The 40,626-nt window shown below is 69.0% G+C and carries 32 protein-coding genes; 9 read left to right on the top strand and 23 right to left on the bottom strand.

The annotated features are described in order from the left end of the window. Nucleotides 1-198: 198 nt before the first annotated feature. Nucleotides 199-990, top strand: a complete 792-nt coding sequence (ygiD, locus tag OUA97_RS18315) for a 4,5-DOPA dioxygenase extradiol (protein ID WP_267233472.1) — start codon at nucleotides 199-201, stop codon at nucleotides 988-990. Nucleotides 991-1,044: 54 nt separating this feature from the next. Here the strand turns inward: ygiD and ettA are convergent, their stop codons facing one another. Continuing rightward, complete coding sequence (gene ettA / locus OUA97_RS18310) at nucleotides 1,045-2,712, bottom strand: energy-dependent translational throttle protein EttA (RefSeq protein ID WP_183774523.1); 1,668 nt, start codon at nucleotides 2,710-2,712, stop codon at nucleotides 1,045-1,047. A 375-nt stretch (nucleotides 2,713-3,087) separates the two neighbouring features. Between ettA and OUA97_RS18305 the strand changes: the two genes are divergently transcribed. After that, nucleotides 3,088-3,270, top strand: a complete 183-nt coding sequence (locus tag OUA97_RS18305) for a CsbD family protein (protein WP_267233471.1) — start codon at nucleotides 3,088-3,090, stop codon at nucleotides 3,268-3,270. A 71-nt stretch (nucleotides 3,271-3,341) separates the two neighbouring features. Here OUA97_RS18305 and OUA97_RS18300 read toward each other — a convergent pair whose 3' ends face one another. Further along, nucleotides 3,342-5,510 (bottom strand): TonB-dependent receptor domain-containing protein, encoded by a 2,169-nt coding sequence (locus OUA97_RS18300; protein ID WP_267233470.1) that lies wholly within the window; start codon nucleotides 5,508-5,510, stop codon nucleotides 3,342-3,344. Nucleotides 5,511-5,730: 220 nt separating this feature from the next. Here OUA97_RS18300 and OUA97_RS18295 point away from each other — a divergent pair, with 220 nt between their 5' ends. Then, the gene (locus tag OUA97_RS18295; RefSeq protein WP_267233469.1) at nucleotides 5,731-7,542 is read left to right on the top strand and encodes a vWA domain-containing protein; all 1,812 of its coding nucleotides are present in this window, start codon (nucleotides 5,731-5,733) and stop codon (nucleotides 7,540-7,542) included. A gap of 201 nt (nucleotides 7,543-7,743) precedes the next feature. Beyond that, nucleotides 7,744-8,880 carry a glycosyltransferase gene (locus OUA97_RS18290; protein WP_267233468.1) on the top strand — a complete coding sequence of 379 codons (1,137 nt, stop codon included), beginning with the start codon at nucleotides 7,744-7,746 and terminating at the stop codon, nucleotides 8,878-8,880. A 77-nt stretch (nucleotides 8,881-8,957) separates the two neighbouring features. Here OUA97_RS18290 and OUA97_RS18285 read toward each other — a convergent pair whose 3' ends face one another. Both OUA97_RS18285 and OUA97_RS18280 read right to left on the bottom strand, forming a co-directional pair. Then, nucleotides 8,958-10,187 (bottom strand): acyl-CoA dehydrogenase family protein, encoded by a 1,230-nt coding sequence (locus OUA97_RS18285; RefSeq protein WP_267233467.1) that lies wholly within the window; start codon nucleotides 10,185-10,187, stop codon nucleotides 8,958-8,960. 14 nt (nucleotides 10,188-10,201) lie between these two features. Beyond that, complete coding sequence (locus tag OUA97_RS18280) at nucleotides 10,202-11,323, bottom strand: acyl-CoA dehydrogenase family protein (RefSeq protein ID WP_267233466.1); 1,122 nt, start codon at nucleotides 11,321-11,323, stop codon at nucleotides 10,202-10,204. Between the two features lie 146 nt (nucleotides 11,324-11,469). On the opposite strand from OUA97_RS18280, the gene OUA97_RS18275 reads away from it, so the two are divergent. Beyond that, nucleotides 11,470-12,039, top strand: coding sequence for a hypothetical protein (locus OUA97_RS18275; protein WP_267233465.1), 570 nt, complete (start codon nucleotides 11,470-11,472; stop codon nucleotides 12,037-12,039). 221 nt (nucleotides 12,040-12,260) lie between these two features. Here OUA97_RS18275 and OUA97_RS18270 read toward each other — a convergent pair whose 3' ends face one another. Beyond that, on the bottom strand, nucleotides 12,261-12,908 hold the full coding sequence (locus tag OUA97_RS18270) for an OmpW/AlkL family protein (RefSeq protein ID WP_267233464.1): 648 nt from the start codon (nucleotides 12,906-12,908) through the stop codon (nucleotides 12,261-12,263). 124 nt (nucleotides 12,909-13,032) lie between these two features. Here OUA97_RS18270 and pepN point away from each other — a divergent pair, with 124 nt between their 5' ends. Together pepN and OUA97_RS18260 are read left to right on the top strand one after the other, a co-directional pair. Then, nucleotides 13,033-15,651, top strand: coding sequence for an aminopeptidase N (gene pepN / locus OUA97_RS18265; protein ID WP_267233463.1), 2,619 nt, complete (start codon nucleotides 13,033-13,035; stop codon nucleotides 15,649-15,651). A gap of 136 nt (nucleotides 15,652-15,787) precedes the next feature. Further along, nucleotides 15,788-18,316, top strand: a complete 2,529-nt coding sequence (locus OUA97_RS18260) for an ATP-binding protein (RefSeq protein ID WP_323690967.1) — start codon at nucleotides 15,788-15,790, stop codon at nucleotides 18,314-18,316. A gap of 42 nt (nucleotides 18,317-18,358) precedes the next feature. Here OUA97_RS18260 and OUA97_RS18255 read toward each other — a convergent pair whose 3' ends face one another. The 17 genes from OUA97_RS18255 to OUA97_RS18175 form a co-directional block, all read right to left on the bottom strand. Next, nucleotides 18,359-18,841 carry a periplasmic heavy metal sensor gene (locus tag OUA97_RS18255; protein WP_267233462.1) on the bottom strand — a complete coding sequence of 161 codons (483 nt, stop codon included), beginning with the start codon at nucleotides 18,839-18,841 and terminating at the stop codon, nucleotides 18,359-18,361. Continuing rightward, a complete protein-coding gene (locus OUA97_RS18250; RefSeq protein ID WP_267233461.1) occupies nucleotides 18,842-19,267 on the bottom strand; it encodes a hypothetical protein in 426 nt (141 codons plus the stop codon). Nucleotides 19,268-19,271: 4 nt separating this feature from the next. Then, nucleotides 19,272-19,814: an RNA polymerase sigma factor gene (locus OUA97_RS18245; RefSeq protein WP_267233460.1), complete on the bottom strand. Its 543-nt coding sequence runs from the start codon at nucleotides 19,812-19,814 to the stop codon at nucleotides 19,272-19,274. A gap of 100 nt (nucleotides 19,815-19,914) precedes the next feature. Beyond that, the gene (locus OUA97_RS18240) at nucleotides 19,915-22,836 is read right to left on the bottom strand and encodes a bifunctional [glutamine synthetase] adenylyltransferase/[glutamine synthetase]-adenylyl-L-tyrosine phosphorylase (protein WP_267233459.1); all 2,922 of its coding nucleotides are present in this window, start codon (nucleotides 22,834-22,836) and stop codon (nucleotides 19,915-19,917) included. A 54-nt stretch (nucleotides 22,837-22,890) separates the two neighbouring features. Then, nucleotides 22,891-24,303: a sensor histidine kinase gene (locus OUA97_RS18235; RefSeq protein ID WP_267233458.1), complete on the bottom strand. Its 1,413-nt coding sequence runs from the start codon at nucleotides 24,301-24,303 to the stop codon at nucleotides 22,891-22,893. 15 nt (nucleotides 24,304-24,318) lie between these two features. After that, on the bottom strand, nucleotides 24,319-24,990 hold the full coding sequence (locus tag OUA97_RS18230) for a response regulator transcription factor (protein WP_267233457.1): 672 nt from the start codon (nucleotides 24,988-24,990) through the stop codon (nucleotides 24,319-24,321). Nucleotides 24,991-25,019: 29 nt separating this feature from the next. Continuing rightward, nucleotides 25,020-26,615 carry a Do family serine endopeptidase gene (locus tag OUA97_RS18225; RefSeq protein ID WP_267233456.1) on the bottom strand — a complete coding sequence of 532 codons (1,596 nt, stop codon included), beginning with the start codon at nucleotides 26,613-26,615 and terminating at the stop codon, nucleotides 25,020-25,022. A 160-nt stretch (nucleotides 26,616-26,775) separates the two neighbouring features. Continuing rightward, complete coding sequence (locus tag OUA97_RS18220) at nucleotides 26,776-27,213, bottom strand: cytochrome c-type biogenesis protein CcmH (protein WP_267233455.1); 438 nt, start codon at nucleotides 27,211-27,213, stop codon at nucleotides 26,776-26,778. After that, nucleotides 27,210-29,186 carry a heme lyase CcmF/NrfE family subunit gene (locus OUA97_RS18215; protein ID WP_267233474.1) on the bottom strand — a complete coding sequence of 659 codons (1,977 nt, stop codon included), beginning with the start codon at nucleotides 29,184-29,186 and terminating at the stop codon, nucleotides 27,210-27,212. Before OUA97_RS18215 ends, OUA97_RS18220 begins: the two co-directional genes overlap by 4 nt. Continuing rightward, entirely contained in the window at nucleotides 29,183-29,680 is a 498-nt protein-coding gene (gene ccmE / locus OUA97_RS18210) for a cytochrome c maturation protein CcmE (RefSeq protein WP_267233454.1), read from the bottom strand. The genes OUA97_RS18215 and ccmE overlap by 4 nt, the downstream gene beginning before the upstream one ends. Further along, complete coding sequence (gene ccmI, locus OUA97_RS18205; protein WP_267233453.1) at nucleotides 29,677-30,753, bottom strand: c-type cytochrome biogenesis protein CcmI; 1,077 nt, start codon at nucleotides 30,751-30,753, stop codon at nucleotides 29,677-29,679. Before ccmI ends, ccmE begins: the two co-directional genes overlap by 4 nt. A gap of 60 nt (nucleotides 30,754-30,813) precedes the next feature. Then, the gene (locus OUA97_RS18200) at nucleotides 30,814-32,208 is read right to left on the bottom strand and encodes a hypothetical protein (RefSeq protein WP_267233452.1); all 1,395 of its coding nucleotides are present in this window, start codon (nucleotides 32,206-32,208) and stop codon (nucleotides 30,814-30,816) included. A 91-nt stretch (nucleotides 32,209-32,299) separates the two neighbouring features. Further along, entirely contained in the window at nucleotides 32,300-33,682 is a 1,383-nt protein-coding gene (locus OUA97_RS18195; RefSeq protein WP_267233473.1) for a sensor histidine kinase, read from the bottom strand. Nucleotides 33,683-33,684: 2 nt separating this feature from the next. Further along, nucleotides 33,685-34,377 (bottom strand): response regulator transcription factor, encoded by a 693-nt coding sequence (locus tag OUA97_RS18190; RefSeq protein ID WP_267233451.1) that lies wholly within the window; start codon nucleotides 34,375-34,377, stop codon nucleotides 33,685-33,687. An 8-nt stretch (nucleotides 34,378-34,385) separates the two neighbouring features. Continuing rightward, nucleotides 34,386-34,712 (bottom strand): PepSY domain-containing protein, encoded by a 327-nt coding sequence (locus tag OUA97_RS18185; protein ID WP_267233450.1) that lies wholly within the window; start codon nucleotides 34,710-34,712, stop codon nucleotides 34,386-34,388. Nucleotides 34,713-34,795: 83 nt separating this feature from the next. Beyond that, complete coding sequence (locus tag OUA97_RS18180) at nucleotides 34,796-35,710, bottom strand: J domain-containing protein (protein WP_267233449.1); 915 nt, start codon at nucleotides 35,708-35,710, stop codon at nucleotides 34,796-34,798. Between the two features lie 110 nt (nucleotides 35,711-35,820). After that, the gene (locus OUA97_RS18175) at nucleotides 35,821-36,285 is read right to left on the bottom strand and encodes a YcgN family cysteine cluster protein (protein WP_267233448.1); all 465 of its coding nucleotides are present in this window, start codon (nucleotides 36,283-36,285) and stop codon (nucleotides 35,821-35,823) included. 47 nt (nucleotides 36,286-36,332) lie between these two features. Here OUA97_RS18175 and OUA97_RS18170 point away from each other — a divergent pair, with 47 nt between their 5' ends. Next, entirely contained in the window at nucleotides 36,333-38,435 is a 2,103-nt protein-coding gene (locus OUA97_RS18170) for a PBP1A family penicillin-binding protein (protein WP_323690961.1), read from the top strand. Nucleotides 38,436-38,465: 30 nt separating this feature from the next. Next, on the top strand, nucleotides 38,466-40,277 hold the full coding sequence (locus OUA97_RS18165; RefSeq protein ID WP_267233447.1) for an ABC-F family ATP-binding cassette domain-containing protein: 1,812 nt from the start codon (nucleotides 38,466-38,468) through the stop codon (nucleotides 40,275-40,277). Nucleotides 40,278-40,289: 12 nt separating this feature from the next. Here the strand turns inward: OUA97_RS18165 and OUA97_RS18160 are convergent. Then, the coding region (locus OUA97_RS18160) for an SPOR domain-containing protein (protein WP_267233446.1) at nucleotides 40,290-40,626 on the bottom strand (337 nt) is incomplete at its 5' end.

Raw genomic sequence — 40,626 nt, 5'->3', positions numbered from 1 at the left:
CGGCGCCATGGCGGTGATCGGCGCCCTGGGCGGCGGGGCGCTGGGCGCGGCCATCGGGGCCCGGGGCGCCTTGCTGGTCGCCGCGCTCGGTTTCGCCCTCTTGCCGCTGATCGGGACGCTGTCGCCGCTGCGCGATTTGCGCGAGATTGCCGCGGTCGATTGACGAGCGACCAAGCTGCACCGATCTAGAAGGGCGTCATGAGCGAACGCGTCCCCCATATGCCGGCGATCTTCGTCGGTCACGGCAGCCCGATGAACGCCCTCGGCGGCGACTATGCGCAGACCTGGCGCGACCTCGGCGACAGCCTGCCGCGGCCCAAGGCGATCCTCTGCGTCTCGGCCCACTGGTACGTCGAGGAGACCGCGATCACGGCGATGAGCCAGCCGCGCACGATCCACGACTTCTACGGCTTCCCCAAGCCGCTCTACGACATCCAATACCCGGCGCCGGGCGACGCCTGGCTGGTCGAGCGGGTCAGCGACCTGCTGGCGCCGGTTCCGGTGCGGCATGACCACGACTGGGGCCTCGATCACGGGACATGGTCGGTGCTGATGCACATGTTCCCGCAGGCCGACATTCCGGTGCTGCAGCTCTCCATCGACCTGCGCCAACCGCCGCAGTTCCACTACGACCTGGGGCGCAGGCTGGCGGAACTGCGCGACGAGGGCGTGCTGATCGTCGGATCCGGCGACTGGGTGCACAACCTGCGCCTGGCGATCCGCGCCCAGAGCGCCGAGCCGCTCGACTGGGCCGACCGCTTCAACGAAACGGTCAAGGAGCTGATCGCCGCCCATGATCACGGCCCGCTGATCGACTGGATGAGGCTGGGCCAGGACGCCCGCCTGTCGATCCCGACCGACGAGCACTACCTGCCGCTGCTTTATGTGCTGGGCGCGCAGGGCCAGGACGACGCGGTGAGGTTCTTCAACGACGCCATCGACCTGGGTGCAATCAGCATGACCGGCGTGGTGGTGGGCCGCGCCGCCTAGGAACGAAAACGGCCGGCGTCTCCGCCGGCCCGATCGCTTGGTTGAAGCTCTCGTCTAGCGCGTGAACTTCTGGAACTTGATCCGGTGCGGGATCAGGCTGTCGGCGCCCAGGCGGCGCTTCTTGTCCTCTTCGTAGGCTTCGAAGTTGCCCTCGAACCACTCGACGTGGCTGTCGCCCTCGAAGGCCAGGATATGCGTGGCCAGGCGGTCCAGGAACCAGCGGTCGTGGGAGATGACCACGGCGCAGCCGGCGAATTCCTCCAGCGCCTCTTCGAGGTTCTGCAGGGTTTCGATGTCCAGGTCGTTGGTCGGTTCGTCGAGCAGGATGACGTTGCCGCCGGTGGTCAGGGTCTTGGCCAGGTGGACGCGGTTGCGCTCACCGCCCGACAGCAGGCCGACCTTCTTCTGCTGGTCGCCGCCCTTGAAGTTGAACGAGCCCACATAGGAGCGCGTGTTGATCTCGCGCTTGCCGACCGTGAGGATGTCCAGGCCCTGGGAGACCTCCTGCCAGATGGTCTTGTTGGGATCGAGGGCGTCGCGGCTCTGGTCCACATAAGAGAGCTTCACAGTCTCGCCGAGGCGGAACGTGCCGCTGTCGGGCTGCTCCTGGCCGGTGATGATCCGGAACAGGGTCGACTTGCCGGCCCCGTTCGGGCCGATGACGCCGACGATGCCGTTCGGCGGCAGGCTGAACGAGAGATTCTCGAACAGCACCTTGTCGCCGTAGGCCTTCGACAGGTTGTTGGCCTCGATGACCACGTTGCCCAGGCGCGGGCCCGGCGGGATCTGGATGGTCGAGAAGGTCTGCGCCTGACGCGAGTTCTCCTGTTCGCGCACCATGTCCTCATAGGCGGCCAGGCGGGCCTTGGACTTGGCCTGGCGGGCCTTGGCGCCCGAGCGGACCCATTCCAGTTCGCGGGTCATGGCGCGCTGGCGAGCCTCGGACTCCGACTGCTCCTGGACGATCCGCTTGGTCTTGGCCTCCAGCCAGCTGGAGTAGTTGCCCTCGTGCGGGTGGCCCTTGCCGCGATCGAGCTCCAGGGTCCACTTGGTGACCTGGTCCAGGAAGTAGCGGTCGTGGGTGACCAGGATCACGCAGCCCGGGAAGGCTTCCAGGTGGTGCTGCAGCCAAGCCACGGACTCGGCGTCCAGGTGGTTGGTCGGTTCGTCGAGCAGCAGCATGTCTGGCTTGGAGAGCAGCAGTCGGGCCAGCGCCACGCGACGCTTCTCACCGCCCGACAGCTTGTCCACCGGCCAGTCGTTCGGCGGGCAGCGCAGGGCGTCCATGGCCATCTCGACGCGGCTGTCGATGTCCCACAGGTCGCCGGCGTCGATCTTCTCCTGGAGGGCGGTCATCTCCTCCATCAGCTCGTCGGAATAGTCCTCGCCGAGCTTGGCGGCGATCTCGTTGTAGCGGTCGAAGATCTTCTTTTCTTCGCACCAGGCGATGACGTTGCCCCAGACGTTCAGCTGTTCGTCGAGGTGCGGCTCCTGCTGCAGGTAGCCCATCTTCACGCCGTCGGCGGCCTTGGCCTCGCCGTTAAACTCCTTGTCGATCCCGGCCATGATCTTCAGCAGGGTCGACTTGCCCGAGCCGTTGACCCCGACCACGCCGATCTTGGCGTCGGAGTAGAACGACAGCCAGATGTTCTCGAACACCTTCTTGCCGCCGGGATAGGCCTTGGTCAGGCCCTGCATCTGGAAAATATACTGCTGCGCCATGAGGCGTCCGCGCTCGCTCTGCCGAAAAGATCAGGGAATTCGACGAGGGAGATACCCGCCGCGGGCGCAAGGTGCAACGTGCGGGACTCTCGGGCCCCATCGTACCCGCAGAAAAACGCCGCCCGCCACGAGCAGGAACAGAGGCGGGCGGCGGCGCCTCGACTATTTCGCGACCAGTTGTTCTTCGGCCCGGCTCCGGTCGGCCAGGCGATTGCAGGCGGCGACGTTGCGCGGCGGATGCTGGAGGATTCAAGCGCCCGCAAAGGGGCGCGGGCGGCGTTCGGGGCGCTGCTGGATCGCCTCGGCCACGGCTGAACCAAGGAACGATCGCCGCCGCGCCGCGTACTCCTTCGCACCAGTTGTGAGGAGTACGTAATGCACAAGGATCAGATCAAAGGCGCCGCCAAGGAAGCGGCTGGCTCCATCAAGCAGGCCGCCGGCAAGGCGACAGGCAACCGCCGCCTCGAAGCCGAGGGCGGCCTTGAGAAGACCGAAGGCAAGATTCAGAAGGGCGTCGGCGACATCAAGGACGCCGCGCGCGACGCGCTCAAGCACTAGCCGCGCCCCAGCATGAAAGAAGGCCGCGCCCAGCAGGCGCGGCCTTTTTCGTGTCCGCTCGACGCCCCGGGCTAGAAGTCCACCTTCACCGACAGCCACAAGCGACGCGGCTCCTGGTTGTTGGTGTACTCGGCGCCGTAGGCGACCGGCGAGCCGTACGGCAGCAGGCGCACGAAGTCCTTGTCGAACAGGTTGTAGATCGTCGCGTTGACCGTCACGCGTTCAGTCACCTGGAACGAGCCGCCGACATGGAACAGGCTGTAGGCCTTGAAGTCGCCCAGCGCCGCGCGCGCCGGCGCATCGCTGCGGAACCGCTCGCTGCGGTACTCGCCGCGCAGCCAGGCCGTCAGCCGGTCGGTGGCGTTCCAGCGCAGGTCGGCGTTGGCCATGTGCTCGGGGGTATCGGTCAGCTTCTGGCCGGCCGACGCGCCGCTTTTCTGCTCGCTGTCGGTGTAGGTGTAGTTGGCGCTGAGGGTCCAAGCCTTGAGGAAGCGGGCGCGCATCGCCATTTCGACGCCGCGGGTCACGGCCTCGTCGATATTCACGCTCTGACCGAAGGTCGCATAGCCGGGGAAGAAGCCGACATCGACACAGCCGGCCGGACGCCCGGCGCCGGAATTGTACTGGGCCTGGGTCAGGCCGGCGCTGCAGTTGGCGACGGGCACGCCGGTGGCGATCTTGTCCTTGAACTGGTTGTCGAAGACCGTGAGGTTCGCCGAGAAGCCTTCGAGGCTGTCGTAATAGACGCCGATCTCGCTGCTGGTGCTGGTCTCGGGCGTCAGGGTCGGGGTGCCCAGCAGCGGCAGGCGGCCCTGGGCGCCGAAGCCGTTGATGCCGCTGGCCAGTTGCTCCAGCCGCGGGGTCTTGAAGCCCTGGCTGACCCCGCCTTTCAGCGTCCAGTGCGGATTGGGGTTCCAGACCAGATAGGCGCGCGGGCTGAAATGTCCGCCGAACTTGCTGTGGTCGTCGTGCCGAGCCCCGAGGGTCAGGGCGAGCGTCTCGGTGAAGCGCCACTCGTCCTCGGCGTAGATCGCCCACTGCTGGTGTTCGAAGGCGCCTGGCGCCACGCCGTCGACCATCTCGGCGTCCCAGTACTGGCCGCCGACCGTGAAGGTGTGGTCGCGCCATTGCGAATAGAACTTGGTGTCGAAGATGGTGTTGGTCGACTCCAGCGTCCGCGGTCCGCCGGCGCCCTTCACGCCGTTGGGAATGATCCGGCCCTTGGTCTCGGTGACCCCGCGCGAAAGATTGCTTTCCAGCACGCCGAACGGCAGGCGCCAATTGTGAGCCAGGGCGTACTGCTCGCGATTGAACTCCAGGGCGTCGGCGTAGCCGCCCGCCGTGGTGTTGGTGCCCATCTGTCCCCTGGAGTTGTCGTACCACTGGGTTCCGACATCGGCGTCCAGCCAGAAGTCCATGTCGTCGATCGGCGTCCAACTCAGCCGCGCGCCATAACCGCGGACCTCGCTCTTGGTGGGGCTGCGGCCGAAACCGGCCACCAGCGTCGGCTGGCCGTTGACGTTCTCGAAGGTCAGGGTCGAGGCCTCGCGATCGACGAACGAGCCGCGCAGGGTCAGGCCGAGCAGTCCTGGGACCAGCGGTCCGCTGGCATAGAGGTTGCCGCCGTAGATATTCCCGAATTCATCGTCGCCTTGGAGGGTGCCGTCCAGTGTGACCGAGCCGCCCCAGTTTTCCCCGACCTTGCGGGTGATGATGTTCACGACGCCGCCCATCGCGTCCGAGCCGTACAGCGTCGAGACCGGCCCGCGAACCACCTCGATCCGCTCGATGGCGCTGACCGGCGGCAGGAAGCTGGTCGAGGTCTCGCCAAAGCCGTTCGGCGTGACGCTGCCGGCGGTGTTCTGGCGGCGGCCGTCGATCAGGATCAGCGTGTAGTCGCTGCCCATCCCGCGGATGTTGATGTTGAGCCCGCCGGTCTTGCCGACGGAACCACCGACGTCGACCCCCTCCACGGTCGAGAGCACCTCGGCCAGGTTGGTGGCCCGCATCTGCTGCAGTTCGGTGCGGGAGATCACGGTCACGCTCGCCGGCGCCTCGACGATCTTCTGCTCGAAGCCGGCGGCCGTGACGACGACGCCTTCGACGTCATTGACGTCGCTGGCCGCGCTGTCGGCGCTGACCGCTCGAACTGCTGGGGGCCTGCGGCGATCCTCGGCCTCGACCTCTGCGAAGGCGGCGCCGCCGGAAAAGGCGAGGCAAACGCCCGCGCTGGTCCTCATCAGGGCACGGGTAATCGGCGCGAACAAAGCTATCCCCTACACTCAAGCTACATGCGATTAGGTCGCACTAACATGCTTGAGCTCAGATGCAATCGCTTATGAGACCTATTCTCAATTACGTGACTTGGTTGTGATGCCTCGCCCAGGTCGCGATGGCGCCGACATTTCGCCGCAGGCCGCGCGCCAAGCTGCGCCATGGATCCCAGCCGAGAGGTTCGCCATGTCCGTGCGTAAGATGTTGCATAGCGCCTCCGTCACCAGCCTGGCGGCGCTGACGACGCTCGCCGCCGTCCCGACCGCGCCCCAGGCGCGGCCCGCGATCCGCGATGGCGTTCCGACCCCAGCCGCCTGCGAGGCGCTGGGCTTCCCCGCCCAGCCGGCCGGATATGGCGGCGCGCTGCCGCGCCAGGCCTACCGCGCGGCGCCGATGCCGGCCCCGCCGCCCATGTCCTCGCCCCGATCGGTCGAGGAACTGCGGATCCCGCCGCTGCCCGTTCCACCGGTGCAGAAGCGCGCAGACCAAGCCGAAGCCCCGATGGCCATGCCGCCCGCGCCGCCGCGCCCGGCGGTTGTCCTGCCGGGACCGTCGTTGCACCCATCGATGGACACCGAGCGTTATCCCGGCGTCCAGGCCAATCCGATCAAGCGCGTGGCCGAGGAGCCCGTCTCCACCTTCTCGGTCGACGTCGACACCGCTTCCTACGCCAATGTCCGACGCTTCCTGAACAACGGCGCACGACCGCCGAGCGACGCCGTCCGCGTGGAGGAGTTGGTCAACTACTTCGACTACGGCTACGCCCTACCCGCCGACCGGGCAGCGCCGTTCCGCCCCTATGTCGCCGTCACGCCCTCGCCCTGGGCGAAAGACCGCCAGATCGTGCACATCGGGCTGCAGGGCTACGATCTGCCGCGCGCTTCCGAGCCACCACTGAACCTGGTCTTCCTGGTCGACACGTCCGGCTCGATGTGGAGCGAGGATCGGCTGCCGCTGGCGATCAAGTCGTTGAACTTGCTGGTGGACCAGTTGCGCCCTCAAGACCGTGTGGCCATCGTCGCCTATGCCGGGTCGGCCGGCGCGGTGCTCGCCCCCACGGACGGACGGAGCAAGTTGAAGGTTCGTTGCGCGCTCGGCGCCTTGCGCGCCGGAGGCTCCACCGCCGGCGGCGAGGGGCTGAAACTCGCCTACGACCTGGCCAAGCAGAACTTCGATCCGAAGGCGGTCAACCGGGTGATCCTGATGACCGACGGCGACTTCAACGTCGGGGTCGCCGATCCCGCCAAGCTCAAGGACCTGGTCGCCGCCAAGCGCAAGGAAGGGACCTATCTGTCGGTCTACGGCTTCGGCCGCGGCAACTATAACGACGCGATGATGCAGACCCTGGCCCAAAACGGCAACGGGACCGCGGCCTACATCGACACCCTGAACGAGGCGCGCAAGCTGCTGCGGGACGACTTCGCCAGCTCGCTGTTCCCCATCGCCGACGACGTGAAGGTGCAGGTCGAGTTCAATCCGGCGACCGTCAGCGAATATCGGCTGATCGGCTACGAAACCCGGATGCTGCAGCGAGAGGATTTCAACAACGACCAGGTGGACGCAGGAGAGGTCGGGTCGCGCGCCTCGGTCACCGCCCTCTACGAGATCACCCCGGCCGGCGCCCGCGGCTCGAGCGATCGCCTTCGCTACGGCCCGGCCGAGCCGGCCGCCGCCCCCGCCGGCGCGCGGGAGCTTGCATACCTGAAGATCCGCTACAAGCTGCCCGGCGGCGCGACCTCGAAGCTGATCGAACGTCCGATCGGGGCGCGCGACGTCTATCCGACCGTGCAGGCCGCGCCGGAAGCGACCCGCTGGGCCCTGGCCGTCGCCGCCTTCGGCCAGATGCTCAAGGCCGACCCGCGCGTCGACGCCGGCTATGGCTGGAACGACGTGGCGGCGCTGGCGCAGGGCGCCCGCGGCGACGACCCCTTCGGCGTCCGCGCCGAGTTCGTGCAGCTGGTCCGCGCCGCGGGAGAGGCTGAGCCGCGAGCGGACTAACCTGCCAACGGCCGGCCCCGGAGCGCGCCAGCCGGCGGCCCCGGCCAATTCCTCCCGATCAGAAACCAAACCCTCGCCCGTTCGTTAGCCCTCAGTCCAACAAGAGGGAGGCGGCGAGTGTTCGACGTCACCGACTCGCGCTCTAAGAATCTGATACGACTCGACCCGACAGAAGCTCCGCATTTTGGTGCACCGGGTCGCATGGGTTTCCACCTGATCGACACCACCATGATGTACGCGCCGCGTTCCGGCGGCGTGAAGCGATACCTGCATCAGAAGCGCGACTGGCTGGCCAAGCGTCGTCCCGATATCAGCCACACCATGGTCGTACCCGGCCCGACGACTGGCCTGGCCGCCCATGGGATCGTCAGCGTCGCCGCCGCCCGGCTGCCGTTCGGCGACGGCTACCGGATGCCCGCCTCGACCACGAAGTGGGAAACTGTAATCCGGATGCTGGAGCCCGACATCATCGAGGCCGGCGACATGTTCGTGCCCGGCCACGCAGCGCTCGACGCCGGCGAGGCGCTCGGCGTGCCGGTGGTCGGTTTCTGCCATACCGACGCCGCGGCCCTGGCCGCCCTGCACTTCGGGGAGTGGGCCGAGGCGCCGGCCATGAAGCACTGGGCCGCCATCTTCCAGCGCTTCGACCGGGTGGTCGCCCCGAGCCGACACATCGCCCAACGCCTCTCGGAGGCCGGGGTCGAGAAGGTCAGCGTGCAGATGCTGGGAGTCGACACCGAGCTGTTCCACCCCAGTCGGGCAGACGGCGAGCGGCTGAAGCGCCGCCTCGGCTTGCCGGTAGACGCGCGGCTGCTGGTGTTCGCTGGACGCCCCGCGCGCGAGAAGAACATCGAGAGCCTGATCTGCGCGGTCGAGCGCCTGGGCGCGCCTTACTACCTGCTGCTGGTCGGGGCGGCCAAGGACGCCCACTATTCGCCGCGGGTGATCCCGATGGGCTACGAACGCGATCCGGCGAAGCTGGCCGGGATCATCGCCAGCTGCGACGCCCTGGTGCACGCCAACGAGAACGAGCCCTTCGGCCTGGTCGTGCTGGAGGCCTTGGCCGCCGGACTGCCTGTGGTCGGCCCCTCGCGCGGCGGCATTTCCGAGCTGATCGACGAGCGTGTCGGACAGCGCGCCGCCAGCGTCGATCCGGCCGGAATGGCCGAGGCGATCGAGGCGCTGTTCGCCCGCGACCTGGAGCAAGTGAAGCGCGCCGCCCGGCGCCGCGCCGAACAGCGCCATCGCTGGGACAACACCTTCGAGGGTCTCACGCGGCTCTACGGGGAGCTGGTCGCCCAGCGCAGCGCGGCCGAGATCGTGCCCTTGCGGGCCTGATCGCCGGAAAAAGAAAGGCTCCCCTCGCGGGGAGCCTTCAAGGCCGGAACGCCTCCCAACTCATCGGCGTCCAGATTTCAGCGGCCGGTCGGCATGTCCTTGAACGCCACGTCCTTGTCGACGCGGATGTCGCCCGGCAGGCCGAGCACGCGCTCGGCGATGATGTTGCGCAGGATTTCGTCGGTGCCGCCCGCGATCCGCAGGCCGGGCGCGAACATCAGCGACCAGTGGAAGGCCGCGCTCAGCGGTGCGAGGGCTTCGTCATTGATGATCCCGTACTGGTCGAGCATCTCGACCGCGGTGTTGGCTAGTTCCTGCATCTGGACGGCCGAGATGATCTTGCCGATCGAGCTCTCGGGGCCTGGGGTCTGACCACGGGACAGGGCCGTCATGGTGCGGTTGCGGGTATGCTTCAGCCCTTCGGCCTGGACGTACCAGTCGGCCAGTTTCTCGCGCACGGCCTGATCCTGCAGCGCCGAGGCGCCGTCGAGACCGGGGGTCTTGCGGGCGGTCTCCATGAACTGGCTCCAGCCAGCGCCGGTCGCGCCGCCGACGGCCAGGCGCTCGTTCATCAGGGTGACCAGGCTGACCTTCCAGCCGTCGCCCTCCGCGCCCAGCCGCTGGCTGTCCTTGACCCGGACATTGGTGAAGAACACCTCGTTGAAGCCCGACCCGCCCGACATCTGGTGGATCGGCTTGACCTCGACCCCCGGATCCTTGAGGTCGAGCCAGAACATGGTCAGGCCCTTGTGCTTCGGCACATCCGGGTTTGTTCGAACGATTACAATGCCATAGTCGGAGAACTGGGCGCCCGTCGTCCACACCTTCTGGCCGTTGATCACCCAGTCGCCGGAGCCGTCGTCGACCCGTTCGGCCTTGGTGCGCGAGGCCGCGACGTCCGAGCCGCCGGACGGCTCTGAGAACAGCTGGCTCCAGATTTCCTCACCGCGCAGAGCAGGGCCGACGAACCGCTTCTTGGTCTCCTCGTCGGCGAAGGTCATCACCGTCGGCAGGCACATGCCCAGGCCGATCTGGAACGGGTTGCCGGGGATCGGGTGCTTGGCCTCTTCCTGGTTGAAGATCACCTGCTGGACCGGCGTGCCGCCCTGCCCGCCCCATTCCTTGGGCCAGGTGATGCAGGCGTAGCCGGCCGCGGCCTTCTTGGCCTGCCAGGCCTTGGAGGCGGCCATACCGTCGCCGGCCTCGGGATCGGTCGAGCCTTCCTGCTTCTTCGGGGCGTTGGCGTCGAGCCATTCGCGGACTTGCTTGCGATAGGCGGCTTCTTCGGGAGTGTCGTTGAAATCCATGGTCCTGCTCTCCCTTAGGCGGCTTCGACGTTGCGGCGTTCGAGGTGGCTGACGAGACGCTCCTTCCAGACACGGGGCGCGCCAGCCACGAGCGAGAGCTGGCGCGAGCGCCGATAGTGCAGATGGCAGTCCATCTCCCAGGTGAAGCCGATGCCGCCGTGGGTCTGGATGTTCTCCTTGGAACCGAACCAGTAGGCCTCACTGGCCGCGATCCGCGCGGCGCTGGCGGCGACCGGCAGCTCCGGCGCGTTCGTGTTCAGGGCCCAGGCGCCGTAGTAGGCGTTCGAACGTGAGAGCTCGTTCTTGACGTACATGTCGGCGAGCTTGTGCTTGATCGCCTGATACGAAGCGATGACGCGGCCGAAGGCGTAGCGCTCCATCGCGTATTCCTTGGCCATCTCCAGGCAGCGGTCGGCGCCGCCGGTCTGTTCGAAGGCGAGCAGCACGGCGGCGCGATCAAAGACCTGCTCGAGCAGCTCGAAGCCCTCGCCAGCGTTTCCGACACGGCGGACGGGCGTGTCCTTGAAGGTCAGCTTGGCGGCGTCGCGGGTCGGATCCAGTGTCTTGACCGCCTCCCGCGCGACGGATGCGTCGGTCAGGTCGGCCAAGTAGAGGCCCGCCTTGCCGTTTTCCTTGGCCAGCACCAGCGCGACATTGGCGATATCGCCGTCGGTTACCGGGATCTTCACGCCGCTGAGCTTGCCGTCGCTGACCGTGGACTGGAGGCTCGAGGCGTTGAGGACGCCGGGCCCCTCGGATGTGGCGATCGCCCCGATGATCTCGCCGGCGGCGATCTTCGGCAGCAGGTAGGCCTTCTGCTCGTCGTTACCGGCCAGCATGATCGCCTCGGCGAGGAAGTATACCGTCGACGCGAAAGGGATCGGCGCTACGGCGCGCCCCAGCTCCTCGGCGATGACGCAGAGCTCGAGGTGGCCAAGACCGAGGCCGCCGTGCGCCTCCGGAATGGCGGCGCCGAGCCAGCCCTGCGCGGCGACCGCCTTCCAGAGATCGGCGTCATAGGCCTGGGCGTCATCGTCGAGCACCTTGCGCACCCGAGAGGTGGGGCAGTTGGCGTCGAGGAACTTGCGCGCCTCGTTCTTCAGGAACTTCTGGTCGTCCGAAAAGTCGAAATTCATTTCCGCCCATTCCGCCGTCTGTGTGGCCGGTTGATGCTTGCTTGGCGGCCACCATACGCACCGTGCGCGCCTTGAAAAGATTGACCTCGCGTCAAGAAATTCAGGGTTTTATGGCCCGTTGAACAAGGGCTCCGGAAGGCGCGCGCATGGCCAAGGCGATCTACCAGCGTAACCAGAAGGTCTGGGTCGAGAGCGTCGGCGTCTGGGCGATGATCGAGAAGATCGTGCCGGTCTGGGCCAAGGGCTTCGACGAGCCGGTGCGGGTCACCTACGACGTCGGTCTGGGCCGGGAGTTCCAGGCCCACGAATTGAGGCCAGAGCAGGAGAGCGGCGCCGAAGCCCTGGGGACAGGCGCCCCGTCCTGGCGGCTGATGCGCGCCCGCAACAAGTGGCAGACCGAAGAGGACGCCGCCCACCATCCCTATCCGGGCACCTATCCGGTGGTGGTGACCGACGCGGCCGACTGGGGCGGTTGGCGGGTGCCTGGGGCCGAATACGACCGCGACCCGCACAAGATCGAATTCCAGGCGCGGCTGATCGCACGCGCGCCGCATCTGTTGGCGCTGGCCCTCGAGGTGGTGCGGTTGGTCGACGAGAGCGCCGGCGACGCGCCGCCCGAGCTGCAGCGCATCGCCGAAGAGATCGCCAAACTGGACCGGCACTTCCGGGAAGCGCCGACGGCGAGCCCTGCTCCCGCCAGAGCGGCCGTGGCCTGAGCGCAAATCCTCGGGGACAGGCAGCGCGCCGGGACGACGGACTCTGATGGTCGGGAGGCGCCGCTTCCCGGCCCCTTCCGCAAACCAGCAACCGGCCTAGCCTCAGCAAGTCCGCGCGTTGCTAGTTCGCCATCAGTATCACCGCCAGCCCGCGCGCCCCTCAATAGTGCAAATGCCCTATGCCCCGCTGAAAGGCGGCCGCGGCGCGCGTCGTCAGGCGGCTAGAACTTGTAGCCGAACCCCGCCGAGACGACCCACGGGTCGAGCTTCACCTTGCTTTTGAGCGCCCCGCCGTTGATCGAGGCGTCGGTCTCGAAGAACACCTTCTTGACGTCGAGGTTGGCGCTCCACGGCCCTTGCAGGGCCACATCCACGCCAGCCTGCAGGGCGTAGCCGAAGCCGTCGTCGATATCGACCTTGAAGCCGTTCTCATCTTCGCCGCCGTAGAAGATCATGTAGTTGATCCCAGCGCCGACATAGGGGCTGACTTTGGCCTGCGGCGCGAAGTGATACTGCAGCGACACCACCGGGGGCAGCACCCAGGTCTCATGCACCTTGACGTCCGTGCCCGGGCCGACCGCCTTGACCTCGTGCTGGGTCGTCCCGGCGATGGCTTCAATGGCCAGGTTGTCGGTGAGGAAATAGGTCAGCCCCAGCGTCGGCATCACGTCGTCGCCGACCTTGGCCTTCAGGCCGCTGTCGACGCCGCCAGCGGTCAGGATCGGATCCTCCGCATCGGTCAGCACACCGCTGATCCGAGCGTTCAGCATCAGCAGCCCCTTTTCTTTCGGCCGGAAATCCTGGGCGGCGGCAGGCGCGGCGATGGCGAGGGCGGCGCCCAGGGCCAGGGCGAAACGAACGGTCGTCATAAATATCCCCATATTTCTTGTGGCTATTGCCAATGGAGACATCCCGCCGATCCGGCAGCTGCGCCTTGACCGACCTCAAATCGGCGTACTGGCGAACGGCGCGGCGCGTGGCTAAATGCGGCTTATGCGCACAGAAACGCCCCAGGCGATCCGGCTCGCCGACTACACCCCGCCCGCATTCCTCATCGACGAGGTGCGCCTCGACTTCGACCTGGCGCCGAACACCACGCGAGTGAAGGCCCGCCTGAGCATCCGGCGCAACGGCGAGCACGCAGGTCCGCTGGTGCTGAACGGCGAGCGGCTGAAGCCGATCTCGGTGGCGGTGGACGGCCGGGTCCTGGCCGAGGACGAACGCGCCATCGACGCCGAGTTCCTGACCGTGCCGAACGTGCCCGACGCCTTCATGCTGGAGACCGAGGTCGAGATCGATCCGGAGAACAACAAGGCCCTCGAAGGCCTCTACATGTCCGGCGGCCGCTTCTGCACCCAGTGCGAGGCCGAGGGCTTCCGCAAGATCACCTGGTATCCGGACCGGCCCGACGTGCTGTCGCGCTTCACCGTGCGCATCGAGGCCGACAAGGCGTTCCGCCACCTGCTGTCGAACGGCAACCTGCTGGAGGCCGGCGACCTGCCGGGCGGACGCCACTTCGCGGTCTGGAACGACCCCTTCCCCAAGCCCGCCTATCTGTTCGCCCTGGTCGGCGGCGAGCTCGACGTGCTGGAAGACAAGCTGGTCACCATGTCCGGCCGCACCGTCGACCTGCGCATCTTCGTAGACACCGGCATGGCGCCGCGCGCCGCCTACGCCATGGACGCGCTCAAACGCTCGATGAAGTGGGACGAGGAGGCCTTCGGCCGCGAATACGACCTCGATCTGTTCATGATCGTCGCGGTCCGCGACTTCAACTTCGGGGCCATGGAGAACAAGGGGTTGAACATCTTCAACTCCTCGCTGCTCCTGGCCGATCCGGCGACCGCCACCGACCTCGACTATGAGCGCATCGAGAGCGTGGTCGCCCACGAGTACTTCCACAATTGGACAGGCGATCGGATCACCTGCCGCGACTGGTTCCAGCTGTGCCTGAAGGAAGGCCTGACCGTCTTCCGCGACCAGAGCTTCTCGGCCGACATGCGCGGCCACGCCGTTCAGCGGATCAAGGACGTCAAGGCGTTGCGCGCGCGCCAGTTCCCCGAGGATCAGGGCCCCTTGGCCCACCCGGTGCGCCCGTCGAGCTACATGAAGATCGACAACTTCTACACTGCGACGATCTACGAGAAGGGCGCCGAGGTCATCCGGATGCTCAAGACCCTGATCGGGGCCGAGGCGTTCCGGCAGGGCATGGACCTCTACTTCGAGCGCTGGGACGGTCACGCCACCACGGTCGAGGAGTTCATCCGCTGCTTCGGCGAGACCAGCGGCCAGGACCTGACCGACTTCTTCGCCTGGTACGAACAGGCCGGCACCCCGAAGGTGTCGTTGGCGCACCGTTACGACCCGGACGCCCGGACGCTGACGCTTGAGCTTTCGCAGACCACGCCGCCCACCCCCGGACAGCCGGACAAGCGGCCCGTGCCGGTGCCGGTGATCGTCGGCCTGCTCGACGCCGAAGGCCGCACCCTGGCCTTTGAACGCGACGGACAAGCGGTGGACGAGACGCTGGTCGTCCTCGACGGCGCCGCCAAGACCGTCATCCTGACCGGCGTCGACGCCGCGCCCGTGGTCTCGGCCCTGCGCGGGTTCTCCTCGCCGGTGACCCTGCGGACCGACGCCCGCCCGACCGACCGCTATGTGCAGCTGGCCGGCGATCCGGACCTGTTCAATCGCTGGGAGTCCGGCCAGGAACTGGCCCGCGCCCTAATCATCGCCCGCGCCCAAGGCGCCCCTGACGAGGTCGGCGAGGAGCGCTTCGCCGAGGCCCTCGGCCGCGCCCTAGCCGACCAGGCTTCAGACCCAGCGTTCAAGGCCCTGCTGCTGTCGCTGCCGAGCGAGTCAGACCTGGCCCTGGCGCTCCAGCCGGCCGACCCGGCGGCCATCCACACGGCGCGCGAGGCCCTGCGCACCCGGCTGGCCCTGCACCTCACCGACGACCTGAAGCGGCTGCATATCGGCCTGCAGGAACTGGGCGAGTTCTCGCCCGACGCGGTAAGCGCCGGGCGGCGGGCGTTGCGCAACGCGGCACTGGATCTGATGGCCGCCAATCCTCGCGCCGAGATCGGCGAGCTGGCCGACGGCCACTATCGCGCGGCGGCCAATATGACCGACGCGATTGGCGGCCTCTCGGCCTTGATGCTGGTGGGCGGCGAGCTCTACGAGAGCGCCCTCGCCGACTTCTTCGACCGCTGGAAATCCGAGCCGCTGGTCATCGACAAGTGGTTCGCCCTGCAGGCCCGTGACCCGGACGAATCCGCGCTCGGCCGCGTCATGGGCCTGACAGCGCACCCGGCCTTCGACCAGAAGAACCCGAACCGCCTGCGGGCCCTGGTCTCGACCTTCGCCAACTTCAACCCGGCCCGGTTCCATGATCCGAGCGGCGCCGGCTACAGGTTCCTGGCCGACCAGATCCTCGCCGTCGACGGCTTCAACCCCATGACCGCTGCACGCCTGGTCGAACCGCTGGGCGGCTGGCGGCGCTACAAGCCCGAACTCGGCGCGTTGATGAAGGCGCAACTGGCGCGCATCGCCACCACCGAGGGGTTGTCGAAGAACGTCTATGAGCTCGCGAGCAAGGCCCTGGCCGACTAGCGACGGGGTGCGAGCCACGCGGCTCGGATCGGCGTGCGAAAGCCGGAAGGTCAAGCTAGACGGCCCGTGACGCGACCTGCCCGCTTGCGTAGACTCATCGTTAAGGTGAATCGGCGCGCAGGGGAGCAGCTGGGCTTTGGCGAATCGCGGGGGCAAGGACACGGCCAGGGCTCGGCCCGGCCACCGCGCGCCTGCGCCGGGATCGAGGCCGCTCGCCCACCAGGGCTTCGTGCGCGTCGTCATCCTGTCGACCCTGCTGCTGTTGGCCGTCTACACGGCGGTGGCGGTGGTGCGGATCAGCCGCGAGCCCCAGGCCCAGACGCTGGAGAACGCCGCGCTGCCCGGCCGCGCCGAGGCGCTGGCAGGGCGCGTCGAAACCGAGGGAGCGGCCCTGCGGGGTGGCCTGCTGGCCGCGCGCGAAACCCTGCAGCGCAAGGCAGACCCGCCCCTGGACGCCGCTGAAACCGGCCTGGCCGCAGCGGCCGGCGCCGCTTCCGCCGTCGCCATCCTCGACGACCAGGGAGTGATCGCGCTGGCCGGCAAGGCGTCAGGCGTCGATTGGCGCGCGCTATCGAGTGAAATCGAGCGCGGAGGCGATGCGATCTGGTTCGGCAGGTCGGCCCAGGCCTCGCCCGCCCTGGCCGCCTCGATTGCGGCCATGACACCCAAGGGCCGGCGCCGAATCGTCGCGATCGGCGCCCCGGCGAGGTTGGGCGCGGCCCTGGCGCCCGATCAGGCGCTGGCCACGGCCGATGGGCGCATCATCGCCGCCCTGGGCGCGGGCGGATTGTCGCAGGCCCCCGACGTCCGACGTGGCTTCAACGTCTCGGCCGCCGACCTCAGCCGGACCGGCGGCCCGCTGAAGGGCGCCAAGCCCGACGGCGCCCCGATCAACATCGTCGCCCGGCCGGCGATGGGCGGCGCGCTGCTGACGGTCGCCGCCACGCCGTCCAGCTTGCAGGAAGGCGTCTCGGCGAGCCGCGAAATCGCGTGGCTGACCGCGCCGCTGGTGGTGGCCTTCGCACTCGGCCTGCTGCTGCTGAACCAGAGCCGTCGCATCGAAAGCGCACAGCAGGCCTTCATCGACTCCGAACAGCGTTTCCGCCTCGCGGTGGAGGCAGCCCGCTGCGGGATCTGGGAATGGGACCTGACCACGGACCAGATGTTCATGTCCGACGTGACGGGCGCGATCCTCGGCTGGGGCGGCGGCGGAGTGGTGTCGGGCCAAGAAGTGCTGGACCGCGTGTCGCCCGACCATCGCGAGCGGGTGCGTCAGGCGCTGTCCACCGCGGCCATGTACGGCGGTTTCGACGTCTCGTTCCGGGTGCCCTCCTTGCAGGGTGGCCGTCCGATCTGGATCGACGCGCGAGGCCAGGCCTTCGGCCGGCCGGGTCATGACGGCTATTCACGGATTATCGGCGTGGCCCTCGACGTCACCGAGGAGCGGATGGCCCAGGCCCGCGCCCAAGCCGCCGAGGGCCGCTTGCGCGACGCCATCGAGAGCGTCTCCGAGGCGTTCGTGCTCTGGGACCGCAATGGGCGGCTGCTGCTCTGCAACCAGAATTTCCGGAGCGTTTTCTCGCTGGAGCCGCGCCTGCTGAAGCCGGGCGCCCTGCGCGACGATGTGAGCCGCTTCGCCCAGCTGGCGATCCAGCAGGAGGGGCCGAGTCCCGACGGCCGCACGGGCGTGCGTGAAGCCCAGTTGGCCGACGGCCGCTGGATCCAGATCTCGGAACGCCGGACGGCCGAAGGCGGCCTGGTGATGACCGCGGCCGACATCACCGCGATCAAGACCCAGGAGGCGGCCCGCCGCCAGAACGAGGAGCAGCTGCAGCGCGCGGTCGAGAACCTGGAGCGCAGCCAGGAGCAGCTCTCCGAGCTGGCGCGCAAGTACGAGATGGAGAAGGTTCGCGCCGAAGGGGCGAACAAGGCCAAGAGCGAGTTCTTGGCCAATATGAGCCACGAGCTGCGCACGCCGCTGAACGCCATCAACGGCTTCTCCGAGATCATGGTCGGCGAGATGTTCGGCGCCCTCGGCGACCCCCGCTACAAGGGCTACGCGCAGGACATCCTGTCATCGGGCCAGCACCTCCTGGCGCTGATCAACGACATCCTCGACATGTCGAAGATCGAGGCTGGCAAGATGAGCCTGAAGCTTGAGCCGCTGGCGCTCGAGGAGGTGGCTGAGGACGCTGCCCGGCTGGTGCGCAACCGCGCCGAGGCCGCCGGCCTGACGCTGACCATCGACTTCCCTCACCTGCCCGAGGTTGAGGCCGACTATCGCGCGGTCAAGCAGGTGCTGCTGAACCTCTTGTCCAACGCCATCAAGTTCACCCCCCGCGGCGGCCGCATCACCGTGCGCGCCGAAGGCCGGCGTGACCCGACCGGCGAGAGCATCCGCGTCAGCGTTCAGGACACCGGCATCGGCATCGCCCAGGACGACCTGGCCCGTCTGGCCCGCCCCTTCGAGCAGGTCGAAAGCCAACACTCCAAGACCACTCAGGGCACGGGCCTCGGCCTGGCGCTGACCAAGTCGCTGGTCGAGATGCACGGCGGCATGCTCGACATGCAGAGCGCCCCGGGCGAGGGCACTTTGGTGTCGTTCACCATTCCGCTGCATCAGAGCGGGGCGGCCCGGCCCGTCGGCGGTTTCGCGGCCGCCTAGGGCGAAGTCCGATCTGGCGGCGCCGGATCGGCGGAAGGTACTCTAGCGCGGCGGCCCCTCCATAGGCGGCCGCGGTCCGCGGGGCCGTTCCGTCAGGCCCCGCGCCAGGACCTTGCGATCCTCGGGCGAGAGCCCGGCCGCGAAGTCGATCATGTCGTCTTCGATCTGGCCGCGGGCGTCGGCTTCCTGGGCTCGGATGGCCGCGAGCCTGCGTTTGGCGGCGGCCGGATCGAACGGCTCCTGTCCGATCGAGCGCCAGGCCTCCATGCGGGCCGCGCGGGCCGCGCGCATCGCCTCGCGCACTTCCGGACTCTGGTCGCGCAGGGCGCTGCGATAGGCCTGCGCGCGATCGGGCGGCAGGCCGTCGCCGGCCCGCCACAGTGGCGGATTCCGACTTTGGGCCATGTGTGGACGCTCAGCCCGCACCTTCTGGCCGACGACCAGGCCGCCGGCCACAGCGCCAACCAGAAAGAGATTCACCGCCAGCGAGGCGAAGAGCGCGATCATCAAGGTCTTGCGGCTCATCTATGCCCCCTCCAGGGTCACCAGGCCCGACAGGTCGTCATAGTTGCTGAGCGCGGCGCTGACCGTGTCGTCCGAAGCCGTCGCCGCGGTGAGATCGGACAGCATTACGCCGACTACAAGGCCGGCGGCGCAGGCCGCGGCCAAGCCGGCCCCGACCCCGGCCCGCAGGAACCAGGCGTTCAGCCCCCAGCGACGTCGGGGCGTCGGCGCCGAGGCGACGACCGCCTCGCGCAAGGTCGTGGTGACTGCCAACGGCGCCCATAGGTCGAGGGCGGCGTCCAGCTCGCCGGCGTCGCCAAGCACGATCCGCGCGAACTCCGGCTCGGCGGCCATCAGCAGCGCGGCGGCGTCACGCTCGGCGGCCGGCCAGCGGGCGATGTCGCCGCCATAAGCCTGCGCCAATATCTCGAAACGTTCGTGGGTCATCCGATCAACCTCCCACCATATCCGCCAACGCCGCGCGCAAGGCGCGTCTCCCCCGCCCCAAAAGACTCTCCAGGGCCTCGACACTGACGCCCATCAAGGCCGCCGCCTCGATGTTCGAGAGCTCCTGGTAGTGACACAGCGCGATGGCCTCACGCTGCCTGTCGGGCAGGCGCTGCATGGCCGCCGCGACCCGGTCGCCGACATCCTTGGCCTCCAGGCCACGGTCCGGGGCCGGCCCTTCGTCGGCCTGCTCCGGCGGGCTGTCGGTGACCACTTCGCGCCGACGGCGGAGCCGGTCGTAGCAGAGGTTCAAAGTCACCCGGTGCAGCCAGGTGTCGAACCGCGCGCCGCCCGGCCGCCAAGTGGGCGCCTGCTTCCATGCCCGCACGAAGGTCTCCTGGGCCACGTCCTCGGCCTCGGCGGGATCGCCCAGCATCCGCCCCGCCAGGGCGAGCAACCGCGGCAGCTTGCGGGAGACGAGCGCGCGCACCGCCGCCGGGTCGCCCTCGCCCACGCGCGTCAGCAGCTCCTCGTCCGGATCGCTCAAACGTCACCTCGCCTGCGAGGGATAGGAGCCTGTAATGTTGTTCAATCGCCGTCACGGCCTCTGTTCTGGCGCAGGGCGTCCTTTACGCCCTGTCGCCTGTTCAACGCGACGTGCGGCCCGATCCGTCGCTCGGGGCCCCGACAATCGTCTCGTAGGCGCTCCGCGCGCCTTTCCGCGAGCTCTCCAGCTTGGTGCGGAGCGCTCGGAAGTCGCGCACGTCCCCGGCTCGGGCCAGCAGCGTGCGAAACGCCTTCGGTTCGTCCGTCGGATCGGCGTTGTCGCCCAGCGCGACCTTCAGCAGCTGCGTCAAGTTCTGCTGCAGGGCCCACGCCTTACGCAGGGCGGCGAGCGCGTCGGCCGGAGCGAGCCCGTCGAAGGCGGCCAGCGCCTCGGCGGTGTTCTGGCGCAGAGGACCGCCGTCGGCGGCGTGCGCCAATTGCAGGTATTGGGCCGCGAACTCGATATCGACCAGACCGCCCGGCGAAAGCTTCAGGTCCCATTCGCCCTTCGGCGGACGCTCGCGCTCCAGCAGCGCGCGCATGTCGCCGACGTCGGCCGCGGTCCGGGCCCGGTCGCGCGGGCGGCGCAGGGCGGATTCGACCGCGCCCGCAGCCGCCTCGGCGAACTGCGGCGAGCTGGCCCAGACCACGCGGGCCCGGGTCAGGGCCAGCAGCTCCCAGGTCTCGGCCTCACGCTCGTAGTAGTCCTCGAAAGCCGTGAAGCTGACCGCCACCGGCCCCTTGGTGCCGGAGGGACGTAGCTGCATGTCGACTTCGTAGAGCTCGCCCTCGCCGGTCGGGGTCGAGAGCGCGGCGATCAGGCGCTGGGTGAAACGGCCATAGAAGACGTCGGCGCTCCACTCCTTGATCGACGAGGTCGCACCCGGCTCGGCCGCCCGATAGAGGGTCATCAGGTCCAGGTCCGAACCGGCGCTCATCTCACGCGATCCGCATTTGCCGAGCGCGATGACCGCGACCTCGCCTGGAAAGCTCCCCCCAAGCCGCTCGGCCTCGGCCAGCGCCGCGGGCGCCAGGGCCTCCATGCAGATGTCGGCGAGGTCGGCGAACGCACGGCCTGCGAGCTCGGCGCTGGCGGCTCCGCTCATCACCTGCACCCCGACGCGGAACGCCTGTTCGCGATGGATACGACGCACCGCGTCCATCACCTCCTCGAACCCATCGGCGCGGCTGACCGCATGGGCCATCACGCTGCGGTCCTCCTCGCTATCGATGCTGGCGAAGAAGGCCCCGTCGAGCAGGGCGTCGAGCGCCGCCGGGCGGCGCGCAAGGGTGCTGGCCAGCCGCGGCGCGAAGGCCATGACCTGGACCATCAGCTCAAACAGCTTCGGCTGAGCCAGGAACAACGACTGCAGTTGCACCCCGGACGACAGTTTGGAGAAAAACGCCTCGAAGCGGGTGAAGGCCGCATCCGGCGCGCCGCTGGCCTGTGCTGCATCAAGCAGCCGGGGCGCCAGCCGGGTGAAGAGCTCACGCCCGCGCGCCGTGCGGGTCGCCTGGATATGGCCGTGGTGCCAGCTGCGGATGGTCTGCGAGATCGTGGCCGGATGCGAGAACCCCATCCGCGACAGCGTCGCCAGGGTCTCCGGGTCGTCCTCAACGCCGGTGAAGATCAGGCTGCCGAACCGCGAGGAGAGCTGTTCCTCGTCGGGGAATAGCTCTCCATAGCGCCCGTTGACGGTCTTCAGGGTGCGCTCGATGGCGGCGTCGAAGCTGCGCACGCGGTCGAAACCCGAGAGCGCGGCCACCCGCTTGCGCTCGCCGTCAGATTCCGAGAGCCGGTGGGTCTGCTCGTCAGCCAGCATCTGGACCCGGTGTTCGGCGCTGCGGAGCTGGCGATAGGCGTCGGCCAGCTCGTCGGCGGCCTGGACCGAGACATGGCCGGCGGCCTCCAGCGCGCGCAGCGCATCGAGCGTGCGCGGCGAGCGCAGCTCGGGGTGGCGCCCCCCTAGGATCAGCTGCTGTGTCTGGACGTAGAACTCGATCTCGCGGATGCCGCCGCGGCCGAGTTTGAGGTCGACCCCCTTGGCGGTCAGGCGCTCGTCGACCTTATGGACGTGGATCTGCCGCTTGATCGAATGGATATCGGCGATGGCCGCGAAGTCGAGGTTCTTGCGCCAGATGAAGGGCGCCAGCTCGTCGAGGAACGCCTGGCCGCGGCCGATGTCGCCTGCCGCCGCCCGGGCCTTGATGAAGGCCGCCCGTTCCCAGTTCTGGCCGACGCTCTCATAATAATCGAAGGCCGCCGGGGCTGGCACGGCGGGCGGCGTCGACGACGGGTCGGGCCGCAGGCGCAGATCGACGCGGAACACGTACCCGTCGGCGGTCTTGTCCTGCATCATGTCGGCCAGCCGATGGGTGAGGCGGACCGCGAAGGCCTGGGTCTCGATCCCGTCGGCCAGCGGCAGCACCTCAGGCTCGTAGAAGACCGAGATGTCGATATCGCTGGAGTAGTTGAGTTCGTAGGCGCCGTGCTTGCCCATGGCGATGCAGAACCAGCCCGGGACCGGTCCCTCCTCGCCCTCGCCCAGGCGGACCAGTCGGCCGGCTTCGAGCTCCCCCCGCGCCGCCACGGTCAGCGCCGAGGCCAGCGCCGCATCGGCGAAACGGGTCAGCGAACCCGTCACCTGATCGAGGTTCCAGACCCCGCCGAGGTCGGCCAGGGCGATGAGCAGGTGCGCTTCGGCCTTCAGCTTGCGCAACCCGGCCTTGGCGGCGTCCCAATCGGCCTGGGCCAGCGCCGCCGTCCGCTCCAGAAGGTTCTCGAACCGCGTCTCCGGCTCGCTGTCGAGCAGATCGCGCAACCGGCCAGGGTCGCGGCGCACCAGGCTGGTCAGGTAGGGCGAGGCGCCGAACACCGGCGCCAAGGCCGGCCAGGCGCGTTCCAGCTGCGTGGTCCAGCTGTCGCGAGCCGCGGCCTCTTCCAGCACATTACGGGCGCGCTCGGCGGCCTTCTCGTCGGCGATCGGACCGCAGGGGCGGATGGCGTCTATCAATCGAGTCATCGGGGAACGACATTAGCCGGGCGACGCCGCCACGCCACCCACAGCGAATGCCGATCAGGCCGCCCGCGGCAGGATCAGCGCCACCCGCAGGCCCGGTCCCATCTCACCGACCTTGCCCGGCCCCTCCGATAGCTCGAGCCGACCGCCATGCGCCTCGGCGACGGCGGCGACCAGCGAGAGGCCGAGCCCGGAACCCGGCTCGCTGCGGCTGTTCTCCAGGCGCACGAAGCGCTCGACCACGCGGGCGCGGTCCTCGTCGGGCACCCCCGGTCCGGTGTCTGTGACCGAGAACTCGATCTCGCCGGACGAGCGACGGCGTACGCGCAGCATGATCGCCCCGCCGGCCGGCGTGTACTTCACCGCGTTGTCCAGCAGGTTGGCCAGCGCCTGGGCCAGGAACTCGCGATTGCCGCGAACCTGGAGGTTCCTGGCGAACTCGGCCCCGAACTCCAGGCCCTTGTCCTCGCAGGTCGGCTCGTAGAGTTCGGCCAGGTCGGCGGCCAGCTCGGCCGGATCGAACAGGTTCTGGTCGGGCGCCTGGCCGGCAGCCTGCAGCCGGGCGATGGCCAGCACGGCGCCGAAGGTTTTCAGAACACCGTCAGTGTCGTCGAGCGCCTGGGCCAGGGCCTCCTCGGCGTCGCCCTTGCCGGCCTCGACATCGAGATAGGCGGTCTCCAGTCGCGCCCGCAGCCGGGTGAGCGGCGAGCGCAGGTCATGGGCGATGGCGTCGCCGGCGTGACGGTGACCGGCCATCGATCGCTGCAGGCGGTCGAGCATCTCGTTGATGCCTTCGGACAGCTCGTCAAACTCGTCGCGGGCGCCGCGCACCGTGGCGCGGGCGTCGAAGTCGCCGTTGCGGACCGCCGCCACGACGTCGTTCAAGGCGCCCATGCTGCGCGAGACGTTGCGGCTGACCAGCAGGCCGCCGGCCAGGCCGAGCACGATGACCAGCGCTCCGGCGCCCCAGAGCGCGCGGGTGATCTTCACGACGTAGGCTTGGTCTTCGCTGATGTCGGCGCCGACGAACAGGATCTCGCCGCCGCTCAGCCGCTCCTGGATGCCCCGGGCCGGGTGCTTCACGAGCCGGCCCTGCGCGTCCTCATCGGTGACCGAGAAACTGGCGCGGGTGGAGACCCCGACCGCCGCGCCAGCGTCCTCGATCGGCGACTCGGCGATCGAGCCGGAGATCCGCGCGCCGTCCGGCTTCATCAGCAGATAGAGGAAAGGCCGCTCGCTGGCCGCCCGCTCGATCAGCGACTGGTTCACCGCATCGACGCCGGCCCGGTCGTAGGCCGCCACCAGCGAGCGCATCTCGCGCGTGATGTTCTGGTCGGTGCGCCGCGTCGCCTCGCCCGCGGTCGCCAGGTAGATGTAGGCCAGGAACGCGCTGGCCGCCGCTGCGAACAGCGCCAGGAACAGCAGCGTCAGCCGGAACGGCGTGGTCCGAAAGAGCCTCGGCAGGCGCATGGCGCGCGCCCGACCTTAGGGATCGAGGCGGTAGCCCGCCCCGCGGACGGTCTGCAGCATCGCTCGGTCGAAGCCCTTGTCGATCTTCGAGCGCAGCCGCGAGACGTGCACGTCGATGACATTGGTCTGCGGGTCGAAATGATACTCCCAGACCTTCTCCAGCAGCATGGTGCGCGTCACCGACTGGCCGGCGTGGCGCATCATGAACTCCAGCAGCTGGAACTCACGCGGCTGCAGGTCGATCTCCTTGCCCTGGCGATGCACCGTGCGGGCGATCAGGTCCATCTCCAGTTCGCCGACCCGCAGCAGGGTCTGAACCGAGCCGGTCTCGCGCCGCCGCGACAGCGCCTCGACCCGGGCGATCAGCTCGACGAAGGCATAGGGCTTGACCAGATAGTCGTCGCCGCCGGCCTTGAGGCCCTCGACGCGGTCGTTGATCTCGCCCAGCGCCGACAGGAACAGCACCGGGGTCTGGTCGCCCTCGCGCCGCAACGTCTGGACCATCGAGACGCCGTCCATCCGCGGCATCATGCGGTCGACGATCATGACGTCGAACTCGCCGGCCTGGGCGGCGGAGAGGCCCGCCTCCCCGTCGCTGGCCCGAACGCACTCGTGGCCGGCCTCGGTGAGGCCGCGGTCCATGACCTCGGCCGCCTCGAGATCGTCTTCGACAATCAGAATCCGCATCGGTTCAGGCCCCCAGGATTGAACGCAGCCTAGCCGGAGATCTTCAGCGGCAGGAAGGACGTGCGACCGCCGCGATGCACCCCGACCAGGATGCTCTGACGACCGGCCTTCTTGGCGGTGGTGACCGCCGCCGAGAATTCCGCCGCCGTGGTCACCGGCTCGCCGTTCGCCTGAACGAGGATGTCGTCCTTGCGCAGGCCGCGCTGCGCGGCGTCCGACGACTGGTCGACGCCGGCGATCAGCAGGCCCTTGAAGCCCGGATCGAGGTTGAGGCGCCGCCGCGACGCCTCGTCGAGGGGCGCCAGGGCCAGACCGAGCACGACCGGACGCTGAGCCTGAGCGTCGGGCTTGTCGCCGACGCCGCGGTTCGCGCCGCCCTGCTGGTTGTCGTTGGCCGCCAGCTCGCGTTCGGTCGGACGCACGCCTGAGCGGATCTCGACGGCCTTGCGCTTGCCGGCGCGCAGCACGTCCAGCCGCAGCACGTCGCCGGGCTTGGCCTTGGCCACCTCGCGGGTCAGCTCGGACGAGGTCTTGACGTTGACGCCGTTCACCGAGGTGACGATGTCGCCCGACTGCAGGCCGCCGCGCTCGGACGGGCCGCCCGGGGTCACGTTGGCGACGATCGCGCCGCGCTGGGCGCCCAAGCCCTGGGCCTCGGCCATCTCTGCGGTGAAGTTCTGGATCGAGGCGCCGATGTAGCCGCGGGTGATCTTGCCGCCCGCGATCAGCTGCTTGGTGATCGAGTCGGCGACATCCGCGGGGATCGCGAAGCCGATGCCGACCGAACCGCCCGACGGCGAGAAGATCGCGGTGTTGACGCCGATCACCCGGCCATAGACGTCGAACGTCGGGCCGCCCGAGTTGCCCCGGTTGATGGGCGCGTCGATCTGGATGTAGTCGACGAAGGTCTCGCCGATGTCGCGCCCATAGGCCGAAATGATGCCGGCCGTCGCCGTGCCGCCGAGACCGAACGGGTTGCCGACCGTGATGACCCAGTCGCCGACGCGCGGCTTGCCGGCGTTTTCGAAGTTCACATACGGAAAGCCGTTGCCCTTGACCTTCAGGACGGCCAGGTCGGTGCCCTCGTCGCGACCGACGACGACGGCGTCGAGTTCGCGCTCGTCCTTGAGCACGACCTTGATCTCCTTGGCGTTCTCGACGACGTGGTTGTTGGTGACGATGTAGCCGTCGGACGAGATGAAGAAGCCCGAGCCGGACGACTGCTGGCTGGGCAGGCGCGGCTGGCCGCGCCCTTGGCCTTGCTGCCCCTGCTGGCCTTGCTGGCCCTCCTCGTCGTCACCGCCGCCCGGCCCCTGGCGCGGGACGATGTCGAAGGGGAAGTTCTCGAAACCCGGCACGCGGCGCAGGGCGGACGGGTCGACGTCGGAGGTGACGTTGATCGAGACCACCGCCGGCGAGACCTTTTCAAAGATGTCGGCGAAGGACAGCGGCGCGCCCGGCGGCGGGGCGAAGATCGGCGCGGTCGAGGTGCGCATCAGCAAGCCGCGGTCGACGCTGGACTCCGCTCGCGGCTGGTCGGCGAGATTGGCGCCGGCGAGGGCCGCCGTCGCGACGCCGACGCCCGCCAGGGCGCCGAGGAGATAGCCGGTCTTCTTCGAGGTCATAAGCCTTCAATTTCCCTGTGGGCGCCCAGTGTCAGATAGCACGGGCACGTCCCCGACAACCTATGTTCGATGCCAAAGAGCGCAATGTCTCTCAAGTTACGTTTAGGTCACGCTCGGCTCTTCATAGCGTTCAATGTTTGGCGCAATCTTGTCACGCGGCTCAATCGCGCGACAGGTCGTCCAGGCGCGCGGCTTCCTCAGGCGACAGCGCCTCGTCCGCCGGGCGGTTGCTCAGGGTGCGCATCAGCAGCCACAGGCCCAGCAGCAGCACCACCACCGGCGCGCCCCAGAGCGCGGCGTTGCCCAGTGAGAAGGCCGGCTTGAGCAGCACGAACTCGCCGTAGCGGTCGGTCAGGTGTTTGCGCACCTCGGCGTCGGTCTTGCCGGCCTTGACCTCCTCGCGCACCAGCCGGCGCAGGTCGGCGGCCAGTTCGGCGTTGGAATCGTCAATCGACTCGTTCTGGCAGACCAGACAGCGGACCTCGCGGAAGAGTTCGCGCGCGCGCGCCTCCTGCGCCGGATCGGGCAGCCGCTCGGCCGGGTCGGACGCCGCGGCGATGCAGAGCACCGCGCCCAGGATCGCCGCCAGCCGCTTCATGCGGCGACCGCCTCCTGCTTGCGGCCGGCCGCCAGGCGCAGCCGGCGATCGGACAACGAAACCACGCCGCCGAGCGCCATGATCGCCGGACCGATGAAGATCAGCAGCGCCCAGGGATTCCAATAGCCGCGCACCAGCCAGACCGGTTCGCCAGCGGCGTCACGCCGTTCACCGAGCACGACATAGAGGTGATCCAGACCGCGTGTGCAGATCGCCACCTCCGTCGTGGTCTGACCGCCGGCCGGATAGAAGCGGCGCTCGGGCTTGGGGGCGCAGATCTGAGTCTCGCCCTTGAAGGCCCGCAGCAGGCCCCGCTCGGCCTCGTAGTTCGGCCCCTCGACGCCACGGATGTCGTCGAGCACGAGGCTGTATTCGCCAAGGTTCAGCCGCCCGCCGATCGGCAGGGTCTCTGCGGCCTCAAGTTTCCATCCGGTCTCGAAGCAGGCGCCGAGCACGAACACCCCCAGGCCCAGGTGCGCCAGGGTCATGCCCCAGGCGCCGCGCGGCAGGCCGCCAAGCCGCCGCAAGGTCTCGGCCGCCGAAGCGCGGAACATCCGGGTACGCTCGGCCAGCTCGACCAGCGCCCCGATCACCAGCCAGGCGCCCATCGCCACGCCCGCGGCGGAGAACGCCTTGCGCGGGCTGATCAGGGCATAGGCGGCCAGGCCGCAGGCGAGCGCGATCAGCGCGGCCAGCCAGAGGCGCTGGACGACGCCGTTCAGGTCGCCGCGCTTCCAGGCCAGCAGCGGCCCGGCGGGAAGGATGATGGCCAGGGCCGCCATCAGCGGGGTGAAAGTCAGGTTGAAGAACGGGGGTCCGACCGAGATCGCCTCCCCGGTCGCCGCCTCGCGCATCAGCGGGTAGAGCGTGCCCAGCAGGACCGTGGCGGTCGCCGCCGCCAACAGGATGTTGTTGAGCACCAGCGCGCTTTCGCGGCTGACGGGGGCGAAGACCCCGCCGCGGGCGAACAGCGGCGCGCGCCATGCGAACAGCGCGAAGCCCGCGCCGGCGGTGACGCCCAGGATGGTCAGCAGCAGCACCCCGCGAGTCGGGTCGACCGCAAAGGCGTGTACCGAGGTCAGCACCCCCGAACGCACCAGGAAGGCTCCCAACATCGAGAAGGTGAAGGCCGCCAGCGCCAGGAACACGGTCCAGCCGGCCAGCGCGCCGCGCTTTTCGGTGACGATCGCCGAGTGCAGCAGGGCCGCGGCGATCAGCCAGGGCATGAAGCTGGCGTTCTCGACCGGGTCCCAGAACCACCAGCCGCCCCAGCCGAGTTCGTAGTAGGCCCAGAACGCGCCGAGCGTGATGCCCACGGTCAGGGCGCTCCACGCCGCCAGGGTCCAGGGCCGCACCCAGCGCGCCCAGGCCGCGTCGACGCGGCCTTCGATCAGGGCGGCGACCGCGAACGAGAACACCACCGACATGCCGACATAGCCGACGTAGAGCGCCGGCGGGTGGAAGGCGAGCGCCGGGTCCTGCAGCAGCGGATTGAGCGAGCGCCCTTCGACCGGCGCGTTGAGCATGCGGTTGAACGGGTTGGAGGCGAAGACCGTATAGGCCAGGAAGACAACGCCCAGCAGCCCCTGCACCGCGATGGTCAGGGTCTTCAAGCCCGCCGGCAGGTCGCGGCCATACAGCGCCACCGCCGCGCCGCAGCCGGTCAGCGCCAGACACCACAGCAGCATCGAGCCTTCGTGGCTGCCCCAGGTCCCGGCCACGCGGTAGAGCAGCGGCTTGGCGGTATGGGAATTGGCCGCGACGTTGGCGACCGAGAAGTCAGAGGTCACGAACGCGTACATCAACGCCGCGAAGGCGACGAGCAGCGCTACGAACGCGCCGATCGCCGCGCCCTGCGCCGCGCCAGCCATCACCGGCGAGCGCCGCCAGCGGGCGAGCCCCCCGACCAGCGCCTGAGCGACGGACAGCGCCAGGGCCAGCGCCAGCGAAAACGCCCCGATTTCGACGATCATCGCGCGGCCGGCCCCGCCGAATAGCTGGGCGCCGGCGCGCCTTCGCCGCGCCACTCGCCCTGCTCCTTGATGGCCTTGGCGACCTCGCGCGGCATGTACTTCTCGTCGTGCTTGGCCAGCACCTGCTTGGCCTTGAAGTCGCCATCGGCCTGGAACGCGCCGGTCGCGACAATGCCCTGACCTTCGCGGAACAGGTCCGGCAGGTCGCCGGCATAGCTGACCTTGGTCGAGGCCAGTTGGTCAGAGACCACAAACTCGACGCGGCCGTCCGGATGCTTGACGACGCTGCCCGGCTGCACCAGCCCACCGAGCTGGATCGAGCGGCCGACCGGCGGCTTGGCCTCGGCCGCCTGGGCCGGGGTGTAGAAGAACGAGATCGAATCCGAGAGGCCCCACAGGGTCAGCCCGACCGCAAGCGCCAGCACCGGCGCGATGGCGGCCACCAGATAGAGGCGCCTACGCGCCTTCGGGGATTTGGGCAGCCAGCCGCTCATCGCATCGGTTCCGTCTTCGCCGCCAGGTCCAGAGCCTTGAGAACATCGGCCTTGCCGGCGTAACGCGCCTTGGCTTCCGTCAAAGTCGCATCGCGCTTGGCCGTGTCGCCGAGCACCGCGTAAGAGCGAACCAAGCGCACCCAGCCCTCAGGGTCGTCAGGCTCGGCCTCGAGCTTGGCGGCAAGGCTGGCGACCATGCCCTCCACGGCCGCCATCTGGGCGTTGTCGAACTTCGGCGCCGGCGCACCCTCGGCCTCGGCGATGACCTGTTGCACGGCCGCGCGGCGCGGATCGGTCGCCGGCAGCTCCGCCGCGAGCGCGCGCCAGGCCGCCAGACCCTCGGCCCGCTGGCCTGCGGCGACCTGAGCCCGGGCCAGGTGGAAACGGGCGCTGACCGACTTCGGATCGCGCTTCACCGCCTCCTGGAAGGCGCGCTGCGCCTGGGGCGTGACCTCGCCCTCCGCCTGGACGACCAGCACTTCGCCCAACCCTTCCCAAAGATCTGCGCGGCCCGGGGCTAGCTCGATCGCACGCCGCAGCGCGCGCGCTGCGGCATCGGGATTGTCGGACGCCATCTCGGCCTGAGCAAGGAACCCATAGGCCTCGGGGTCGCCCCCGCGCTCGGCGATCAGCGACTTCAGCACCACCGCCATTTCCGGCGGCGTCAGGGCGGACGGATCAGCGCCGCGCCAGGCCGCAACCCGCGCCTTGAACGGCTGGTCAGCCATTCCCGGCGAGCCGACTGCGAAGTAGAGGCCCAGCGCCAGCAGCGGCGTCAGGGCTGCAAACGCCAGCACCGCCTTGCGTTGCGAGAGATCGACCGTCCAGGGCGAGGCTTTGGCGTCGGAAGCGCCAAGCAGGCGGCGGGCGGCCTCCGCATGAGCGATGGCCCGCTCGGAAGCGGGAATGAGGCCACGCTCGGCCAGATCGTCGATTTCGCGCAGCTGGCGGCGGTAAACCGCCGCGGTCGGATCATCGGCGCCGGCGAGCGCCGCCGCGCGGGCCGACTTCCAGAGAACGAGACCAGCGCAGAGCGCAGAAAGCACGCCCGCAACCACCCAGAACGCGATCATGGCGCGGCTTTAGCCGAAAGACCGCGCCAGTTCCACAGGTCCGATGGGCGCAGGCCCAGTTTACAGGGGCCGGGCCGGATCCTCCCAGGCCGGTCGCGGCGCCGTGACCGCGCCGAACGCGCTGGCGGCGCGACGCCGAACAATCTCGCGGGCGCGCGGTTCGTGGATCAGGCCGGCGAACTCGGCGGCGACCTGCAGCCGCAGAGCCGCGACCTCGCGGTCCGCCGCCTCCCCGTCGCGGACGCGGGCCAGCACGTCCTCGACATATTGATCGAGCGCCTCCCCGGCCGCCTCCATCACCTTGGCCCGCGTGGAGGCGAAGCCGCCATAGTTGGCGCTGGCGCGGATTCCCTCGGCGAAGCTGAGCAGGCTGCGGCAACGCTCCACGTGGCCTTGATCCGGGGGCGAGGTCAGCTCCGGTTCCGTGACCAGGGCCCGCGCCACCCGTACCTTCTGGCTCGGCAAGGCCGCCGCCTGCAACCGCGACAGCTCGCGCAGGCGCTTCTCGACCACCCCAGCCAAGGATTGCTTCTGCTTCTGGATTCGAGCGCCCCAGCCGCCCTCACGCGCCAGGTCGATGGCGTTTTCCAGCTCGGTGACCTGCAGGGTAAGGGTCTCGACCGTGGCGGCCGCGGCCTCGCCGGTCGGCGCGCCCCCGTTCAGGTCGAAGGCGTCCACGAGCTTCAAGTTGGCGTCGACCGAGTCCATAAGCCGGGTGGCGAACGCAGCCAGCTCCGATCCGGACAGGTAGCTTTCGGTCGGATGGTCCATGACCGCCGAGACAATCCGCAGGATGGTCCACGGCTCGGCGAGTTGGGCGCCCAGCATCTCAAAGAACCGCGGCCCGGCGTCGTCGCCGGCGCGGCAGGCGTCGCGATAGGCCAGCCGCGCGGCCGCGGCCCGTTCCTGCGTGGTGCGGCTGATCCACTCGGGCAGCTTCTCGGTCGCTCTGCGCACCACCGGCGACATCGCCAGGCAGCTCCGCAGCGTCGCCGCGCCGCCCGCCTGGTCCGCTTCCACAACGTCCAGGGCTGCGATGATGTCGCGCTGGCGGCGCGCGTCGATCTCCTCGACCAGCCGCGCGGTCAGCCGATCGAACGCCTCGTTCGAGGTCACGCCGGGTTCGAAGTCGGCCATGACCAGGGCCGCGCTCGCGACATCCTCGGCGGCGACGTCGCGCAGGCCGCGCCAAAGCAGCGGCAGGGCGCGCGGCGGGAACGCCAGGCGGTCGGGATCGCCGCGCCTATCGACGAACAGCGGCGCGATCGGCTGCAGCGCCTTGTTGCGCAAGGTCCGCTCGGCCACCTCGGCCTCGACCACCCGGCGCACCCCGGCCAGGGCGGTGTCGCCGTCAGCCGCCGCCAGCGCGTTACGCAGGCCGCTGACCACCTTGTCGGGCGCGCCGGCCACGAGGGTGCGGACAATGTCGATCTTGGCGTCGGGCAGGCCGGCCATTTTGCAAAGTCGCTCCACTGCGGGCGCGCGTCTCCCGCATGTCGTGAACATCGCGCGGCCGAGTTAAGGCTTTACGAAATGTCCTGCAAAATCAGGCCTCAGCGCGCGGCAGATCGAGCTCGACCAGAAGACCGCCCAGCCGCGCCTCGCCCAGCTTCAGCGAACCGCCATAGGCTCGGGCCAGTTCATCGACGATCGACAGGCCAAGCCCCGAGCCCGGCGCGCTTTCGTCCAGCCGCTCGCCGCGCCGCACGACCGCCTCGCGCTGTTGCGGGGTCAACCCCTCGCCGTCGTCTTCGACCGTCAGGCGCAGGCGCTCGCCTGGCGCAGCGGCGGCGCGGACGCGGACCCGCCCCTTGCACCACTTGCCAGCGTTCTCCATTGCGTTGCCGGCCAGTTCCAGCAGGTCCTGGCGTTCGCCGAGGAAGTACAGGTCGTCGTCGGCGTCCCAGTCGATCTCAACGCCCTTGTCCATGAAGATGCGCTCCAGGGTCCGCGACAGCTCGTCGAGCACGTCGGCCACCGAGGTACGCTCGCCCGAACCCTGGGTGCGGGCCGCGGCCCGGGCCCGGCGCAGGTGGTGGTCGACCTGCATGCGCATGGCCTCGGCCTGGCTTTCGACCACGTCGGCCAACGGCCCGCCGGTCTGGCGCGCCTCGGTCAGCATTACCGACAGCGGCGTCTTCAGCGCATGGGCGAGGTTGCCGACATGGGTCCGCTGGCGCTCGACGACCTCCTGGTTGTGTGCCATCAGGGCGTTGAGCTCGTCGGCCAGCGGCGACAGTTCGCTCGGATAGGCGCGCTGCACGCGTTCGGCCTTGCCGCGGCGCACCGAAGCCACCTCGCGGCGCAGGGCGAATAGCGGGTTGAGGCCGACCCGGACCTGAATGACCACCGCGGCGATCATGCCGACCGCCAGCAAAGCGAAGGCGATGGCGGTGGCGGTGACGAAGCCGCGCACGTCGCGGTCGACGGGGCTGCGGTCCTCGGCGGCCATGAACACCACCGGCGCGGCGCGTCCCGGCAACTTGGCCTGGGTCGCCATCGCCCGCAGCGGCTCGTTGAGCGGGCCGAAGGTGTCATACGAGATCGGCTGGCCGGGCTCGGCGTCGAGGCGGCCGACGATGTCGGGCGGAGACTTCAGTTCGCTGTCCCAGAGCGAGCGCGAGCGCACCAACACCCGCAGCTTGCCGCCCTCGCCCGGCTCGGCGATCTGCCAGTACTTGCCGGAGAACGCGCGCAACGCGCGCAGGTCGGTCAGGGCCGGCGCGACCACCTCGCCCTTCTCGGCGATGGTCGTGCCGGCGGTCAGGTTGTCGATCAGTTCGGAAAGTCCCTGGTCGAACCGGCGCAGCGCCGCCTGCTGGAACAGCAGGGCCAGCACCAGCGCACAGACCACCAGGACGGCCAAGCTCCAGCCCGCGGCCAGGATCACCAGCCTCCGGACGAGCGAAGGCTGGCCGAGGGTCGGCATGGTCACGAGCCGGCCGCCCCGCCCCCCAGTTCCTCGGCCGGAGCGGTCAACCGGTAGCCGAGGCCGCGGACGGTCTCGATCCGGTCGGCGCCGATCTTCTTGCGCAGCCGGCCGATGAACACCTCGATGGTGTTGGAATCGCGGTCGAAGTCCTGATCATAGAGGTGCTCGACCAGTTCGGTCCGGCTGATGACCCGCCCCTGGTGCATCATCAGATAATGCAGCAGGCGGTATTCCAGCGAGGTCAACCGCAGCGGCTCGCCGTTGACGCTGGCCCGGGCCGCACGCGGATCGAGGCGCAGGCCGCCCAGCGACAGGCTCGGCGCTGCATGGCCGGCCGACCGGCGCAGCAGGGCGCGCAGGCGGGCCAGCAGTTCCTCGGTGTGAAACGGCTTAGTCAGATAGTCGTCGGCCCCGGCGTCGAAGCCGGCGACCTTTTCGCTCCAGGCCCCGCGGGCGGTCAGGATCAACACCGGCACGGCCATGCTCTCGCGCCGCCAGCGCTCCAGCACCGAGACCCCGTCTACCTTGGGCAAACCCAGGTCCAGGATCACCGCGTCATAGGGTTCGGTCTCGCCCAGGAACTGGGCCTCTTCGCCGTCTGGGGCATGGTCCACCGCATAGCCGGCGTCGCCGAGCGCCGCCTTGAGCTGGCGCGACAGGTCCGGATCGTCCTCGACCAGTAGAATACGCATGGAACTCCTCAGCCGCCCTGGCGCGAGATGATCTGGCCGCTCTGGGCGTCGACCACGAAGATGATCACGCGGCCGTCGTTGGTCTGCCACTGCACGAAGTAGGCGGGACGCCCACCCGCATCGCCCTGGGTCGTGTTGAGCTGACGGCCCGGCGTGCGCTCGGCGATATTGGCGATCACCTGCGACAACGGCACCTGGCGCCCCCCACGCACAGCGTCGCGGGCCGCATCCTGATCGTGCCGCCCCCCGTAAGATGGACGGCCATAGTCAGGGTACGGCTGGGCGACCGCAGGCGCGGCCGCCAGCATCGCGGCGATGACAAGGAGGCGTTTCATGAACCGCAGCATTAGATCCAGATCACTGAACCGAGCCTGAATACGGAAGTTATGAAGGCCTGCCCCGACGCTGTCACGGGCGGCTACTTCTTCCTCGGCGTGTACGGACGCTCCTTGCGCCAACGTTCGGCGAAGCCTTCCAACTCGGGGTCGGGCTTGTCCGGCAGCATCAGCACGATCCGCGCCAACAGATCGCCGCGCTTGCCGCGGCTGTCCGACAGTCCTTTGCCCTTCAGCCGCAACGACTGGCCGCTGTTGGCGCCCTTGGGGATGGTCAGCGTCACCGCGCCGTCAGGCGTGCGCGCCTCGACCTTCCCGCCGAGCACCGCGTCGGGGATCGACACCGGCAGATCCATCACCAATGCCTCGCCCTCGCGGCGGAAAATCGGGTGCGGCCGCATGACCAGTTCGATGAAAGCGTCGCCGGGCCCGCCACGTCCAGGTGATCCCTGTCCCTTCAGGCGCAGGGTCTGGCCTTCCTCGGCGCCCTTCGGAATGGTGACGTCGATCGTCCGGCCGTCCGAAAAGGCGATGCGCTTCTTGGCGCCGTGGATCGCCTCCTCCAGATCGATCTCCAGTTTGGCGCGCACATCCGAGCCGCGCTGCGAAAAGCCGCCGAAGCCGCCACCGCCGCCGCGCCGCCCGAGAATCTCGCTGAACAGGTCGCCGAGGTCGCCGCCTTCCATGGTCTCGGAGTAACGCCCCTGCCCGCCCCACGGGCCTCCCTGCTGGCCGAACGGACCGCCGCCGCCGCCGAAACCGCGCATGGTTTCGCGGCCGTCGGCGTCGATCTCGCCAGCGTCGAACTTCTTGCGCTTCTCGGCGTCGCCAAGGATGTCGAAGGCCGCGCTGACCTGCTTGAAGCGCTCCTCGGCGGCCTTGTCGCCCGGATTGGTGTCAGGGTGGTGCTGCTTGGCGAGCTTGCGGAACGCCTTGCGGATCTCGTCAGCGCTCGCGCTGCGTGAGACGCCCAGCTCCTGATAGGGGTCGCGCGCCAAAGAAAGGACCTCTCAAAACCTTCGGGGGGAACTACGGGTCACTCAATTAGGCCGTTTGGCGGACGGCGCAAGCCTCATTGTGACATATTTACCACAATCAGCCCGGCGCCCTAGTCGCGGCCGCGCTCTTCCAGAAGATCCCAGGCCGCATACTGGATCGCGTCCTCCGGATCGTCCAACTCCACTTCACTGATGGTCTCGCCGCGGATCGAGACCCCGGCCTTGTGAACGCTTTCAGGGTCGCCCGAGATCAACGGATGCCAATCGGCCAGGCCGCGGCCCTCGTTGATGCGGCGATAGGCGCAGCTGAGCGGCATCCACTGCAGGGCGTCGATGTTCTGCGGCGTCAGCTTGATGCAGTCAGGGACGTGCTTCTTGCGCTCCGGGTAGTTCGTGCACGTGCAGCGCTCGGAATCGAACAGCTTGCAGTGCACGCGGGTCGGAAAGATCTCGCCGCTGTCCTCGTCCTCGAAACGCACCAGGCAGCAGAGCCCGCAGCCGTCGCACAGGCTCTCCCACTCGCGCACCGTCATCTGCTCGAGCGACTTCGTTTCCCAGAAAGGCCTCGAAGGCATGCTACAGGCGTCCTACACAATCCACGTCCAGCCGCCCCAGATTACCCGTGACCGACGACAACAACGACTCCCACGGCGCCAAATCGCCTTTCGGCCAGCGCCGGGAGCCTCCCGAGGCTGACCTGACCGGTTCGCCGACCAAAGGCAAGCGCGGCAGGCGGTCGCGACTGTGGGCGGTGCTCAAATGGACCGGCGTCGCCATGCTGGTGCTGCTCGCAGCCGGGCTCGTCGCCGCCGGCATGGCCTGGAACCACGTCAACAAGACCTACCTCCAGGATCTACCGCAGGTCCCGACCCGCCAGGAGCTCTATGCCTCCACCCGCGCCCCGGCGATCAAGTTCTACGACATGAACGGCCAGTTCATCGCCTCGCGCGGGCCGCAGTACGGCGAGAACATACGACTTGCCGCCCTGCCCGACTATGTCCCCAAGGCGTTCCTGGCGGCCGAGGATCGGCGCTTCTACCAGCATGGCGCGGTCGATCCGTGGGCGATCGCGCGCGCCGCCCGCGCCAATCAGAAGGCCGGCCGCGTCGTCGAGGGCGGCTCGACCATCACCCAGCAGCTCGCCAAGGGGATGTTCCTCAGTCCCGACCAGAACCTCAAGCGCAAGATCCAGGAGGCGGCGCTCGCCTACAAGCTCGAGCAGATTCTGAGCAAGGACGAGGTGCTGGAGCTCTACCTTGACCGCATCTATTTCGGCGCCAACACCTTCGGGCTGGACGGCGCCTCGCGCACCTATTTCGGCAAGCCGGCCACCCAGCTGAACCTCTCGGAAGCCGCGCTGCTGGCCGCGCTGCCCAAGGCGCCGTCGAGGATGGCGCTTCACCGCAACATGGACAAGGCGCTGCAACGCCAGCGCCTTGTGCTGGAACGGATGCGCGGCGAGAACTGGATCAGCGACGCCGAGATGCGCGCCGCCCTCGCCGCCCCGCCCAGGCTGGCGGCCACCGCCTTGGCCAATGAAGGCGACAACGGCTACCTCATCGACTACGCCCAGGCTGAGGTGCTGCGGATGGTCGGCCAGAACTCGCCGGACCTCAACGTCACCCTGACCATCGACCCGCGTCTGCAATCGGCCGGCGCCCAGGTGCTGCGGCGGATCATCGAGGTCGACGGCAAGGCCAGCGGCGCCAGCCAGGGCGCGATGATCGCCCTGGATTCGACCGGCGCCATCCGCACCATGGTCGGCGGCGTCGACTACACCAAGAGCGTCTTCAACCGCGCCGTCCAGGCCAGGCGCCAACCTGGTTCCAGCTTCAAGCCGTTCATCTATGCGGCGGCGCTGGAAAAGGGCGTGCTGCCTACCGACACCCGCGTCGACGAGCCCGTGAAGATCGGCGACTGGGAGCCCAAGAACTACGGCGGCAAGTACGCCGGCACGGTGACCGTCGAGGCCGCCCTGGCCCGCTCGCTCAACACCGTGGCGGTCAAGCTGGGCGAGGAAGTCGGACCGGCGGCGATCGCCAACCTGGCCGGACGCTTCGGCATCACCACCCTGCCGCCGAGCCCGAACCTCTCGGTGTCGCTGGGCGCGTATGAGGTCCCGCTGATCGAGATGACCTCGGCCTACCAGGTGTTCCAGCAGGCCGGAAACCGGCTGCGGCCCTACATCGTCGCGCAGATCCAGACCACCGACGGCCAGGTGATCTACACCCATCAAACCTCGTCTCCCGTGCCGGCCTACGACATCCATTGGGCCAGCATGATGGTGAAGATGATGCAGAAGGTGGTGACCGGCGGCACCGGCACGCGGGCCAACTTCGGGCGGCCGGCGGCAGGCAAAACCGGCACCAGCCAGAACTTCCGCGACGCCTGGTTCATCGGCTTCACGCCCGACTACGTCGCCGGGGTCTGGGTCGGCAACGACGACGACAAGCCCATGAACCAGGTGACCGGCGGCCAGGTCGCCGCGGCCATCTGGAAGGATTACATGGTCACGGCTCACATGAACCTGCCGAGCCGTGAGTTCGAGTGGCTGCTGCCGGACCCGGAGCCGGTCTACGAAGACGACCCGCGCAACGGCTTCTACGAGGGCCTGGCCTACGACTTCGAGACCACCGAGCACGACGCCGCGCCGCTGCCGGAGCTCTTCTCGCAGCCGCCGGTCCCCGACGTCGTGGGGCCGGACGCCGAGCCTGCGCCGAACTGAGGGGTCGCCTCGGCGCGCGGCTCCCTATATGTGCAGGCGCCCATGAAGCCCCCTGTTCTCGCCCTCAAGGACGTCCGCCTCGCCGACGGTCCCAAGATGCTGTTCGACGGCGTCGACCTGGCCGTCGAGCCGCGCTCGCGCGCCTGCCTGGTCGGCCGCAACGGCGCGGGCAAGTCCACCCTGCTGAAGATTCTGGCCGGCCAGATCGCCGCCGACGAGGGCGAGCGCACGGTCCAGCCCTCGATCCGCATCGCCTACGTTCCCCAGGAGCCTGACATCGCCGGCGAGACCCTGTTGGACTATGTGGTCGCCGGCGGAGCCGAGCCGCACCGGGGCGAAGCGGCGCTGGAGCTGTTCGGCATCGACCCGGCCAAGCCCGCCAAGGGTCTTTCGGGCGGCGAAATCCGCCGCACGGCCCTGGCCCGCGCCTTCGCCGAGGAGCCGGACGTCATCCTGCTGGACGAGCCGACCAACCACCTCGACATCCTGGCCATCGAAACGCTGGAGGCCGAGCTCGCGAACTCCCGTGCGGCGCTGGTCATCGTCAGCCACGACCGGGCCTTCCTGGAGCGGGTGACCAACCGCTGCTTCTGGCTGGAGCATCGCAAGGTGCGTCGCCTGGAGAAGGGCTTCGCCGCCTTCGACGAGTGGGTGGAGCGCATCCTGGCCGCCGAGGCCGAGGAGGGCCGCCGCCTCGATAAGCAGCTGGAGAAGGAAGAATACTGGCTGCGCCGCGGCGTCACCGGCCGCCGCGCCCGCAACGAGGGCCGCCGCCGGGCGCTGATGGAGCTGCGCAAGACCAAGGTCGAGCGCATGCGCGAGGTGCGCGGCGAGCTGTCTATGGGTCTGGCGTCATCCGGCCTCTCGGGCCAACGCGTGGCTGAGGTCAAGAACATCGCCAAGGCGTTCGGCGACCGCACCCTGGTCAAGGACTTCTCGACCCGGATCCTGCGCGGCGACCGCGTCGCCATCGTCGGGCCGAATGGCGCGGGTAAGACCACCCTGGTCAAACTGCTGCTGGGCGAACTGCCGCCCGACAGCGGTTCGGTGAACCTCGGGGTGAACCTGGAGATCGCCTATATCGACCAGGGCCGCGTGGACCTGAAGCCCGAGATGACCCTCCGCGACGTCCTGACTCCGCTCGGCGGCGACCAGGTCATGGTCCGTGGCCAGCCCAAGCACGTGGCCGCCTACGCCAAGGAATTCCTGTTCACGGACAACCAGTTGCGCCAGCCGGTTCGCAGCCTGTCGGGGGGCGAGCGCAACCGCCTGCTGCTGGCCCGCGCCCTGGCCACGCCGGCCAACCTGCTGGTGCTCGACGAGCCGACCAACGATCTCGACATGGACACGCTCGACCTGCTCGAGGACCTGCTGGCCGACTATGAAGGCACGCTGATCCTGGTCAGCCACGACCGCGACTTCGTCGACCGCCTCGCCACCTCGACCATCGCCCTGGACGGTCACGGCCGGGTCGTTGAGACGCCCGGCGGCTGGCAGGACTTCCTCTCGCAGAACCCGGGCTTCTTCAAATCCGTCGCGGACGGCGCGGCCCCGGCCCCCGCTGCGCCGAAGCCGGCCGCGACGCGGGCCGAGCCGCCCAAGCCGAGCAAGCTGTCCTACAAGGACCAACGCCGCCTGCAGGAGCTGGATGCGGCCATCGCCGCCCTGCCCGGCAAGATCGCCAAGCTCGAAACCGACATGGCCGATCCGAGCCTCTACACGCGCGATCCCTCCGGCTTCGCCAAGCTCAGCGCCGCGCTCGAAGCTGCGCGGCAGGAGCTCGCCGCGTCCGAAGAGGAATGGCTGGAACTGGAAGAGCGCCGTGAGGCCCTCGCCCGCTAGCGGGTTCGGCGGCTAGCGCACGAAGCAGTCGCCCTTCAGGCCGTCGCAGAACGCCTGGGCCTCGGCCCGGGTCTGGAAGCCGATCACCAGAGCGCGGTGAAAAGTCTTGCCGTCGACCACGACGCTGCGCACGGCGCTGGAGAGCGGCGGCGTCACCTTGCGCTTGATCTTGGCCAGGGCCTCGCGGGCCAGCGGCTCGCTGGAGGCCGCGGCGATCTGCACGGCGACCTTGCCGGCTGTCTTCGGCTTAGCGGCCAGGACCGGCTTGGCGGTCGCCTCGCGCACGGCCGCGGGGGCCAGAGGCCGCAGGGCCAGGGCCGGGCGCGACGCAGCTTCGACCGACGGCGCG

Origin of the sequence: Phenylobacterium sp. 58.2.17 (assembly GCF_026411515.1) — a bacterium.
GTDB lineage: Bacteria > Pseudomonadota > Alphaproteobacteria > Caulobacterales > Caulobacteraceae > Phenylobacterium.
The sequence above is the reverse complement of the archived record's forward strand: the minus strand, read 5'-3'. Positions and strand labels throughout refer to the sequence as shown.

Bases quoted from the DNA above. Each gene is read 5' to 3' on its own strand.
- ygiD (WP_267233472.1), top strand. From the start codon at position 199: ATGAGCGAACGCGTCCCCCATATGCCGGCGATCTTCGTCGGTCACGGC.
- ettA (WP_183774523.1), bottom strand. From the start codon at position 2,712: ATGGCGCAGCAGTATATTTTCCAGATGCAGGGCCTGACCAAGGCCTAT.
- OUA97_RS18305 (WP_267233471.1), top strand. From the start codon at position 3,088: ATGCACAAGGATCAGATCAAAGGCGCCGCCAAGGAAGCGGCTGGCTCC.
- OUA97_RS18300 (WP_267233470.1), bottom strand. From the start codon at position 5,510: ATGAGGACCAGCGCGGGCGTTTGCCTCGCCTTTTCCGGCGGCGCCGCC.
- OUA97_RS18295 (WP_267233469.1), top strand. From the start codon at position 5,731: ATGTCCGTGCGTAAGATGTTGCATAGCGCCTCCGTCACCAGCCTGGCG.
- OUA97_RS18290 (WP_267233468.1), top strand. From the start codon at position 7,744: ATGGGTTTCCACCTGATCGACACCACCATGATGTACGCGCCGCGTTCC.
- OUA97_RS18285 (WP_267233467.1), bottom strand. From the start codon at position 10,187: ATGGATTTCAACGACACTCCCGAAGAAGCCGCCTATCGCAAGCAAGTC.
- OUA97_RS18280 (WP_267233466.1), bottom strand. From the start codon at position 11,323: ATGAATTTCGACTTTTCGGACGACCAGAAGTTCCTGAAGAACGAGGCG.
- OUA97_RS18275 (WP_267233465.1), top strand. From the start codon at position 11,470: ATGGCCAAGGCGATCTACCAGCGTAACCAGAAGGTCTGGGTCGAGAGC.
- OUA97_RS18270 (WP_267233464.1), bottom strand. From the start codon at position 12,908: ATGACGACCGTTCGTTTCGCCCTGGCCCTGGGCGCCGCCCTCGCCATC.
- pepN (WP_267233463.1), top strand. From the start codon at position 13,033: ATGCGCACAGAAACGCCCCAGGCGATCCGGCTCGCCGACTACACCCCG.
- OUA97_RS18255 (WP_267233462.1), bottom strand. From the start codon at position 18,841: ATGAGCCGCAAGACCTTGATGATCGCGCTCTTCGCCTCGCTGGCGGTG.
- OUA97_RS18250 (WP_267233461.1), bottom strand. From the start codon at position 19,267: ATGACCCACGAACGTTTCGAGATATTGGCGCAGGCTTATGGCGGCGAC.
- OUA97_RS18240 (WP_267233459.1), bottom strand. From the start codon at position 22,836: ATGACTCGATTGATAGACGCCATCCGCCCCTGCGGTCCGATCGCCGAC.
- OUA97_RS18235 (WP_267233458.1), bottom strand. From the start codon at position 24,303: ATGCGCCTGCCGAGGCTCTTTCGGACCACGCCGTTCCGGCTGACGCTG.
- OUA97_RS18230 (WP_267233457.1), bottom strand. From the start codon at position 24,990: ATGCGGATTCTGATTGTCGAAGACGATCTCGAGGCGGCCGAGGTCATG.
- OUA97_RS18225 (WP_267233456.1), bottom strand. From the start codon at position 26,615: ATGACCTCGAAGAAGACCGGCTATCTCCTCGGCGCCCTGGCGGGCGTC.
- OUA97_RS18220 (WP_267233455.1), bottom strand. From the start codon at position 27,213: ATGAAGCGGCTGGCGGCGATCCTGGGCGCGGTGCTCTGCATCGCCGCG.
- OUA97_RS18215 (WP_267233474.1), bottom strand. From the start codon at position 29,186: ATGATCGTCGAAATCGGGGCGTTTTCGCTGGCGCTGGCCCTGGCGCTG.
- ccmE (WP_267233454.1), bottom strand. From the start codon at position 29,680: ATGAGCGGCTGGCTGCCCAAATCCCCGAAGGCGCGTAGGCGCCTCTAT.
- ccmI (WP_267233453.1), bottom strand. From the start codon at position 30,753: ATGATCGCGTTCTGGGTGGTTGCGGGCGTGCTTTCTGCGCTCTGCGCT.
- OUA97_RS18200 (WP_267233452.1), bottom strand. From the start codon at position 32,208: ATGGCCGGCCTGCCCGACGCCAAGATCGACATTGTCCGCACCCTCGTG.
- OUA97_RS18195 (WP_267233473.1), bottom strand. From the start codon at position 33,682: ATGCCGACCCTCGGCCAGCCTTCGCTCGTCCGGAGGCTGGTGATCCTG.
- OUA97_RS18190 (WP_267233451.1), bottom strand. From the start codon at position 34,377: ATGCGTATTCTACTGGTCGAGGACGATCCGGACCTGTCGCGCCAGCTC.
- OUA97_RS18185 (WP_267233450.1), bottom strand. From the start codon at position 34,712: ATGAAACGCCTCCTTGTCATCGCCGCGATGCTGGCGGCCGCGCCTGCG.
- OUA97_RS18175 (WP_267233448.1), bottom strand. From the start codon at position 36,285: ATGCCTTCGAGGCCTTTCTGGGAAACGAAGTCGCTCGAGCAGATGACG.